The sequence below is a fragment of the Alteriqipengyuania sp. genome, from assembly GCF_964222115.1.
Taxonomy (GTDB): Bacteria; Pseudomonadota; Alphaproteobacteria; order Sphingomonadales; family Sphingomonadaceae; genus Alteriqipengyuania.
Genome location: NZ_CAXQBM010000064.1, coordinates 1 through 44622, shown reverse-complemented (window position 1 = coordinate 44622; position 44622 = coordinate 1). Strand labels below are relative to the sequence as shown.

Below are 44622 nucleotides of genomic sequence, written 5' to 3'. Positions count from 1 at the left end.
CTTTCCCTACACGACGCTCTTCCGATCTCCTCTCCCAACCGGAGGTCCACGATCAGCAGCGACGGGTCTGTCTGGAGGTGCCCCAGAGCCCGACGGGCTTCGGCACAGCTGCGGGCAGAGATGACCTTGCAGCCCCAACCCGTCAGCACGACCGACATGGAGGTGAGCACATCCTCCATATCGTCGACCACCACCACCAGCGGCGTGCCCGCCAGATGCCGGTTGTCTGCCGGACGTACCGGATCCACCGGCATGGCAGGGCCCTGCTTAGGAATCATCAGGATGAACTCGCAGCCCTGCCCCGCATCGGAATTCAGGGTCAGCTCGATATCGAGCAGGTCGCAAAGCCGCCGCACGATGGTGAGGCCCAGCCCCATGTTGCCACCGCCCTCCCCGGCCTCCTCCGCCCCGCGGGAGAACTCACCGAACATCATTTCGCGGTCTTCGCACGGTATTCCGGGGCCGTTGTCGGCCACGACCAGCCGCGCGTTCTTCCCCGCGTCTTCGAGCGTGAAACGAACCAGCCCTTCGGCAGGCGTGTATTGCATCGCATTGCCCAGCAGGTTGCGCACGATCCGTGCCAGCAACGCCGGATCGCTGGTGACCTGCACCGGCGCGAAATCGGTCTCCAACTGTGGCGCGTGCTTGGCGTTCGTCCCGAATTCGAGGGCCAGCTTCGCGCATTCGGCGTCCAGGTCCAGCGAGACAGGCCGGACCAGCATCGCCCCGCTATCGATCTGCGCTACATCGACTAGGCTGCGAACCAGATCGCGCTGCGCCCGCCACGCCTCCTCTACCTGCGAGAATATCCGTTTCTGAAGGGGCGTGGTGAGCAGGTCCGACAGGGCATGGAGGAAGAAACGCTGCGATTGCAGCGGTTGCGACATGTCGTGCACCATGAAGTTGAGGAAGCGGGACTTCTCCTCGTTTACCTCCTGGTAGAGGCGATTTTTCGCGCTGATCATCTCGTTCAGGCGGCGCGCATTCCGGGATGCGATCGTCTCCCGCGTGTCGAGCTCGACCCGAGCGCTCACCGCCATTACGAAGACGAAATATACCAGCAGTCCCATACCCACAAAGCGGATGGCATTGGGCGCCGTAATGGCGAGGTAGAGGCCGAGCGGCGGCAAGGCAGCGCTGGCCAGTGCGACATAGGTGGGCCGGTAGGCTGAGCTGGGGATGATGCCCCCCAGCGTGACACTGCCGACGATCAGCGCCCCAATGAAGATCGTGAATTCGGACGAATAGTCGATCTGATAGATCGCCACCCCGCTCCACACCATCCCGGTGACGGCAGAGACCACACAATGTCCGCGCAGGAACGCGAGATAATTGTCCTGCGTAATCCCTTCGCGCGCCGCGAGTTTGGCATAGGCAAGAGTGACCAGAACCATCGCGCTGCCCGCCGCGAACCACATCAGGGCAATCCCGACCGAGTTGGTCAGCGCCATCACGACCGCCGTGTAGGCGACGATGAATTCCACGATCAGGCAAGAGCTGCGCACACGCTCTTTCAGCATGCGCGCCTGCTCCATCCGCAGGAGGCCCAGATCGGTTGCCTCGGGAGCCTGCTGCTGCGCCATCAGGTTGCAGCGACTTTCGACAGGCTGGTGAGCCCGTGCGTACCCGTGCGGCTCAGCAGGCCAAGCGCGGCAAGCTTGAAGAGGATCGGAATGGCGGCGAAAAATGTCATGAAGATCAGGTTGGCCACCGGATCGCTGCCTGCCCTCTCCTCGAAATCGAACAGGTCGAGCATAGGAAAGGCGACCGCGAGCGGCACGACGAAGGCGACCTTCGAGGTCGAATTCTTGATCGCGACGAACAGGCCCGATTGACGCCGGTTTTCCTGCACTTCCTGTTCGTAGGCTATGTCCGCAAGGATCGAGGTCGGCACGACGGCGTCGGCGCCGAATGTGCCCCCGATCAGGAAAAACAGCACTGCAATCGCAATCGTGTCTCCCGGCCCGCACAGCGCGAGAAGCGCGAAGCCGATGGCACTCGCCACGATGCCGGTTCTCCACGCGGCAAGCTTGCCCATCCGTCCTTCCAGGATAGACCATAGTGGCAGCCATGCAGCCGTGCCGAGGAAGAGCAGGCCGATCATCAGCCCGATCAGCGGCTCAGCCCCAAGCACGAAGGTGACGTACAGAACGGCAAGCCCGCTGAAGAAGGCATTTCCGGTCTGCACCAGTGCGAACGCGCCCAGCAGCGTGCGAAAACGCCTGTGCGCGCCGATGATCCGGAAGGCTGCCATCGCACCAAGGCGCGGCCGCACGACATTGCGGTGCGGCACGGGAATGACCGTGATGAACAGAGCGAAGCCCAAGATCGCAACCACGATGATAGTCAGCGCCATCTGCGGCAGGGCCTGCGCCACAGGCACCGCGAGGATCAGCGGGAAAAATCCGGCCAGTATCGCGCCCGCAACCTGAAACGCGGCCTTCACGCTGGCCAGCCTGGTCCGCTCGCGCGTGTCGGATGAAAGCTCCAGCCCGACAGAGGAATAAGGTACGTCGAGCAGGGTCAGGAACAGGAAATAACTCGCCCCTATCAGTGCGAGGTAGAGAATATCGGCGCCGACAGGGGGACTCAGCGCGAACCAGATCGCGATGCAGAATCCAGCGATGCCTACCGCCATCCACGGCTTGCGCGGGCCGAAACGGGTCCGCGTCTGGTCACTCAAATGGCCAATCAATGGATCGGTGAAAACGTCGAGCAAGCGCCCGATCACTGCCGCAATGCCTACCGAAGTAAGGCCCAGCCCCATGTCGACCGCGTAGAATGTCGGCAGGTAGGTGAGCATCGCCAGACCGGCCATCGCAATTGGCATCGTCAGCAGTCCGTAGGACAGAAGGCCGAACAGGTTCAGCGGCCCTACGCCGGTCGCTTGCGTTGGTGCCTGTGCCGCAATTGGCCCGCCCCCGGTGCCGCCTTTGTCGCTCATATGCCCCCCAGATATGGCGCCAGTGTGCTTCGCTCCGCCCTCCCGGACAACCACCCGTTCGGGTGATAGTAGCGATTCTGCCCCCTTGGTACCCAGCGAGTCGGAACGAGCGTGAGGTCTCGCCAATCTGGGGGAAAGCAAATGAAGACGACCCATATTCTCTTGACGACAGCTGCTTCGACGCTGGCAATCGCCACCATATGCGCGCCCGATGAGGCCCGCGCCGATACCTGCATCCTCGATACGGATGGAGACAATGTTGCCGACGGCGATGGCGGCGCAGACGATATCGATCCGTCGACCACCAACCAGGCGGTCGATGCACTGGCGTGCGGCGCCGGCTCAGAGGCGACGAAAGACGATGCGACTGCCGTAGGTACTGATGCGCAGGCGACCGCGACGGGCGCGGTTGCGGTCGGCAATTCAGCCGGAGCGACGGGTGACGCCTCGATCGCGATCGGGGCCGATGGCGCCGACGGCGATGCCCTTGGCGCGCAGGCCACATCGGCGGGCAATATCGCGATTGGTGCAGATGCTCTGGCGCAGAATACTTACAGCACAGCGATAGGTGCCGGTTCGCAGGCGAACGCGGATTTCTCCGCTGCGTTCGGCGCCGCTGCAATCGCCAGCCAAGCCAATGCACTGGCCATTGGCGTCGCCGCGTCCGCTGGCGGCGTGGCAAGTACCGCAGTGGGCAACAGCTCCAGCGCAACAGGTGTCACGTCCACAGCAATCGGCGTGGATGCCAATGCGAGCGCATCGAACGCCGTGGCGCTGGGTGCAGGGTCGGTCGCCGATGCAGCCGACACCGTATCGGTGGGGCGCGATGCCGATGACAACGGCACGCCGGGCGATACCGGCGACGACATTGCGGCCATCAGCCGCCGTATCGTTCACGTTGCGAACGGCGTCGCCGACAGCGATGCCGCCACAGTTGGCCAAGTCAACGCGGCCGTCGCCGCCGGCGCGTTCGCAAGCGAAGACTTCGTCGTCGTCAATTCCAGCGGCACCGCAGCGGATGCCAGCGGCACGAATGCCATTGCGATTGGTGAAGACAGCGCCGCGAGTGGTATCAATTCGGTAGCGATCGGCAAGGGAGCAACGGCGCCCAACGGGTTCGACGTTGCGATCGGCGGCGCCGCTGATGCCTCGGGCCTGAACGGTGTTGCTGTGGGGTCCGGCGCGAAAGCTACCGGACGCAACAGTGTCGGTATCGCCAATTCGGCAAAAGCGACAGGAGACTACAGCACGGCAGTCGGCATGTATTCGACCGCTGACCAAACCAACTCCACCGCCATCGGCTATTCGGCCTGGGCCAATGGGGAGGGCTCGACGACGCTTGGCGTGGCAGCCACGACGGATTCCGCCAGCAGCGTGGCGGTAGGCCATTACAGCTATACCAATGGCACAGGGGCCATCGCCATTGGTGCAGATGGCTCCGACGCGGGCATCAGGGGCGCCGAGGCTACGGCAGCCAATGGGGTCGCGATTGGCACGGATGCCACCGTGACTGCGGTGGGCGCGGTTGCGCTGGGCGCGGGATCGGTCGCCGATGTCGCCAACACCGTGTCGGTCGGCAGTTCGGGAAGCGAGCGCCGGATCGTCAACGTGGCGGACGCGATCAACGGCACCGACGCGGTCAACCTGAGCCAGCTCAACGCAGCCGTCGCCGGTGCCGGTTTCGCCGGAGCGGATTACGTCACCGTCAACTCTGACGGAGGAGCCGCCAGCGCCACGGGCGAGGATGCCATTGCCTTTGGCGAGGATAGCGTTTCGGGCGGAACCGGTTCGATTGCCCTTGGCGCGGATGCTTCCGCGGCGGATGGCCGCACGATCGCGATCGGCAAGGATGCTACGGGATCGGGCACAGGCTCCATCGCTATCGGAGGCGGCGCGGGCGCAAGCGGAGGCCGCGGTACAGCCGTCGGCTATGCCGCGTCAGCCGCGTCGTTCTCGGCAGCTTTTGGCGTCAACGCAATCGCATCGGGATCGTCGTCGACCGCAATCGGCGAAAGTGCCGATGCGACAGCGGCCAATGCCGTTGCTATCGGCAAGAATGCGCAAGCGACTGCTAGCAACGCGCTGAGCCTTGGTGCGAGCAGCGAGGCCACCAACACAACTGCCACGGCAATCGGTGCGCTTTCGTCCGCCAATGGCTTTGGCAGTGTGGCCATCGGGGCCTTTTCCACGACGCTGGCCAGCCAGTCCAACGTGGTTTCGTTCGGAACTTCGTACGATGATAATGGCACCCCGGGAGATACGGGCGACGATACGGCGCAGACCACCCGCCGCCTGATCAACATCTCCGATGGCGTCGACGATACCGATGCTGCAACGGTCGGCCAGCTCAACGCTGTCGCCGCTGCCGCTGCTGCAGCCAGCTTCGACAGCGCGGACTTCGTGGTCGTCAACACCACGGGCTCTGAAGCGAGCGCGACAGGCACGAATAGCTTGGCCATTGGTGGTGACGCCGCAGCCAGCGGTAGCAATGCGATCGCAATCGGCAACGGAGCCGGGGCAAATCTCGCCGGCAGCACCAGTGTTGGCTCGAATGCCAATTCAGGAGTGAGCTCCAGTGCATTTGGCGCCAGCGCAACGGCAGATGGAGAGAATGCGGTCGCGATCGGCAATTCCGCCAGCGCCAATGCCCTAAATTCAAGTGCCGTGGGCCGTAGTGCCCTCGCTCTCGGATCGGCATCCTCGAGCTTGGGTGCCAATGCCTATGCGGACGCATCCAGCAGCACCGCACTGGGGGCGGGTGCCAGCGCCACCGCAGAAGGCGCCGTTGCACTGGGTGCGGACTCGGTGGCCGACCAGGCCAATACCGTCTCGGTCGGCAGTTCGGGGAACGAGCGCCGGATCGTCAACGTGGCGGACGCGGTCAACAACACCGATGCGGTCAACCTGGGCCAGCTCAATGCTGCGCTGGCAACCGCATCCGATCCCTACTTCGCCAGCAATAGCAGCGGTGCAGACGCCGCCGCGACGGGCGCAGAGGCGGTCGCGATGGGCGGCGCGGCGACGGCTTCGGGTGCCAAAGCGATCGCCATAGGTGGTGCCGCTGTGGCGAGCGGCTCGGGCAACACGGCCATCGGCGGCGACGGCTCTGACGGGGACGACACCGGCGCACAGGCGACCGGCGTAGAAACCCTGGCGATGGGAGCCGATTCCAATGCCGGGGGCCTGCGGAGCACGGCAATCGGTTCCGGGGCAATAGCCAGCGGTATCCAGACGATGGCAGCCGGTGCCGGTGCGAGGGCTTCCGGCGTCGGTACGGTGGGCTTCGGCGCCTATGCTACGGCGAGCGGCAACTTTGCGACGTCGCTCGGCTATGCCAGCTCCGCCCAGGCCAATCAGGCCACCGCAGTCGGCAACGGGTCGCAGGCCAATGGCCAAAGGTCCACGGCGCTGGGCCATACGGCACGCGCCCGCGCAGCGAATGCAACAGCGCTGGGGACGGGTGCCACAGCCGATTTCAACGGATCGACCGCCATCGGTGCAGGCACGACGACCACTGCCGCAAACCAGGTTGCCATCGGTACATCGACGGACACGGTCGAGGTCGCCAGCCTGGCAACTTCCAGCGACAAGCAGACGGGTACGATCTATCTCGTCACGGCCGATGAAAGCGGTACACTGGGCCGGACGGCGTTCAATACCCAGGCACCCGCGATGGGAAGCGGCTACCAGCGGACCTTTGCCCTGCCCATTTCGGCCGTCAGCGATGCGCAGTTCAACGCGCTGACAACGCGGGTCGACACGCTGGAAGGGCGGGTCAATGGGCTGGAGGGCAGCATCGACGTGCTGTTCGACCTCAACGATACGCTCGAGAAGGACATGCGCCAGGGCATTGCGGCCACCACCGCCCTCGCCCAGCCGCACTTCCCGAGCGAAGATGGCGCGACAAGCTACGCCAGCAATGTCGCGTACTTCCGTGGCGAGATCGGCTTTTCCGCAGGGGTTGCCCATCGCGTCAACCGTAGCTTCGCGTTGACCAGCGGCATCAGCTATGGCGGCGGTGACAATGTGGCGGTGAAGGCGGGCGTGGCCGGCGAGTTCTGATACGCCTTCTCACACAAACAAGAACGGGCCCGGTGCGCATAACGCGTTACCGGGCCCGTTCGTTTTCGGGGTGTTTCAGGCAGTATCGGGCTAGAATCCCGCCGAGATCGAAAGCGCAAACGTCTGGCCGACCTCGTAGCTGTTCGTATCGACCCGGCCCGTCTCGTTCTCGACATATTCGAAGTGATCCGTGCCCGTGAGGTTGCGCGCTTCGAACTTGAGTTCGAGCGGGATGCCGAAGGTTTCGATACCCTGCCGCACGACCAGGTCCAGGCTCACACCCGGCTTCTCGATCTCGTCGGGCAGGCCGCCTGCATTGATACCCAGCTTACTGATCACGCGTTCGCTGGCGTAGGAAAACAGCAGCGTGACTTGGCTGAGGCGATCCACATCTTCGAGCCCCAGCTGGATATTCGCCAGGTGGTCCGACTGGCCGGTCAGCGGGTCGCCATCGCGGAACAGGTCGGTCGCAGCCACCGCAAACGGTGCCCCGGTGCCCGATTGCAGGATCACTTGGTCAGCCGGGTCCACCTGCAGTTCGGACTGGGTGTAGGTGTAGTTGGCCACCAACACTACGCGCTTCGTTTCGAAGAAGCCGCCAAGGTCGTACAGGTCATAATTCCAGGCGAGATCGACTTCGGCACCGTAAAGCTGGGCTGCCGGAGCATTGGCGAAGCTGCTCGATTGCGAGTTGTCCGTGAACTGGGAGAAGGTTTCGATCGGATTGTCGATCTTCTTGTAGAACCCGGCGATCGACGCACGGCTGCCCTGACCGAAGTAATATTCGGCCCGCGCCTCTGCGTTGAACAGCTCGCTGTCCTGCAAGGCAGGATTGCCCGAGAATGACCGCAGCGTTTCCGGATCGGTGTACGACTGCACCAGCAGCTCACGGAACTGCGGGCGGGCAATCGTCTTCGACGCACTCGCGCGCAGCTGCAGGCCATTGTCGAACTGGTAGGTGATCGTGGCTGCGGGCAGCCAGTAATCGTTCGCGATATTGGTGAACGTGTTCAGATTGGTCTGATTGGTGAAAATCTGGACCGGGGAGACGGTTTGCGTCGCATCTTCGTAGCGCACGCCTGCATCCACAGTCAGCCCGTTCAGCAGCGACAGATTTCCCTTCAAGTAGGCTGCCAAGACTTCCAGCGTCGCGTCGAATGCAGGGGTCGCTTCGGTACGTTCCTGGAGGTCGATCGGCGCGGATACGCCAACACCGCCGAAGCCGGGCACGTTGGACGCCTCGATAATCGTAGGCGCAATCAGCAGGTCGGGCCGCAACATCGCCACGCCATCGGGGAAGTTGCTGGGTGCATCGAAGGCGAACTCGCGCCGTTCCGAATAGCGCTGCGTGTCGGTGTAGGCCGCGCCGGCCGTGATCGAGAGCGAATCGGTTACCGGCACGGTCAGGTCACCGCCACCGTAGTAGAGCTTCTCGGTCAGGTCGGAGAAGGCGACGTTGGCTTCGCCGCCCGGCAGGTTGTTGTCGAGCGGGTTGATGAAATAGCTGCCAAAGGGCCCCGAACCGTTGGTGCGGACATAGGTGAAGCGGTACTCGTAGGGGCTTTCGCGGTCGGTCTGGGCGTAACCCGCGCGCAGATCGAGCGAAATATCGTCGAACTTGAACTCGCCCACCACCTGCGAGTCGAGCAGCTGGCGTTCGAACCAGGCAGTCTGCTGGGTGGTTTCGTCGAACCCGTCATTGCCCGAGCCCGAGATGATCGTGCCCTGGTTCAACGAAGCCTGCTTCAGGACATCGCGGATGAACACATTGGTCCAGCGAATCTTCTGGTCGCCATACTCGAGCCCGAAGCCCAGCAGACCGTTGGCCAGGATGCGATTGTCGGTCACGAAGCGACGGAAATCGTCCGCCGGGGTTACGTCGGCTTGGCGGATGGGCGTCTGGTTCACCACACTGCGGTTGCGCAGCGAATTGCTGAGATTGGCGGTAAAGATGACACCGAGTTCGGCATCGTCGCCGACCATGAAGCTGGTTCCGCCAGTCAGGCCACCTGAAAAGTTCGGACGCAGCTTGTCCGTCTTCTGCAGCAGGTTGAGGTTGGGCTTGTTCAGCGCCACCGCAACCGTCTGGCGCGGGGTCAGGCCCGTGGTGGGATCGACCGCGGTCGCGAAGTCGGACAGCGGAGTATCGCCATCCAGATAGGCCTGCAGGCCCCCCACGGGATCGCGGCGGCCATCGTCGAAGCCGAACCAGTCGTAGTCGCTGCCATAGTACAGCAGGCCGTTCTCAAACGTCGTCTCGGTATCGCCGCTGACGCCGAAGCTGACTTTCAGGAAGGGCTCGTCCGGGATCGCCTGCGTGGTGAGATTGATGACACCGCCACCGAATTCACCCGGGAAGTTGGCCGAAAAACTCTTTTGGACCAGCGAGGAGGCGACGATGTCGGTCGGGAAAATGTCCAGCGGCACCACACGGCTGAGCGGTTCGGGCGAAGGCAGCGGCAGGCCGTTGAGCAGCGCGAGCGAATAGCGATCGCCCAGCCCGCGTACGAACACGCGGCCATTGCCCACATTGGAGAGGCCGGTGACGCGATTCAGGGCACCGGCGATATCGCCTTCGCCTGTGCGGGCGATGTCTTCGGTGCTCAGGACCGAGACGACCTGCGAGGAGCTGCGGGTGATGTCACGCGGTCCACGACGCCCTGTCACGGTGATAAGGTTGCCGCCGGGAATGGAAACGTCGACTTCGCCCTGACTTTCGTCGACCTGGCCATTGTCTTCCGGATTGATCGGTTCTTCGGCGGGCGTCTGCACATCGGGCTGCGAGGCCGCGTTGCCGGACGGAGCCGATCCTGTGTCTTGAGCGAAAACGACACCCGGGAAGGTGAGCGCGGTGGAGAGCAACAGAAGCCCTGCCAACTGCTTGCCGGTGGACATGGTGATAGACCCCCTCTTGCTTAAGGTCCGAAAAACTGGGCGCATCCGACGGATCGGGCGCGGATGATCTCAAATACGGGAAGGGGGTGCCCGACATTGCTGCCGGGCACCCCGCCTCAAGGTCCCGCTTAGCTGGGCAGCGAGTCGCAGCTGCCGGTGTTTGCCGTACCCAGCGTCACCGTGGCTGAGTTACAGGTCCAGGTTTCCGCCCAGTTGGCCGCTTCGCTGGTCACTGCACCGATGTACGTCCGGGTCGAGAAGAAGCTCGAAACCGCATTTGCATCGAAGATCGGTGCGAAGCCGTTCTCGTTCGCGCCGTTAATGAACGGTGCGCCCGTGGACACGCCGGTCAGGCGGACCAGCGAGTTAGTGAAGCTCGCGTCGTTGCCGGTGCCCGCATTGAAGTTGGCTTCGACATCGCCGACACTGCTGCCGCCGCCGCCGCGGAAGTCCGTGGCGCAGTCGAGAGCGACCGAGTTGAACAGGGCAGGGCCCGATTCATCGTTCGCACCGGCGGCGCGGGTGGCGGAGACACCCTGCACGTTGATGCAGCCGCCTACGGTGCCGGCCTGATCCCAGACCAGCGAGTTGAACAGCGAGAAGTCCGAGCTGCCGCGGATACGGATGCCGCGATCTCCGGTGGCGCTGTTCACCACGAAGGTGGCGTTGTTGATCTGTGTGTGGGTGCGCGGGCTGGCTTCTTCGTTGCCGTCCGAATCCTGTTCGATCACGGTGTCGCCAGCGGTCGGGCGCTGCACCACCAGCAGCTGGTCGAAGAACGCCTTCACGCCGGTGTCGGTGTCGAGCGAGTCATCTTCCGCGCCGACCATGATGAAGCGACGGCCATTGACGTTACCACCGAAGAATTCAGCGCCATCGTCCGAGCTGTTGTAGGTCTGGATGTTCTCCAAAACCGTGCCCGTGCCGACCCCGCCGGTCGTCAGCGATTGCAGTTCGTCACCATTCGAAAGCGCGAAGCCGGAGAACCGGATCTGCACGAAGGTGAGCGTGCCCGAGCTGTCGGCCGTGTCCGTGCCGCCATACAGGATCTGGTTGGTGGCACCCTCCACGCGCCGCTGGCAGGTGTTGGCCGCTTCGGTGCCGATGAAGCAGTCCGTCACGGGTGCGCGGCCCGAAAGGATGATGCCGCCCCACTGGCCCGACGAATCGGCACTGGTGCTGCCTTCCACATTCTGGCGGCTGGTGAAGATGATCGGCTGGCTTTCGGTGCCTGCAGCGTTCAGCTGGTTGCCGCGGTTGACGTTCAGGAAGTCGTTGCCCGAAGCGAACACGATCACGCCGGGTTCGATGTCGAGCGTCACGTTGTTGCCGGTCGAACCGAAGCCCTGGTCGACGCCCACGTCGGTCTGGCCGTTAAGTTCGTAGACGAGACCCGACTGGTTCGGCAGCGTCGACGAAGCGGTGAAGGCGTTCGGCAGGCGGCAGCGGCGATATTCGCCAGTCGGACCGGAAATCGTGCCGAGGTCGAGCAACTGTACCGGGTTCGCAATCGACGGACATGCGGCCGCCGGGGTCACCAGGGTCGACGGCGTCGGCGTTGGCGCAGGGGTCGGAGCCGGGCTGGGAGCCGGGTTGTTGATGGTCACATTGCCGCCCGTACCGGGCGAAACAATTTCGTCTGCGCCACAGCCGGCGAGTGCCAGCGCGCTACAACCGATGACGAGCGTGCGTTGGAGATTTTTCACAGCGTGCGGTCCCCTCAAAAACCGAAGAATCGAAACAAACGGACGCGAATTTTGATCGCGAGAGGGGCGCTAGAGGTGCTGGATGACTCTTTCGGGGCCGGACGGTGACACTTCGGTGGCGGTGCGATGACACTCCTGTGTCAAATACACCTCATCGCGAGTCGTGTGGCAAATCGGTGCCACACCAAGCCAAACCGGGTGCGGCAGCCGGGTACGCGCATTGTCGCCTAACGCAATTTCCCGCCCGTTGCCGACGCTGCACGCGCGCTCTGTGCCGGCCTGCGTGCACGCGATACGGAAAACTGCACACTTTGCTGATCCTCGTGCGGGATATCGAAGCGGGCGACGTAACTGGTGAATTTATCGCGCACTTCGGCTTCGGCCAGCCCGAACTGCTCCAGAGAGTACTTGTGCGGTCGGCGTTTCAGCCCGCGAGCTCGATCGAGGTAAGTCTCCATTGCCGGTAGTGCCGGGGCGATGTCGAGATCGAGGAAGGCATAGATCTGCTCCATCGTCCCGCGCCAGTCGGTGTCCATCTCATCGTAACGTACGTCGATCCGCCGGTCCGCCGGGACCAGTGAACGCGCGGCAAGCATCCGGTCGACCTGCAAAACGCTCTTGCGCATCCATTCGCGCCCGACTTCGTGCGGCGCGACCTCGTCGGAATAGATCGCCGTCTGGTTCCACGCGAGCGAGGCCGCACTGCCGACAATCCTCTGCGGGTCGCGGTGGGTGAAGATGATGCGCGCATCGGGGAACACGTTCAGCAAGGCCGGCAGGTCGAGCATGTGTTGCGGGGTCTTGAGGATCCACGGGCGCAGTTCGCTCACCTGCTGCGACCAGCCGATCAGCCGCAAGAGGTCCGCCAGATGGCGATAGGCAGGCGTCGCGTCGATCCGTTCGCACCACCGGCCATAGGTCGGCACGCGCCACTGCGCCTCGTGCTTCATCCCGTACATGCTGGCGACCAGCAGCCCCAGCTCTTCCTCCGGCTCCATCGGCCCGGTCGGGTGGATCGAGAGCGTGCGCGGGTTGGCGAGGCGCGCAACGCGCATCACGCGCTGGGCCAGCTTCGGGCGGAAATCCTCTTTGCGGCCCGCCAACACCTCTTCGAAATCGGGCCGGGGAACGGGCGAGATCGTCTCGAAGCTGCGCATGTGGCTGAAGCGCCGGTCGCTCGCGAGCAGGCGGTGCAGGCGCGTGGTGCCTGATCGCATGGGGCCCACGATCACCACCGGACGCAGGATGCGCCGTTCGAGAATTTCGGGGTGGCGCTTGAACCAGTCGATCGAAATAAGTCGGTCGCGCAGGACCTTGCCGAACTGCAACCGTGCGGCAAATTCGCCAGCGACATTCAGGCGGGCTTCTTCACGAATGGAATCGAGCAGGACGGAAAACGGGGCTTCGAACCACGGGTCCCCGAAATCGGTCAGCCCGGTCTCAGCCGAGGCAGCCCCCATCAAGGCGTCTTTTTCGAGGATCGAAGGAGCGACAAGGCCGACCCGCTGGCCGAACCCGATCACGGTCTGCAAGGCATCGATAAAGGGTGTGCGCCTCGGCGCAGCCGCGATTCTCATCCAAATCCCCGTTTACCATTTTTGATACTGGCTTGATCGCGACCAACGGGCGGGGTCGCGGTTTGTGCCCGGATGGCCGTTGCGCCAGCCCTCACCCCCAATTGCCTCTGGCCAAGCAAAGGCACGCTCGCCATAGGCGCAGGCATGCACGATATTGCCATGATCCGTAGTGACCGCGATGCCTTCGACGCTGCTCTTTCCCGGCGGGGGCATGAGCCGGTCGCCGAGAAACTGATCGACCTCGATGCGCGCCGCCGTGCGGTGCTGACGCAGCTGCAAGAGGCGCAGAACCGTCGCAACGCGGCATCCAAGGCCATCGGGCAAGCGATGGGCAAAGGCGACACCGCAGAAGCGGATCGGCTGAAGGCGGAGGTGGCCGAAATCAAGGAGGCCATGCCCGCGCTGGAAGAGCAGGCGCGGACCATCGGCGAGGAGCTGGAAGCCGCTCTCGCGATCATCCCCAACCTCCCCGCCGATGACGTGCCCGATGGCGCGGGCGAGGAAGATAATGTCGAGATTTCAGTGTGGGGCGATAGGCGGGAGTTCGCTTTCAAGCCCAAGGAGCACGCCGACCTCGGGCCCGAGTTGGGAATGGATTTCGAGACCGGAGCGGCGCTCTCCGGCGCGCGCTTCACCTTCCTGCGCGGCCGCATGGCGCGGCTGCACCGCGCGATTGCGCAGTTCATGCTCGACCGGCAGGTGGATACAAACGGCTTTACCGAGTGCAACCCGCCGGTGTTGGTCAACGACGCGGCGATGTACGGCACCGACAAGCTGCCGAAGTTCGCGGAGGATAGTTTCTTTGCAGCGGACATGAGCACACGGTCAAAGCTGTTTTGGAACGCCATGCCTGAAGACTTTGAGACTCAAATGTCTGAAACGGCCCAAGGCGAGTTTAGGGCAAAGCTCGAAGGCATGTTGGATAGGGCAGATACCGCCGAACAGTTTTGGCTCATCCCCACATCCGAAGTCAGCCTGACCGCCTCGGTCGCGGGCGAGATCATCCCCGACCTCACCCAGCCTATCCGCCTCACCGCGCACACTCTCTGCTTCCGCTCCGAAGCGGGTGCAGCGGGCAAGGACACGCGCGGCTTTATCCGCCAGCATCAGTTCGAGAAAGTCGAGCTGGTCAGCATCTGCGCGCCCGAACACTCAGAGGCCGAGCACGAGCGGATGACGGGATGTGCAGAAGGCATCCTGCAGGCGCTCGGCCTGCCCTACCGCAAGATGCTGCTGTGCACCGGCGACATGGGCTTCGGTGCACGCAAGACCTACGATCTCGAAGTCTGGCTGCCCGGCCAGGGCGCCTACCGCGAAATTTCCAGCTGTTCGAACACGGGCGATTTCCAGGCGCGACGGATGAACACGCGCTACCGTCCTGAAGGCGAGAAGAAGACCGAGTTCGTCCACACGCTGAACGGATCGGGCCTCGCGGTCGGGCGCACACTGGTGGCGGTGCTGGAAAATTACCAGAACGAGGATGGGAGCGTCACCGTGCCCGAGGCGCTGCTGCCCTATATGGGCGGGGTGACGAAGCTGAAGCCCGCGGCATGAAAATCCTACTCACCAACGACGATGGCGTGCACGCCCCCGGCCTCGAAGTGCTGGAGGAAATCGCGCGGCAATTCTCCGATGATATCTGGATCTGCGCGCCGGACGAGGAACAGTCGGGCATGGGCCACGCGCTCACTCTGACGCGGCCTGTGCGGCTTCGCAGGCATGGCGAGCGGCGCTTCTCGGTCACCGGTACGCCCACCGATGCGGTGACGATGGGGCTGCGCAAGGTCATGGACGGCGCGCCCGATGTCATCCTCTCGGGCGTCAACCGCGGTGCGAACCTGGCCGATGACATCACCTATTCGGGCACGGTCTCTGCGGCAATCGAAGGCGCGCTGGCAGGCATCCGCTCTATCGCGCTGAGCCAGGTGACGAGCAAGGATGGTGCCGCGACCGACGATACGTTCGAGGCTGCGCGCAGCTGGGGCGCGAAGGTGCTCGGCCCGCTGCTCGACACGCCGCTACCCAAACGCACGCTCGTCAATGTCAACTTCCCTGCCCTGCCCGCCGCTGCAATCAAGGGGATCCGCGCAGTCCGCCAGGGCTTCCACGATTATTCGCGCGGAACCGTAGTGGAAGGGCGCGACCCGCGCGGGTTCCAGTATTACTGGTTCGGGTTGCAGGCGATCGAGCATACGCTGGACCACGGCACCGATCTGGAAGCGATCGACGAAGGTTATGTCTCGGTCACGCCTTTGCAGCTCGATCTCACGCACCACGCCTCGCTGGGCGAACTGGGCGAGCGGTTCGGTTAGGGCGCAATGCTTGCGGCGACTGAATCAGCGATCTAATCCTATGAAGCAGATGATCGAGGATCGCCCTTGAACCGCGCCAGACACAAGCGCGAGCGCCAGCAGGTCGAGAAAGTCGGCAGCGGAGCGGGCCGGCACGATGTTCGCGGGCCGCACTTCCAGCCGCTACGCCGCGCATTGAAAGTGCCGGTATGGGGCGACCTGTCGATCCGCCTCGGGCTCGCGCTGTTCCTGATCTTCACCGTGATCATGATCCACTGGTGGGATCGAGACGGGCTGGTCGACAATCTGGATGGCGAGGTCAGCTTCCTCGATGTCGTCTATTTCACCATGATTTCGATCACCACCACCGGGTTCGGCGATATCGCCCCGATCAGCGAACGTGCGCGGCTGGTGGAAGCCGTAATCGTGACCCCGGTCCGCTTCGCGGTCCTCTTCATTTTCGTGGGCACAGCCTACAACTTCCTCATTCAGCGCAGCTGGGAGAAATTCCGCATGAACCGCATTCAGGACCAACTGGCCGATCATATCGTGGTGCTGGGCTACGGCGTCTCGGGCTCTGAGTCGGTCGCCGAACTGATCGAGCGCGGGGTGGAACCGCAGTGCATTGTCGTGATCGACCCGGTCGAAGAGAGACTGGCCGAAGCCGAAGCGCTGGGCTGCAACATCATGGCCGCCGACGCGACGCGCGACGAGACGCTCAAGGCCGTGCGGATCGACCGCGCGCAAACCGTGCTCGTCTCGGCCGGGCGCGACGATACCTCGATCCTGATCGTGCTTACCGTGCGTGCGCTCGCGCCGAACGTACCGATCAGCGTGGTGGTCCGCGCGAGCGACAATGAAAGCCTCGCCCGGCAGGCAGGTGCCAATAATGTCATCAACCCGGTGCACTTCACCGGCCTTCTGCTCGCAGGCAGCGTAAAGGGCGCCCATATCGCGGACTATCTGGCCGATCTGGCATCGATCTCGGGCCGGGTGCAACTGATCGAACGCCCTGTCACGGCCGAGGAATGCGGCTGCGCAATTAGCGAACTCAGGACCGGTGGGCGGGGCCTGAGGGTCTATCGCAATGGCGAAGCGCTCGGCTTCTGGGAAGACGAGTGCCAGAACCTGCAGGCAGGCGATATCGTGGTCGAAATCGTCCCGACCAGCGCCGGTGAAGCAAAGGGTGACGGGCACAACGGGGTGGGAGGGCCCACCCAAAACACGTAGCCCGCCACGGGAAGGTCAATTGAACAGGGTGAACACACCCCCCATGGCCGCCATGCCGACGATGAAATGGCCTGCATCGAGCAGGAAGAGCGCCAGCGGCTTGCGCAGGTAAAGGTAGTTGATGCCGATCGCAGGTGTCATCACCGCAGCGCCAAACCCGATTGCGATCATGATGATCGCCCGGTCGCTCGCGCCGGTCATGGCGAACTGGTGAGCAAGCACCAGCGCAATCAGCATCTCGAACAGGAATGTCAGGCCGAAAATCAGCGCCATGTTGGCACTTTTGAGCTGTTCCTCGCTCAGGCCAGCGGCCTTTTGCCAGATCTTGCTGAACAGCACACCGTACCACAGCGCGCCCACCACGAAGAATGCAAGCGCCGCGCAGAAGATTGCGAGCAGGTTCATATCCGGTCCCCCTTATCGTCCCTGGTAAGCGCCCTATAGCGCGCAAGCCCGCGCGGGTGTAGGGGCGGCGCGCATGAACACCCCCACCACCCTCCCCGATGCCAAGAAGGTCGGCATGGTATCGCTCGGCTGCCCGAAGGCGCTGGTCGATTCCGAACGTATCCTCACCCGCCTGCGCGCCGATGGCTACGCCATGAGCCCGGACTATGCGGGCGCGGACATCGTGCTGGTCAACACCTGCGGTTTCCTCGATTCCGCGAAAGAGGAGAGCCTGCAAGCCATTGGCGAAGCGATTGCCGAGAATGGCCGCGTCATCGTGACCGGGTGCATGGGCGAGGAAGCAGACGCGATCCGCGCGGCGCATCCGCAGGTGCTCGCGGTGACCGGGGCGCACCAGTACGAGCAGGTTGTCGAGGCCGTGCACACCCATGCGCCGCCGAGCCAGGGGCCCTACATCGACCTGATACCCCAGCCCGATCTGGCGGACATCAAGCTGACGCCGAGGCACTATAGCTACCTGAAGATTTCCGAGGGTTGCAATCACTCCTGCGCCTTCTGCATCATCCCGGACCTGCGCGGGAAACTCGCGAGCCGCCGGATCGATGCCGTACTGCGCGAGGCGGAAAAGCTGGTCGCTGCAGGCACCAAGGAACTGCTGGTCATCAGTCAGGACACCTCGGCGTATGGCGTCGACACTCGGCACGAGGCGCGCGAGTGGAAGGGCCGCGAGACCCGCGCGCACATGACCGATCTGGCGCGCGAACTCGGCCAGCTGCGCACGGACCAGGGCACGCCGCCGTGGGTGCGGCTGCACTATGTCTACCCCTACCCGCATGTAGACCAGGTCATCCCGCTGATGGCCGAGGGGTTGCTGACGCCCTATCTCGACATCCCGTTTCAGCATGCTGCGCCCGCCGTGCTCAAGCGCATGACGCGGCCTGCGAACGAGGCCAAGGTCCTCGAACGGCTGAAGAGCTGGCGCGATATCTGCCCCGACATCGCGGTCCGCTCCAGCTTCGTGGTCGGGTTCCCCGGCGAAACGGAGGAGGATTTCGAATACCTGCTTCGCTGGCTCGAAGAAGCCCAGCTGGACCGGGTTGGCGCCTTCCGGTTCGAACCGGTCGAGGGCGCGGCAGCCAATGCCCTGCCCGATCCGGTGCCCGAAGCTGTGAAGGAAGAACGCTACGCCCGGATCATGGAGATGACCGCGCGGATCAGTGCGGCCAAGCTTCAGGCAAAGATCGGGCGCACGCTGCCCGTCATCATCGACGAGGTGGGCGAGCCAGACGAGGACGGCGATATCGGCGCCACGGGCCGCTCGCAGGCCGACGCGCCCGAGATCGACGGGAATGTGTTCCTGCGCAACGTACCCGCCAGCCTTGCGGCGGGCGACATCGTTCAGGTCACGGTCGAGGACGCGGATGACCACGACCTTTTCGGTGCGATTGCTTGAAATTCTCGCGCCTTCGGGCACCGATCGCATGCCCTGCGTTGATCAGTCATGACAATCAGCATCCAGACCAGCTTTGCCTTCGAGTGCGATCGCCCGACCGATTGCATGCTTCAGTTCGAGGCCGCGAATATCCCCGAACAGCAGATCCTCGACTGCCACAGCGATCTGACAGACGCCGCGCATTGCGCACGCATTCCGGCGCAGGAAGAAATCGGGGAACGCATCCTCGTCCGCGCGCAGGGTCGCTTCGAGGTGCAGCACAGCGCGCGCGTGCAGGTAGAGCGCCAACTGGCCAAACTCGGCACGCTTGAGCATTTGCAGCCGCACGAATTGCCAGCCGCGCCGGTCAAATACCTGTTCGATTCCCGGTACTGTCTGGCCGACAAGTTCCAGAGCATCGTCGAAAGCGAATTTGCTGGCACATCCGGGGGAGCGCGGATCGCAGCCATCCATGACTGGATTGCGCACAAGTTCACCTATGCTCCGGGCGCATCCACGCCGGAGACGACAGCGTTGGACAGCTTTGTCGAGCGGCGCGGCATCTGTCGGGACTTTGCGCATATTCTGATCACGATGGCGCGAGCGAGCGCGATCCCGGCGCGATATGTCGCATGTTTCGCGCCGGACGTGACCCCGCAGGATTTCCACGCGGTCGCGGAAGTGTTCCTCAACGATCCGGCAACGCCCGGCGGCGGCACGTGGCAACTGGTCGATGCCACCGGCATGGCCACGCCCGACGAGATCGTGAAGATCGGGGTCGGACGAGACGCCGCCGATGTCAGTTTCCTGACCAGTTTCGGCATGGTGAAATTGTGTGAGAAGACCGTGCAGGTCACCCGCGACTAGCCCGCAGTGGGCGCATTCCGCCTCGCGTTAACCTTTGCCCGCTATGACGTCTCCTGCAGAGACGCAGCCTTTCGACTCGCTGTGATTCTGCGCGCGCGCGAGGCAAACGGCATGACTATGACCAAGGCACTCATCTGGATCGGCGGAGCAACGCTCGCCACCGTGCTGCTGTTCGGCGGCGCGTCGATTGGCGCGCGCATGCTCTATGGCAACAACAGCCCGGCTACCGAGGAAGTGGCGATCGCACCCGATATCGAGGACGCGATCCCGATCGACCCGGCGAAATTCGTCGAGGGCACGCCTGCGCCAGAAGACGCCGACGCCGGCGATGCGGAAGGCGGGGATGGCGCTGCGACGACCGACGAAATCGTCAATGCCGATGCCGAGGAAAGCGCGTCTCAGGGCGAAAGCGCTGCGCAAACCGCCACCACGCGCCGATCCGGCGCAAGCCGCGATGGCGAAACAGTCTACGATGCACGCAACCGCTCGGCCTCGCGCTCTGCACCGGGCCGCGCCGAGCCCATGGTGGTCAAGCGCGTGCTGCCGATCACCGGCCCCATCCGCTATGGCGAATGGCACTGGGACACCGACGGCGTGCCGCCCGGCAAGATCGTGATGACGGTCGACCTGGACGCACGGGTGATCTCGGTCTTCCGCGGCGGGTACGAGATCGGTGCAGCGGCTGTGCTGCTCGGCACGCAAGAGCACCCTACCCCGCTCGGCACCTTCCCGATCCGTTACAAGATGCGCCACAACGTGTCGGAGAAGTACAACAACGCACCGATGCCCTATTCGATGTTCCTCACCGCAGACGGCATCGCGCTGCACGGCTCGCAGGTCGAAAACGGCTATGCCAGCCATGGCTGCATCGGCATGCCGAACGAATTTGCCGCAAAGGTGTTCGCGGTCGCGTCGAAGGGAGACAAGGTCCTCATCACGCGCGGCGAAACACTCCAGATGGGGTCGCCGATCCTCTAGGCTTTTCTCGCGGGCTCTGCTTCGAACCGCATGACATCCCTGCTGAGCCTGTCGGACACTCGGTACATCATCCTGCGCCCCAACACCCCGCCGAGAGAGGCGTTTTCCTTGGCGCGCAAGCGATCAATCATGCGCGCAACTTCGGACTTGCGGATATCGCGAGCGCCAAGCCGTTCGAGGATATGCGTCACCGCACCGATCTCGGTCAGCCGCGCGTGCCCCCATTGGAAGTAACAGCCGCCATCTTCCCAGGTGCAGCAGTCTTGCACGACGTCCCGCACCGCCCGCCCGACGACCTCCTCCGCCTCGGCCAGATAGCGGGCCGACCGGGCCATCGCCGCAGGATCGAGCCATTCGGCATCTGCGATAGCCTTGCGCATCCGCGCGCGTTCGTAAGTGTCGTCGGTGTTCGAAGGATCATGGACCGGCACGATCCCCGCATCGGCAACGATCTGCGCGAGTTCCGCGCGTCGCCAGCCGAGCAACGGCCGGAGCAAAAGCATCTCCGCGGCCGCCCCCTCGGGAAAGAATATCGACCAGGGTCGAACTCCGGCAAGCCCCGCCAGTCCGCTCCCCCGGTTGAGCCGCATCAGCAGCGTTTCGGCTTGGTCGTCGGCGTGATGCGCAGTCGCGAAGGCCAGCACGCACTTATGGACGAAGTACGTGCCAAGCGCCTCGTATCGCGCCGCCCGCGCCTGCGCCTGCGTGTTGCCAGGCTCGACGGTTACCGGAAGGATGGCATGCGGCACGCCGATTTTGCTGCAGACCTCTGCAACGAACTGCGCTTCGCCTGCACTCTCGGGCCGCAAACCGTGATCGACGGTGGCGGCGTGAATCTGGCCCGGCATCGCGGCATGGGCCAGCAACAACAGCGCGAGGCTATCTGGGCCGCCGGAGACGGCTATGCCGAGCGGCGGCCCATAATCAGGATCGAGTGAGCAATCGGCGCGGACGCGCGCAATCAGCGCCTCCTCGATCATGCGATCAGTTGCACTTCACCTTGCGGCGATTGCTCTCGTACTGGTCGCTCAGTCGGCCCGAAGCGATGGCCGGGTAGGTTTCGCTGAACTCTGCCAGCGCGATGCAGGCCCGGTCCGTGTCCTGCAGCTGGATCATCGCTTCGGCCAGGAACAGCAGGCTGTCGGGCGCGCGTGCAGCGTCGTTATCTGCCTGATAGTTCTGCAGGAACCACGGCGCGGCCTCGCGCGCCTGCCCATTATCGAGGAAGGCACGGCCCAGCAGGTTGCGGCCATAGGTTGTGCGCCAGTGATCGGGATACTTTTCTACGAACGCGGCGAGCGCCTGCTGCGCCTCGGGATAGAACTTCGCCTCCCACAGGCGGAAGCCGTAGGAATAATCGTCGTCACCCGCATCGTCGGTCTGCGGTTTGGCGATTGCCCGCACAGCGGCCAGGCGTTCGGCACTCGGGGCCGCGCTCGGGGTGGGTGCGGGCGTGGGTGCCGGGGTTGCCGGGCGCGGTGTCGGAGTCGGAGTCGCCGTGCTGCCCGCATTGGGCAGGATCGAAGTCGTCCCGTTCGACGCAGTGCGAGTTGTGCTGGTTCCTTCCAGCACAGCCAGCCGTTGTTCCATCCCGCGCTGCGTGTTGTTGGCCATTTCGACCTGGCTCGTCAGGGCCTGGATCGAGGATTCCAGCGCGTCCAGCCGGGCGAGGATATCGGTGACAGCCGTGGTCTGCGGCGAGGCACTGGAGCTGCCATTCGCGGGCGCAGAAATATCGGGCTCGAAATAGCGGCCGTCACCGCCCGGAAAGACCCGCCGCTGCAAGGCGCGGATTTCGGCTTCCAGCTTGCGGATGCGTGCATCGGCGTTGTCCTGAGCAAAGGCAGGCGCACCGGACGTCGCCAGCATTGCAGCCAGCGCCGCGATCATGACCGCGCGGGGTTTCGCGGGGGAATTAGGCAAAGTCATCGTCTCCCTCGTATTCAAACTCATGCTGCGACGCTGACATGGTGGCGACGAACCGTGGCTGAACCATAGCCACTGCCACCATCGCGACGCACATCTACTGGGCCGTACCCGGATTATCGCCAGTCGGGACGACCTCGTCCGCCGGGCCACCGCCACGTGCCAGCAACGCATCTGCGCTGACCGAAACGTCGCTGATGACCGTATCATCCTCTGCCAGGCGCGGTACGCTCTGGCCCCCGACCGTAATCGTGAAGGCGTCCGGGCGCCCCGTACGCACCTGCGGATCGCGCGCCGTGGCGGGGATCGTGTAGGATTCGCCCCGCTCCATCAGCGCTTCGAGCAGAACGTTCGATTCGTCTCCGTCGTAGAATCTCACCCACATTCCGTCTTCGGTCGAGGTGAAGACGACCGGGCGGCCCTCTGCGTCTTCCTGGCCTACGATCTGACCTCCGATAGCAGGCTCGTCCTGAGCAAGCAGATCCTGCTCGTCCTGAGCGGCCAGCAGCGTGTCGGAACCAGAGCCAGCGTCGAAAAACACACGCGAGAATGCGAACAGACCGGCCAGCAGGATCAAAACCGCGACAATCGAACCGAACACGAGGCCGCGCGATGGCAAGCGGGTCGGATCTTCCGTCTGCATAGTCCCGTCGCGCAGGCGTTCGGACGGGTCCTCGATGCCCAGCTGCTCGCGCACCTCGTTGACGATTTCCTCGTCATTGAGGCCAACGGCCTTGGCATAGCTGCGCGAGAATCCGATGGCATAGGTACGCCCGGGCAGCACCGCGAAATCGCCATCCTCGATCGTTTCGAGGTGGCGTTTGGGAATGCGCGTAGCCGCGCACACATCGTCGACCGACATCCCTTTTGCCTCGCGCGCGGCACGCAGCCGCTCGCCCGGGGCCGTCGGTTCGGAACTGTCAATTTCAAATCCGGCTTCGTCGTCAGCCATTACCCATCCTTAGCGCCCCCGCTGCAGGTTTTGCCGGTCTAGCGGCCTTCGCCCGCGAAGCCAACGCCCGCAATGGCTCAATTCGCGCCTTTTTTCGCACGTGCAGCAGGTTTAATCGACGTCGATGCCGCGTTCCTGCGCCCACGCCGCGATTGCAGCGCGTGTGTCAGCGGGCGGCTGCGCGACCAGTCGGTTCATCAGCGCGCCGACCTCCGCCAGGTCGATCTGGCGGATCAGTTCCTTGATTGGGCCGACCGAAACCGGCGTGATCGACAGGCGGCGGTATCCAAGCCCCAGCAGGGCGAGCGCTTCCAGCCGCCGCCCGCCCATCTCGCCGCACAGGCCCAGCCGGACCTGGTGCCCGGTGGTCGCGTCCACGATTCGTTTCAGGAACCGGAGGATCGACGGGCTCAGCCAGTCGTAACGCGCCGCAAGCTTGGGATTGGCACGATCTGCGGCCAACAGGAACTGCGTAAGGTCATTGGTGCCGACCGACAGGAAGGTGACCTTGGGCACCAGCAGATCGAGCACCTCGACCAGCGATGGCACCTCGATCATCGCGCCATATTCGATCGCTTCGGGCAGCATGATCCGTTTGTGCGATCGCAGGAATTCCTGCTGCTGCTCGAACACGGCCCGCGCGGCATCGAATTCCCAAGGCTCGGACACCATCGGGAACATCACGCGCAAGGTGCGCCCTCCGGCAGCTTCGATCAGGGCGCGTGCCTGCGCCTTGAACAGGCCTTCGCGCTCCAGCGCCAGTCGCAGGGCGCGCCAGCCCATCGCAGGGTTCTCGTCCTGAAGGCTGGTTTCGTTGGAAAGGTAAGGCACCGCCTTGTCCCCACCAATATCGACCGTGCGGAAAACGACCGGCTTGTCGCCCGCCGCCTCGAGCACGTCGCGATAGAACCGCGTCTGCTTTTCGCGTTGCGGCAGCGTGGCGGAAACGAGGAACTGGAACTCGGTACGGAACAGCCCGATCCCGTCCGCGCCGACTAGCGACAAGGTGGTCAGATCGTCCCGCAGGCCCGCATTCATCATCACCTGGATGCGCGTACCGCAGCGGGTAAACGGCTCGACATCGCGCAGTTCGGCGTAAGCCGCGCGCCGCTCTTTCGATTTCGCGAAGCGTGCTTCGAAAGCGTCGACGACGGAGGGCTGCGCCCGTACATGGGCGAGCCCCGCATCGGCATCGAGCAGCAGGTGATCGCCCTCGCCCACGACACCGCGCAAACCGCGCACGCGCCCGAGCACGGGAATGCCCATCGCGCGCGCCACGATCACGACGTGCGACGTGAGCGAGCCTTCCTCCAGCACGACGCCCTTCAGCCGCCGCCGGTCGTATTCGAGCAGCTCGGCCGGGCCGAGATTGCGCGCAATCAGGATCGCGTCGTCCTTAAGGCCCGTCTGCGCCGCAGTGCCGCTTTGCCCGGAAACGATCCGCAACAGGCGGTTTGCAAGGTCTTCCAGATCGTGCATCCGGTCGGCCAGCAGAGGATCGTCGATCTCCCGCATCCGCATGCGGGTGCGCTGCTGAACGCGCTCGATCGCGGCTTCTGCGGTCAGGCCGGCGTCGATCGCCTCGTTGATCCGACGGCTCCAGCCTTCGTCGTAGGCGAAGGCCTTGTAGGCTTTCAGGACCTCGTCGGTTTCCCCGCCAGCACCGAATTCGGCCTGCTGCGCCATCTGGTCGATCTGTTCGCGCATCCGTTCGAACGCGCGATAGACGCGCTGGCGTTCGAACTCGGTATCTTCGGCCACCACCTTGTCGATGGTGATGCGCGGCTGGTGGTAGACCGCTGTACCGCTGGAGAGCCCGGCAACCAGCGTGAGGCCGGTCAGCTGTGCGGGACCGGACCGTTCGGGCGCAGCCTCGTCGGCAGAACTCTCGTCGATCAGCCCGGCGTTCACGATCAACTCGCTCAGCACCATGGCGGTGGTCTGCAGCGCTTCGATCTCGACATCCTCGTAGCGGCGCGGATCGACATGCTGGACATTGAGCGCACCCACCGGGCGCTCGCGATAGACAATCGGCACCCCGGCAAAGCTGGAGAACTTCTCTTCCCCCGTTTCGGGGCGATACTGGAAGTCCGGGTGCGCCTTGGCCTGCGCGAGATTGAGCGTTTCGCCATTGGCGACCAACGTGCCGGTCAGCCCCTCGCCCACCGCCATGCGGGTGACGTGCACGGCGGACTGGTTGAGCCCGCGCGTGGCGGACAGCTCCAGCATCCCGCCCCGCAGCAGGTAGATCGAGCAGACTTCGCTATCCAGCGCCTCCCCCACGACCTGCACCGTGCGGTCGAGCTTGTCCTGCGCCGAAAGGCGCGTCGCCATCAGCTCATGAAGGCCTGTCAGGATTTGCCGCGCCGCTGCTGTCGCACTCATGCAAGTGCGACTAGCTTATTGCGCGGCGCAGGGGAAATGCCTTTGCGTCCTGGAGGTGTCTGGCAAGGTCAGCCGCTCGCCAGTTCCTCTTTCAGACGAAGCTTCTGCTTCTTGAGGCTACGGACGGTCGCATCATCGGGCGCAGGCTTGCGCATTTCCTCGGCAATCGCCGCGTCTAGCGTGGCATGCTTGGTTTTGAGGGCGGTGATGTGCGAAGCGTTCATATGCCTCTTCTCCTTCTTTTCGAAGCCGCTCGCCCCCTAGAATTAGGGGTGCGAGCCTCGCGGAAAGTCGATCAGGGCTTTAGCCGTGGGGCATCGGCCTGTCGGCCACCGCAAGAGAGATAAAACCACAGAATCGCATTCCTGCGAAGGGGTGTTATGAGGCGATGCGATTAACGCGGCGTATCCTGCGCCGGACCGAGAATCGGATGGCTTTCGTCGTGCACAAGGAACGGGTCAGGTGACCGAAGCGGAATTGCGCAAGCGCCTGGAACAGTTGCGGATCGAGCATCGCGATCTCGACGCCGCGATTGCTGCCCTGTCCGCGATGGACTCACCCGACCAGCTACAGATTGCCCGGCTCAAGAAGCGCAAGCTGCAACTGCGCGACCGGATTGCCGTGATCGAGGACGAGCTGATTCCCGATATCATTGCGTAGCCTTTGGTTCGGCGGCAGCCGTCCGCCCACCTCCCCACCCGGCCACCATATCGTGGGTGTACCCTTGGTGGCCGGGTGGGGAGGTGGGAGGCCGATGGCCCACACTCAAAATACGGGCGCCCGACAGGCGACAGGTGCGACTGCCACCTATGCACATTCCCGATCGCGCCGCCCCTTCCCGGGACACTTCGCGCAAGCGGCTTATCGCAATGAAGCGAATGGCTTAGGCATCACAGTCGCTATGAGGGGCACGACCGACATTACGGCGTTCATCGTCGAGGAATTGTACTGTGAAGCCAATGTTTTGGCCGATGAGGTGCGGGCAGCGTTCGCTCCGGCGGTGAGCGATCTGATGCCGGTCGACCTGCCGCTTCGGCGTGCGCTCGAGTGCGAGGGGTTGAAGACGACCACGCGAATCATGCACGTGCTTGCGTGGCTGCTCAATCACCGCGCTTACCTTGCCGGGCAATTGAGCGAACAGCAGTGGGAAAGGCATACGCATTTGCCGCCCGACCGTGCCCCGGCAGCGGAAATGATGGACCTGCTCGACCTGCCGACCCAGGCGCTGGTCGCAGAGACCCAGCGCCTGCATGCGCGCGTTGCCCGGATCGACCGCGAATACCGCGCGCGACGCGCCGCAGCCTCGCGCACAATCGGCTCGCTCCACCAGCGGCTCGACCGGATTTACGCGCAAGGGTAGTTCAGGCGGCTGCCAGAGCCTTGGCCCAGCGCGCCAGACGTTCGGACCGCACGGCCTCGTCCATCTGCGGCTCGAACCGGTCCACCTCGCCGCGCATGGCCTCGCTCGCCGACTTGAGATCGTCGAACCAGCCGATGCCGGTCGCCGCAGCGACCGCTGCCCCAAGCGCGGTGGTTTCGACGAATTGCGGCCGTTCGACGGGGAGGTTCAGGATGTCGGCAATGTCCTGAGCCAGCCAGTCGTTCGCGCTCATCCCGCCATCGATCCTCAGGCACTCCCACTTCGCGCCATCATTGGCGTAGGCTGTCGCCAGGTCATGCGTCTGGTACGCCATTGATTCGAGGGCAGCGCGCACGATCTGGGCCTTGCCGCTGGCGAAGCTGAGCCCGGTGATGACGCCACGCGCCTCCGCCCGCCAGTGCGGAGCGCCCAGCCCCGCCAGTGCTGGCACGATCACCACCTCGCCAGAGGTCTCAATCGACCGGGCAAGCGCTTCGGTTTCAGCCGCATCAGTGATGAGACCCAGCGAATCGCGCAACCACTGGATCAGGCTGCCTGCGACGAAAACAGACCCTTCAATGGCATAGGTGCGCTTGCCTTCGACCTGGGTGAGGACGGTGGAGAGAAGGCGATGCTCCGAATGCGGGATGTCCGAGCCATGGTTGGCAAGGATGAAGGCGCCGGTCCCGTATGTCGCCTTGGTTTCGCCCTCGCTGAGGCACCCCTGCCCGATGGTCGCCGCCTGTTGGTCACCCACCAGCCCGCAAATCGGGATCGCGCGCCCGAGCAGGTCCGGCGCCGTCTCGGCCAGCATCCCGTGCGTATCGACCACGCGTGGCAGAGCCTCGAACGGAACGCCGAACAGGTCGCACAAATCTGTGCTGAACCCCGCCCCACCCAGCGGGAGCAGCAGCGTGCGGCTGGCATTGCTCGCATCGCTGATATGATCGCCGCCCGAAAGCTTGGCGACCAGCCAGCTCTCGATCGTTCCGAACGCCAGCCGTCCGGTGTACGCCGCATCGCGGACTTCGGGCACATGGTCGAGCAACCACCGCATTTTGGTGGCGGAGAAATAGGGATCGAGCAGCAGGCCCGTCTGCCGGTGGACATCCGCTTCGTGCCCGGCATCGCGCAATTGGGTACAGGCCTGCGCGGTACGTCGATCCTGCCACACTATCGCACGCGCCAACGGCTCCAGCGTCTCACGATCCCACGCGACCACTGTTTCGCGCTGGTTGGTAATCCCGATAGCGGCAACCCGGTCCGCTCCATGATCGCCCAGCACCTTTCGCACGCAATCGAGCGTCGCCTGCCAGATTTCCTGTGCGTCGTGCTCCACCCAGCCGGGATGCGGGAAATGCTGCGTAATCTCCGCCTGCGCGGTAGCCGCGACCGCTCCGTCGCGCCCGAACAGCATGGCACGGGTCGATGTCGTTCCCGCATCGATAACCAGGATTTGGTCGCTCAAAGCCGCCCTCTCTCGTTCTGTCCGACGTGACATGCGCCAGTGGCAGCCCCATATGCAAGGCGATGGTCGATATTCCGCCCCGCCCGTGGCCCACAGGCACGCCCGAACACGCCGAGCCGCTGGTGACGCGCGTGCTCGCACCCAACCCTTCGCCCTACACCTATACCGGCACCCAGACCTATCTGGTCGGGAATGGCGCGGATCGTGCGGTGATCGATCCGGGGCCGGACGAGGCACAGCACCTCGACGCGATCATGGCCGCAGCCGGGGAAGCGCGGATCAGCACCATCCTGTGTACCCACACGCACCGCGACCATTCGCCCGGTGCCGGGCCGCTCGCCGAACGGACCGGCGCCCCGGTGATGGGCTGCGCCAAGCTGGTGATCGCGGACAATGGCCCACGCGCAGACGAAGCTTTCGACACGACTTACGAGCCAGAGCGCGTGCTGGAGGATGGCGAGGCGGTATCGGGCGACGGCTGGACGCTGCGCGCGGTCCATACGCCGGGTCATACCTCCAACCATCTGTGCTTCGCGTTGGAAGAAAGCGGTGCGCTGTTCACAGGCGATCACGTGATGGGCTGGTCGACCAGCGTGATCGTGCCGCCCGATGGCAACATGGCCGATTATCTGGACAGCTTGCAGAAGCTGTATGATCGCGAGGACAGCGTCTATTATCCCGCGCACGGAGCACCGGTCACCAAACCCCGGCAACTGGTCCGGTCGATGATCGGCCACCGCCGCCAGCGCGAGCGGCAGATCCTCAAGATCCTCCGCGAAAGCCCGAAGAGTCTGCCCCAGTTCATCCCCATCATGTACAAGGGGCTGGACCCGCGGCTCGAAAAAGCGGCGCAGTTATCGGTCCACGCGCACCTGATCGATCTGGAACACCGTTCGCTGGTGACGCGTTCAGGGGATAGATGGGCCGCCCTGTAATGGAGACGAACCGAAATGACTGACGACGTCCAGCGCAAGCCGAGACCGCAATTCCTGCCGTGGTTTTTGGTCATCCTGCTGATCGCCGCAATCGCATGGATCGGCTGGCGGACATACGGCCCGAACCGTATGGGCGACCCGATCGGGACCACTCTGGTCTCGTTCGAGAAGCAGAACCGGCTGGTCGTATTCACCGCCGAATTCGCGCCGGTGGTGGCGAGCAAGGACAGCCGCTTTTTCGGCGCGCTGAAAAGCCGCCAGGTCGCGGTCATCCCTGCCCGGGTCGACTATTCGGTCGACCTGTCGAAGATGGATCGCTCACGCCTGTCGTGGAATGCCGAAACGCAAACCATGGGCGTGCGCCTCCCCGCGCTCGAACTGAGCAAGCCCAACCTCGACGAGGCCCGCGCCAGGTACATGCGCGAAGGCATCTGGATCACGCGCGATGCGGAGGACGATCTCAGCCGCAACAACACGCAAATTGCCGAGCGGGAGGCGCTGGAAAGCGCGCGCGGGCCTGCCCTGATGGAGCTTGCCCGCAATTCCGCCCGCTCGGCCGTGCAGCAGAATATTGCCGTACCGCTGGCCGCTGCGGGCTATCGCGGCATCACGGTCGACGTCAGCTTCGACGGCGATTCAGGCGGCGCGCTGGAGGGCAGGCAGCCCGCAACCGCAATCGAGAAATCGAAGACCGGCACCATCTAGGGCGATCCCGGGCAGCTTCAGCGGGTCCGGAGGATCATCGCCATCCGCACGAGGCAGAACAGCGCATAGGCCGCCGAGAAGATCACCTGGCTGATCGAGCCCTGCGTCCAGCCATACAGGCCCCAAAGCACGGTGCTCGCCCCTGCGACCAGCAGCGTTGTCAGGTGGGTCTGCGCGAACCGCGATGCCATGAAAATCAGCGTACCGCCGAGGCCCAAGAGGTCGTCCGGGCCGCTCCATGCCAGTGCGGTGGCTATTGTGGCGCCGGCTCCCACCAGCACGAGGGGTGCCTTCCTCTCCGGCCAGCGCAGCGCCACCGCATCGGCGGCGAGGTAAGACAGGCTCAGCAAGGCGCCCGACAGCGCATCCAGCAGGACATAATGTGCTGCGATCGGCACCATCGCCGCGGCATGCGACCAGAGGTATCGACTTCTATCACGGGCCAGCGGCGACAGCGCAAAAACGAGGTAGCCGAGAAATCCTATGATATTGGCGAGGACTATGGTGTCCGTGGTGACTTGCAATCGGCGTCCTCAAGCAGGTTCTGGATATAGGCGGTCGCCGGCACCCAGCTCGGTATCTCGGACGGGTCCCCGGTTTCGCAAATTCGCGTGCGCAGCTCGTGCAGGAAGTCGTCGTAATATTTGAACGAATTGCAGAACAGTTCGGCGAACAGCTTCTTGTCTATCAGGTGCGTGATGATCATGCGATGGGCGCGTACCCAAAAATACATGAACGATGTCAGCGCCTCGTGTTCGGTAAAATTCTCGGTCGAACTCTCGACGAAGAAATGCTGCTCCATCGCCGATAGACTGCGATGTTTTTCAGGGATCAGCGCGTGCCAGGCTTCGACCGGGTCTTCGACCTTTCCCTGCCACCCCACAAGGATTGCCTCGATATATTCCTCGCGTGCCGGTCCCTCCAGCGCGGCCAGCTTGCGATGGATACAGAATACGGGGTGCACGACCCGCCGGTAATGGTCTGCGTTGTAGAAATCGTCATACAGATCGCTGGTCCGCGTCCGGCGTGTCCGCACGATCTGGATGCGCGCCATGACGATCGTGAAGAAGGCCATCCCGAGGCCAACGATGATTTCGAGATCGAACTGCCTGAGAACCGCGAATAGATTATCCAAAACTCATCCCCCCTTCTCGCGACTATGACGGAGGCGCAGGACGCGTTTCAACCCTTGTGCCGGCAATATGGAACGCCGTGCATCGGATGTTGCACGGAACACACTCGCCCGCCCGGCCATTCGGTCTATAAGCGCGCCAACAAGAACAATCGGGGCACCCGAAATGACCGACCAGACACGCCCGCCGACCGGCGAAGACCTGCTCGCCGAGATCGATCGCCTGCGCAAGGAGCGCAACGCGGTGATCCTGGCGCATTACTACCAGAAGCCGGAAATCCAGGACCTTGCCGATTTCGTAGGCGATTCCCTGCAACTCTCGCAGATGGCGGCGGAAACCGATGCCGACGTGATCGCCTTCTGCGGCGTGAAGTTCATGGCCGACACCGCGAAGATCCTCAGCCCCGAAAAAATCGTGGTGCTGCCCGATATGGACGCGGGCTGTTCGCTGGAAGACAGCTGCCCGCCTGAAAAGTTCAAGGCATTTCGCGAGGCGCACCCCGATCACATCGCACTGACCTACATCAACTGCTCGACCGAGGTGAAAGCGCTATCGGACGTGATCGTGACCAGTTCCAGCGCGGAAACGATCCTGCAGCAAATCCCGAAGGACCAGCCGATAATCTTCGGGCCCGACCGGCATCTGGGCGGCTATCTCAGCCGCAAGTTCGACCGCGAGATGCTGCTTTGGCCGGGCGTGTGCATCGTGCACGAGGCCTTCAGCGAAACCGAGCTGCTCAAGCTGAAAGCCCAGCACCCCGGCGCGCCGATTGCAGCGCACCCCGAATGCCCGCCCGCGATCATCGATCATGCCGACTATGTCGGATCGACCAGCGGCATCCTGCAATTCGCCGAAACCTTCGAAGGCGACAAGCTGATCGTCGCGACAGAGCCGCACATCATCCACCAGATGGAAAAGGCGCTGCCGGACAAGACCTTCATCGGTGCGCCGGGCGCGGACGGCAATTGCAACTGCAATATCTGCCCTTACATGGCGCTCAACACGCTGGAGAAGCTCTACACCGCGCTGCGCGATCTGGAGCCGCGGATCGAGATCGAGGAAGGCCTGCGCATCCAGGCCAAGCAGAGCCTCGACAAAATGCTGGAAATGGCCAGCGGCACGATTGGGCAAGGCGATCTCAGCAAGATCGACTGACCTGATCGCCGACGAAAACGAAAAAAGGCCGGGGCGAACCACCACCCCGGCCTTCTTCATGGAATCGTCAGGGAGACGATCCGATATTTGTTCTCTTATGACCTACGGCGCGCGACGCAAGCCCGGCCCGCCGGTGTTGGGCTTTTCGGGCGCAGGCGCCATAGCATCGGCCGCCGGCATATAGCCTTCGAATGCGCTACGACGAAGCACGAAGCGAGCAAGGATCAGGCCGAACACAAGCTTGGTCATGATGTCTGCCAAGGCGTAGATGCCCTGGCGTGCCACGACGATCTCGGCAGTCGTGCCCAACTGCGGCAGCGCATAGGCGAGCGGATACAGCCCCCAGGTCGCGAGAAAAAACCACCACAGGTTGTTGGGCCACGGCTTCAGGATGTCGGGCGTATTGTTCATCCCGGCGATCAGCGTCTGGCGCACTTCCAGGATCAGCCATAGGAAGAAAATCGACGAGATCACGCCCCACAGGTTGAGGTGCGAGAAATCGCCCACAGCGCCGAACTGGCCGTAAAGACCGGTCCAGATCATCAGCACGCCGGGAACCGCCATCCGCCACGAGCGACGCTGTACGTCGGACTGGCGCAGGCCCATCGCGATGGCCAGCTGGGTCAGCAGGATCGGCACCGTGATCGTCCAGTTGCCGAAGCGATAGGCGTTGCTGAAAATCTCGCTTTCAACCTGTGGGCGGTAAACGCCATCCACGAAGGCGTAGCTGCGTTCCCACAGCGAAAATTCCTGCAGCAGGCTCAGTCCGGCGCTGGCCATCACAACGGCCGAGAGGATCGGCACCAGCCGGTAACGCGGCGCGAGACTCTGGGCGCTCATCAGGAAAAACAGGATGAAGGCAAAGAAGGCACCATAGCTGACCATCAGGATCAACGCGCCGAGCTGGTACTGCTGGCTCGTCAGCGTGACGAGGTTTTCGATACTCGTGATCGCAGTATCGGCCTGCGCAATGGGGGCATCGATAACCGTATTGTCGGTAATGGGGGCAGCCATGAACGTCCTTTCAGAGGCGGAAAACGACCGGTCTCCACCACGCGCATGGCTATTCGCAGGAACCGCAGGCATGTGCAATTGCGGTAAGGATAATGTGCGCATCTGCGTTTCGTCGCGAGACAAAGCGAGGCGCAGAACCTAATGCGGGCACCGAAACACGGGGGCACCGTTCGACGATGATGGCAAAGCTGCGCAAATACTGGAGCGACATCAACGCGAGCTACTGGTTCTTCCCCGCCCTGTTCGCGATTCTCGCGCTTCTGCTTGCCACCACAACCATAGAGATGGACCGCCGCGGACTGACCGACTGGGTTGGCAATCTGAACTGGCTCGAACCGGCACGGCCAGAGGGGGCCAGCAACATGCTGTCCGTCATAGCCGGGTCGATGATCGGCGTCGCATCGACGGTCTTCTCCATCACGATCGCAGCCGTCGCCTACGCAAGCGGCAACTATGGGCCCCGGCTGCTGACAAACTTCATGGAAGATCGCGGCAATCAGGTGAGCCTGGCGACGTTCATCGGCACCTTCGTCTATGCGATCACTGTGCTGCGCTCCGTTCGTATGCCGGAAGAAGCCGGAATGCTGGTGGAGAGCGGAGGCATGCAGGGTTTCGTACCGCAGCTATCGCTGATGATCGCCTATGTGCTGATGGCCATATCGGTTATGGTGCTGGTCTATTTCCTGAACCACGTCCCCTCCTCGATCCGCATCAACGCCGTGCTCGAAGGGATCGGGCGAAGACTGCTCAGGGCGATCAGGCAGAATTTCGAAGCGCCCATGAAGGAACGGGTGGAACGCGACGAACCGGAAGGCCAGCCCGTGCTTGCAGCCGGTTCGGGATACATCCAGGTGATCGACTGGCAGCAATTGCTGAAGGTCACCCGCGCGAGCGGTGCCGAACTGCAAATGGCGGTACGGACCGGCGATTTCGTCCACCCTTCGGTCCCGATCGGATACTGGTCCGGAAAACCGCATGATGGTTGCGACGATGACGTGCGCGATTGCCTCGCGCTGGGTGAAGCGCGCACTCCCACGCAGGACCTGCATTTCATGATCGACGAACTGGTCGAGATCGGACTGCGCGCACTGTCACCGGGCATAAATGATCCATTCACTGCTATTTCGGCGCTGCACTGGATCGGAGCTGCAACCGCCGAACTGGGGCAACGCACGCTGACCTCTCCGGTCGAGACCGAAGACGATGACGACTGCCCGCTTCGTCCGCTCGCAGACGATTTCAAGCATTATGTCACACGCGGCTTCGGATCGATCCGCTCCGCCGTTGCGACCAGCCCGGCAGCGGCGACGGTCATGTTCGAAACGCTGGAAGGGGCGGCGACAACCATCGAAGACCCTGAGCGGCAGAAGGTGATACGCGACCAAGCCGACCAGTTGATGCGACAGGCCGGTATCAATCTGGCCGGGCCCGATCTCGACCAGGTGGAAGCACGTTTCGCCCTCTTCCAGCGCCGGATGCGCACCCACCCCGGATGACGATCATCGCGCCGGCGCCCGCGCCCTCGCAACGGCTAGTGCGGCGCCCACCATTGCCATCCCGGCAAGATCGAGCGGCCCCAGCGCCTCGCCAAAAACCAGCCAGCCATACAGCGCGGCTACGGCAGGCTGGGTTAGAAGCGCGAGGCCGATAATCATCGGCGGGAAAGCCCGTAGCGCGAACACCAGCAGGCCCTGCCCCACGACCTGGCTCAGCAGTGCGAGCACCACCAGAGGCGTCCAGTCGGTCGGCCATACCGGCTCCCCCCTCCCTAGCGCCACCAGCAACAGCGCTGGCGCAGCCACCAGGCACACTCTTGCCAGCAGGCTCCAGCTCCCCAGCGCCCTGCGCGCATCCTGCAGGCACAAGAGGTAGACGGCATAGAGCAGCCCCGCCGCGATGCAGAACAGGTCGCCGATCAGCGTGCTTGCGCTGATGTCCGCGCTCCGACCGAGGAGGATCGCCGATCCGCCCAAGGCGAGGACGATCGCGATCCACTCGCTGCGGGCGGGCATGGTCCGGGCGACGGCCAAACCCCAGAACAGCAGGACGATGCTGCCCGCATTGCCGAACAGCGTCGAATTGCCGAGCCGGGTCAGCTCGATCCCCACATGCCAGCTGGCAAGATCGAATGCGAAAGCCATGGCCCCCAGAGCCACGAGCCAGGCGACACGGCGTGGTACGCCGAACACCGGCTCTCCGGCACGCTTGGCAATCAGCCAGATCAGCGGCAATGCCAGCGCCAACCGCCAGAACCCGGCTGCAACCGGGCCACTATCCGCCAGCCGCACCGACCACGGCCCCAGCGCGAGTGCGATATTGCCTGCGATCAGCGCAGCCCAGTGCCACGTCGTGGGGTGCTGGGCCGCAGGATTGCTTTGCCCCTGTGTAGGCGATCTTTCGTGCGCGTCGGTTGCTGTGGTCATCGCCTGCCCCTACCTGCGCTTTTCAAATTCGGGTCAACCAAAATCGGGAGACGCACCCAAATGCACGAAGCCCTGTTCCAGCCCCTGCGCCTCGGCGCGATCACCGCGCCCAACCGGATCCTGATGGCTCCGCTGACACGCGGGCGGGCAACCCCGCCGAATTTCGTGCCCAATGAGATGATGGAGACCTACTACCGCCAGCGTGCCAGCGCAGGGCTGATCATCAGCGAGGCGACCGGGATCAGCGTGGAAGGGCTCGGCTGGCCCAATGCGCCGGGTATCTGGAGCGAAGAGCAGACCGAAGCGTGGAAGCCGATCACTAATGGTGTGCACGAGGAAGGCGGGCGGATCGTCCTGCAGATGTGGCACATGGGGCGCATCGTGCACCCCGATTTCCTCGGCGGCGAACCGCCCGTCTCGGCCAGCGCCACGACCGCGCCCGGCCATGCGCACACGCCGACCGGCCGGAAGGACTACGAGCAAGCGCGCGCGCTGGGCGTCGATGAGATCAAGCGCGTGGTCGAAGACTATCGCAAGGCTGCCGAGAACGCGAAGGAAGCGGGCTTCGATGGCGTGCAACTGCATGGCGCGAATGGCTACCTCATCGACCAGTTTCTGCGCCGCAGCACCAACCTGCGCGAGGATGAATATGGCGGATCGGCGCAAAACCGCGCTCGCCTGCTGGGCGAAGTCCTCGATGCGCTGATCGACGTCTGGGGTGCGGACCGCGTGGGACTGCGCCTGTCACCCAATGGCGAGACCCAGGGCGCGGACGATCCCGATCCGGCAGAGACCTTTGGTGCGGCGACGCAGGTCGCACAGGATCGCGGCATCGCCTTCCTCGAATTGCGGCAGCCCGGCCCCGAGGGTACCTTTGGTAGCACCGAGGTCCCCCAGCAGGACGCTCATATCCGCAGCATCTACAAAGGGCCGCTAATCCTCAACAGCGACTACGGCCCGCAGGATGCGGCGCAGGATGTCGAGAGCGGGCGTGCCGACGCAATCAGCTTCGGGCGGCCCTTCATCTCCAACCCGGACCTGCCCGCGCGCATCGCCAAGGGGGCCGCACTGGCGGAAAACGTCAATGTTCCCCAGAGCTGGTACCTGCCGGGCCCGGCAGGCTATATCGACTATCCGAAGCTGGAAGAGGAAGCAGCAACCGCATGATGCCGCAGCGGGGCGATGCTATTCGGCGTCGTCCCCGCTTGCATCATCGCTGCCCGATTTGCCGTTCCCGCCGCGACGTGGGGACTGCGATTTGACCTCGGCGGTCGGCAGCATTGCATCGCTGATCGTGCCGCCGCGCACTTCGCCCTGCGGGCCCGCAGCCTCATCGGTGTCGCTTGTTGCCCGTTTCTCGTCTCCGCAGGCGACAAGAACCAGGGCAAGGGCAGGCAGGGCATGAGCAAGGCGGGTCATCGGGCGTCCTGTATCTGAAGCGCATCGAGAAAGGCCGGGGCGCTGGCGCGCAATGCCTCATCCCACGCCTCCGGCGCAAGATCGATCCCCAGGTCGGCGAGGCTAGTGACACCGAATTCATCGATCCCGCACGGAACGATGCCAGTGAAGTGGGAGAGATCGGGCGCGAGATTCACCGCAAAACCGTGCATCGTCACCCAACGGCGCACGCGTACGCCGATCGCACCGATCTTCGCCTCGCGCCCGTCCGGTTCATTGGTCCAGATGCCGACCCGTTCGGGCACGGTCCAGCATTCGACCCCATACCCAGCCAGCGCGTCCACCACCCAGCCCTCCAGCGCATGGACGAACCGCCGCACGTCCTTGCCGCGCTCTCGCAGGTTGATCAGCACGTAGGTCACTCGCTGGCCGGGCCCGTGATAGGTGTAGCGCCCTCCCCGCCCGGCTTCGATCACCTCAAACCGCGGATCGAGCAGTTCGCCAGCAGCCGCACTTGTACCCGCCGTGTAGACCGGCGGGTGCTCCAGCTGCCAGATCAGTTCGCGCGCATCGCCCGCCTGGATCGCAACATTGCGCGCCTCCATCGCCGCCAATGCCTCGCGATAGGGCACCGGCTGTGCGGCGACGCGCCATTCGATCTGTTCAATTCCGGGCATTTTCGTTTGCGTGGCGCAAGGCAGAGCGCTTATCAAGTGGCCAAGTTTGAGGGGATCACAATGAAGCTCGATATGAATCGCGCATGGACCGAAGCGCTCAGCCTGATCCAAGGCAATTTCGGTGTGGTTGCGGCCGTGGCAGGTGTGTTCTTCTTTCTGCCCTATCTTGCCTTCGCGTTGCTGATGCCCGAGGCAAACAACTTCGCGATAGACAGCAATTCAGAAGATCCCAGCGCCGCGTTCGATCAGATCATGGCGTTCTACGGAGAAATCTGGTGGATCATGCTGCTTCTGATGGTGGCACAAACAGTCGGCACGTTGGCCCTGCTGGCGCTGCTGCGTGCGGACAACCGCCCGACTGTTGGACAGGCCATTGCGGTGGGAGCGATCGGCTTCCTCACCTCGATCGCTGCGACACTCCTCTTCTATATCGGCTTCGGCATCATCGGCGGCATCGTGATGGGAATTGCCATCGCGACCGAGATAACCGCGCTGGCGGTGATCCTGAGCATCTTGCTGTTCGTCGTGTTCGTTTACGTAGCTGTGAAGATTTCGCTTATTGCGCCAGTTATCGCGATCGAAAAAGTCTATAATCCGTTCACCGCCCTGCTACGATCCTGGCGGCTGACCAAGGGCAATTCGGTTCGGCTTTTCGCATTCTACCTGCTGCTTTTCATCGCCCTGATCGTGGTCAGCGGAGTGATCAACTTGATCGTGATGTTGGTCTTCGGCCTGATGGGGCAGGAAATCATGATGGTCGGCACCGGTCTCGTCAATTCGGCCGTCAATGCAGTCGTTATCGTCCTGATGCTGGGCATTCTCGCCGCCGTTCACCGGCAACTCGCAGGGCCGGACACCGACGCGGTGAGCGAAACCTTCGAGTAACGCCCGGGACAATACCGGGACCGATTGCCAGTCATCGCCGCGCGGCCTAGCGTCGCGGGGCGATGGCGGATGCTCCCGAACCCGTAACCCGGTCCATTCCCGAAGGCGCCCATTCGGGCATTTCGCGAGAGCGGCTCGCGCTGCTGTTCACCGTCATGCTGGTGACCGCGGCGGGCAACACCGCGATGCAATCGGTGATGCCCTCCATCGGAACCGCAATGGGCGTGGCCGATGTCTGGATCAGCCTGGCCTACAGCTGGTCCGCACTGCTGTGGGTGCTGTTCGCTCCGTTCTGGGCCCGGCGATCCGACCGGCGGGGGCGCAAATCCATGATGGCGCTGGGCCTGTTCGGCTTCGCGCTCTCGATGTGCCTGTGCGGCATTGTCTTGTGGATCGGTCTTGCCGGGCTCATCCCCGCATTGGCCACGCTGCTGCTCTTCGCCCTGTGCCGTTCGCTGTTCGGGCTGCTGGGATCCGCCGCGCCCCCCGCCGTGCAGGCCTATGTCGCAAGCCGCACCCCGCGCGAGAAGCGGACCGAGGCGCTTTCGCTGATCTCGTCGAGCTTCGGGCTCGGCACGGTGATCGGCCCTGCCCTCGCCCCGCTGCTGATCTTCCCGGTCGCCGGGCTGACGGGTCCATTCTTTGCCTTTGCGGCAATCAGTATCGCTGCGCTGATCGCATTGCGGCTGAGACTGCCGAACGATGAGCCGCGCTTCGAGGCGCGTGGTCTCGCCTTCGATGCGCCATATGGCGGCAGCGGTGCCGGGCGCCATGCCAGCGATGAAGAGGACGAGGACGCGGACGATGCTCCCCCACCGAGAATGGGCCAGCAGCTGACCGCCGAAGCATCGCTCGCGCCCGACCTCAAGTGGACCGATCCTCGCATTCGCCCGTGGCTGCTTTCCGGCCTTCTGGGAGGCCATGCACAGGCGATGATGCTAGGTATTGCAGGCTTCCTGGTGCTCGACAGGCTGGGCTTGCGCGATGACCCGACCGCCGGTGCAGGCCCGGTCAGCATCGTGCTGATGATGGGCGCAGTGGCGACCCTGCTGGCACAATGGGGCCTCATCCCGGTGATGCACCTTGGCCCGCGCATATCGACGCTATCCGGGATGGTGTTGGGCGTGGTGGGCGCAGTCGTGTTCGGCACCGCGACCGAATTGCACGGCATCGCACTGGGCTTTGCGATTGCCTCGCTGGGTTTCGGCCTGTTTCGCCCCGGTTTCACTGCCGGAGCGTCCCTGTCGGTCAGTCGACCAGAGCAGGGGCAGGTGTCCGGCAAGGTCGCAAGCATCAACGGCGCGAGCTACGTCTACGCGCCGGCTCTCGGCGTATGGCTATACGGCCATAGCGACTGGCTGGGCTTTGCCGCGATCATCGGCTTTTGCATTGCGGTGATGGTAATCGGGTGGACGCGGCTCGATAGCGATACAGTGCTGATGGCGCGGGCCGAGGATTAAGCGGCAAGCTTGCGGGCTCCCCTTCTCCTCCCCCTAGAGGGGGAGGCTGGGTGGGGGTGTACCGAGGTCGCTGGGGCCGAGCCCCCACCCCCAACCCCTCCCCCAAGGGAGGGGAGCATCTAAAGTATTTCCAGAACCTTGTCCTGCGGGCGGCACAGGCGCACGCCTTTTTCTGTCTCGACCAGCGGGCGCTCGATCAGGATCGGATCCGCCACCATCGCGTCGAGGATCGTGTCGGCATCCGCGTCCGGCAGGCCGCGATCTTCGGCATCGGTGCCGCGCAGGCGCAGGCCCTCGGCGGGCGCGATCCCGGCAGACCCGTATAGCTCCGCCAGCTTCTCGCGGGTCGGAGGGTCTTTGAGATATTCGACCACGGTCAGATCGACACTGCTGAGGTTTTCCAGAATGGCGAGCGTCTTGCGCGACGTTCCGCATTTCGGGTTGTGCCAGATGGTGGCTTTCATCGTCGTTTGGCTCCAGTTTTCTATTCGGTCCGGGCCGCTTCAGGCCGCAGCGCCGGTACATCGCGTGCCGCCTCTTCCGGCGAGACAGAAGGCGGTGGAGCGGCTTCGATGGCTGCTGCTCCGCTTGCCGATTCGGCCGCGCGGGTGATCGCGCGCGTCAGCCGCGGATAGACCCCGCAGCGACAGATATTGGGGATCGCCTCGTTCATATCTTCGCGCGAAGGGGCCGGATTGCTTTCCAGCAAGGCCGCCGCGGCGATGGCTATTCCGGGCGTGCAGAAGCCGCACTGGATCGCCTGTTCCGCCACCAGCGCCTGCTGTACGGGATGCGATCGGTCGCGCGAGAGCCCTTCGATCGTCGTGATGAGCCGTCCTTCGGCTTCGGCAATGGTGACGAGGCAGGAACGCAGCGCGACCCCATCGACCAGCACCATGCACGCGCCGCAATCGCCGGTGCCGCACCCGTATTTCGTGCCCGTCAGGTTGCTCGCATCGCGAAGGGCCCACAGCAGCGGGGTCTCCGGATCGAGCAGGTATTGGACCGGGCGGTTGTTCACCGTCATTCTCGTCACAGGCGCAACACCCTAATCCGCATAGAATTCGACGAAATGGCACCGCTCGCACCGGAAGGCGCGCAGCGGCTTGAGCGCCTTCTTGTTGTACTTCACGTTGCCGGTCCAACCAGTAGTAGGCGCCCCTTCGTGCCAGCGCGCTGGCTTGTACTCCCCATATCCCATGTCGAGCACGAAACCTTCGGCACTACGCCCGCCGCACTTGCCGCAATGGCGCGCCTCGGCAGGGGTTTGTTCGGTCACTGTTGCCAGCTGTCGTCGATCCGCGTGGCCTTGCGCTTCCACGCTTCGAAATCGAACAGGCCAGCCCCGCCCTGGCTGGTCATCTGCGTGAGGTCGCGCTGGTGAACGGCCAGCACATCGTCATCCACCAGCGTCGGCTCGCCCATGCTCAGCGTCGCAACCTGGATTTCGCACGCGCGCTGCAGCGCCCACATCTGCACGAACATTTCGGGGATCGTCCGCCCCATCACGACGGGTCCATGATTGCGCAGCAACAGGATCGATTTGTCGCCGAGATTTTCGACCAGCCGGTCGCCTTCCTCGGCCCGCACCGTCACGCCCTCGAAATCGTGGTAGCCGACCTGGTTGATGAAGTTGCAGGCGTAGAAATTGGTGGGGAGCAGGCCGTCCTTATGGCTGCACACCGCCATCGTCTCGGTCGTGTGGACATGGCAGATCGCGTTTGCCCGGCCACCCAGATGCTTGTGGAAATGGGCGTGCTGCGTGAAGCCCGCCTTGTTCACCATGTAGGGCGAACCGCCGATGTTATTGCCTTCGACATCGATCTTGACGAGGTTGGATGCGGTCACCTCCTCGTAAAGCAGGCCGAAGGGGTTGATCAGGAAAGCGCCCTCTTCCCCCGGCACCGCCAGCGAAATGTGGTTGTAGATCGACTCCGACCAGCCGAGCAGGTCGAAGATGCGGTAGCAGGCAGCAAGGTCGAGCCGCGCCTGCCATTCTTCCTTCGAACATTCGTAATCGAGCTTCGCCTGCGTCGCCATCCCGGCCTCTCCTTGATTTCAATTTGCCACCGAAGATAGAACATCGGGGGGCTGGCACACAAGCATGCCGATTTGGCGCTTTAGCTTGTGCCGGGTTCGGTCTACCGCCCCGCGCAATGAGCCAACACGCCAAGCTGACGCGCGGGAGCATTCCGGGCCATCTCGTAAAGCAGACCCTCCCGATGATCGTCGGCGTGGCCGCGATCATGTCTATCAGCCTGATCGATGCCTTTTTCATCGGCCAGCTGGGGCCGGACCCGCTGGCCGCGATCAGCTTCATCTTCCCGATCACCGTCGCGCTGACCAGCCTGGGCGTGGGCGTGATGGTGGGCATCAACTCGGTCGTCGCGCGGTCATTAGGCGCAGGCGACCATGACCAGGCAGGACGGCGGGCCAACCTGGGTGTCGTGTTCGCAGCTGTCGTCGGAGTGACCCTCGGTGTGGCGCTCTGGCTGCTCCAGGAACCGCTGTTCCGCCTGATGAATGCACCCGAGCACCTCCTGCCGCTGATCCGCGACTACATGGAGCCATTCGCCCTCGCCTTTCCGCTCCTCCTCATCCTCATGGGCTTTAACGGCGTGCTCCGCGGCCAGGGCGAAGCGAACATGAGCAGCTTCATCAACATCGTCTACGCGGCAGTGAACTGGGTGCTCGACCCGATCCTGATCATCGGGGCGTTCGGGTTCGAAGGCATGGGTATCGCGGGCGCGGCATGGGCGACGCTGGCCGGGTGGGCGATTGCCGTGATGCTGGCTGTGGTGCTGGTCGGGCGAACCCACCTGCCGTTCCGCCCGACGCTGATCCGCGAATGCGACAACCCGCGCGAACCGGTGATGGCGATTGTCCGGGTTGCAGGCCCCGCTTCGTTCTCCAACGCGATCAACCCTATCGGGCTCTCCGTCCTGACAGCGTTGATTGCACTGGAGGGGCAGGCCGCAGTTGCCGCCTTCGGTGCCGCCGGCCGGCTCCAGAGCTTTGCGGTGGTGCCGCTGCTCGCGCTGTCCGGCTCGATCGGGGCCATCGTCGGCCAGAACTGGGGCGCCAACCAGCCGGATCGGGCGCGCAAGGCGGCGCAGGGCGCAGGGCTGTTCTGCATCGTCTACGGGCTGGTCGTTGCAGTCGCGCTGGTCGCGGCGGCGCAGTGGTTCGCGGGCTTCTTCACCGACGAGCCACGCATCGTGCGCCAGTTCGCGCGCTATCTGGAGATCGCTGCATGGGGCTATGCCGGATTCGGCCTGCTGATCGTGGGCAACGGCATCCTCAACGCGGTCGACAAGGCGAGCCTTGCTCTCGCACAAAGCTGCGCGCGCGTATTCCTTGTCATGCTGCCCTTCGGCTGGCTGCTGCGACCCTTGTGGAACTCCGATGCGATCTACGCCGCAGAACTCGCCGCGAACGTGATCGGCGGGCTGGTAGCAGTGCTTATCGTGCGCAAGGTGCTGGGCGGGCGACCCAAACATTCCGCAAAGCCGGAAGCATCCGCGGGCGAGACGAGCGTAAGTTGACCTGACCATCGAGCGCACCCGATGCCAGGCTCTCGTGGGCCATGCTCGTGTAGGAAAACCCGCAGGGTAGCGCTATGCTGGCAATAATGAGCCCCGAAATCGCCATTTTCGTCCGCTGGCCCGAACCCGGCAAGGCCAAGACGCGGTTGATCCCGGCGCTGGGGGCCGAAGGTGCAGCCGCCCTCTACCGCAAGTTGCTGGAAATGACGGTGCGTGAGGCGCGGATAAGCGGCCTCCCCTTCCACCTGCGGGTCACCGGAGCGGAGCCCGCCCGGTTTCGCGAATGGCTGGGGGCAGACATCGACGTGCGCGATCAGGGCGGTGGCGACTTGGGTGAGAAACTAGCCCGCGTGCCAACTCCGGGCATTATGATCGGCAGCGACTGCCCCGGCTTGACCGCCCAGCTGCTGCGCGACGCGAGCAACGCGCTTTCCACCCATGCAGCAGTGATCGGCCCGGCGGATGACGGAGGCTACTGGCTGCTCGGCCTGGCCGAGCCTATGCCCGATCTGTTCACCGAGATGGCGTGGAGCACGCCCGCAGTGTTCCCCGAAACCCTACGCCGTTTGAAGGCCTTGGGGGTCGAACCTCATATCCTGCCAGAGCTGACCGATATCGACACGGGCGACGATCTGGCAGCGTGGCCAGAGCTGATCCCGTGAAGGGCGCGGGTGTCGCCATCGTGGTGCCGGTGCTGAACGAAGCTGCGGCCCTGCCCGCACTCGCGGCGAATTTCGCCACGCTCGATCCCCCGCCGGCGGAGATCATCGCGGTCGATGGCGGGAGCGAGGACGAGACGATCGTATTGGCCGAG

40 protein-coding genes are annotated in these 44622 nt (G+C 63.9%); 18 read left to right on the top strand and 22 right to left on the bottom strand.

Annotated elements, in window-relative coordinates; genetic code table 11:
* Both ACEQXE_RS09830 and ACEQXE_RS09825 read right to left on the bottom strand, forming a co-directional pair.
* The coding region (locus ACEQXE_RS09830) for a sensor histidine kinase (RefSeq protein WP_372524236.1) at nt 1–1583 on the bottom strand (1583 nt) is incomplete at its 3' end.
* Nucleotides 1583–2944, bottom strand: a complete 1362-nt coding sequence (locus tag ACEQXE_RS09825; RefSeq protein ID WP_370178890.1) for an MFS transporter — start codon at nt 2942–2944, stop codon at nt 1583–1585. The genes ACEQXE_RS09830 and ACEQXE_RS09825, both read right to left, overlap by 1 nt.
* A 141-nt stretch (nt 2945–3085) precedes the next feature.
* Here ACEQXE_RS09825 and ACEQXE_RS09820 point away from each other — a divergent pair, with 141 nt between their 5' ends.
* Complete coding sequence (locus ACEQXE_RS09820) at nt 3086–7006, top strand: hypothetical protein (RefSeq protein WP_370178888.1); 3921 nt, start codon at nt 3086–3088, stop codon at nt 7004–7006.
* 90 nt (nt 7007–7096) lie between these two features.
* Here ACEQXE_RS09820 and ACEQXE_RS09815 read toward each other — a convergent pair whose 3' ends face one another.
* The 3 genes from ACEQXE_RS09815 to ACEQXE_RS09805 form a co-directional block, all read right to left on the bottom strand.
* Nucleotides 7097–9901 (bottom strand): TonB-dependent receptor domain-containing protein, encoded by a 2805-nt coding sequence (locus ACEQXE_RS09815; protein WP_370178886.1) that lies wholly within the window; start codon nt 9899–9901, stop codon nt 7097–7099.
* Nucleotides 9902–10029: 128 nt separating this feature from the next.
* Nucleotides 10030–11607: a hypothetical protein gene (locus ACEQXE_RS09810; RefSeq protein ID WP_370178884.1), complete on the bottom strand. Its 1578-nt coding sequence runs from the start codon at nt 11605–11607 to the stop codon at nt 10030–10032.
* A gap of 227 nt (nt 11608–11834) precedes the next feature.
* Nucleotides 11835–13184 (bottom strand): sulfotransferase, encoded by a 1350-nt coding sequence (locus tag ACEQXE_RS09805; RefSeq protein WP_370178882.1) that lies wholly within the window; start codon nt 13182–13184, stop codon nt 11835–11837.
* 144 nt (nt 13185–13328) lie between these two features.
* Here ACEQXE_RS09805 and serS point away from each other — a divergent pair, with 144 nt between their 5' ends.
* From serS to ACEQXE_RS09790, 3 genes are all read left to right on the top strand, one after another.
* Nucleotides 13329–14738 (top strand): serine--tRNA ligase, encoded by a 1410-nt coding sequence (serS, locus tag ACEQXE_RS09800; RefSeq protein WP_370178880.1) that lies wholly within the window; start codon nt 13329–13331, stop codon nt 14736–14738.
* Nucleotides 14735–15496 carry a 5'/3'-nucleotidase SurE gene (surE, locus tag ACEQXE_RS09795; RefSeq protein WP_370178878.1) on the top strand — a complete coding sequence of 254 codons (762 nt, stop codon included), beginning with the start codon at nt 14735–14737 and terminating at the stop codon, nt 15494–15496. The genes serS and surE overlap by 4 nt, the downstream gene beginning before the upstream one ends.
* 66 nt (nt 15497–15562) lie before the next feature.
* Nucleotides 15563–16705: a TrkA family potassium uptake protein gene (locus tag ACEQXE_RS09790; protein WP_370178876.1), complete on the top strand. Its 1143-nt coding sequence runs from the start codon at nt 15563–15565 to the stop codon at nt 16703–16705.
* A 15-nt stretch (nt 16706–16720) separates the two neighbouring features.
* Here the strand turns inward: ACEQXE_RS09790 and ACEQXE_RS09785 are convergent, their stop codons facing one another.
* Nucleotides 16721–17110 carry a DUF1761 domain-containing protein gene (locus tag ACEQXE_RS09785; RefSeq protein ID WP_370178874.1) on the bottom strand — a complete coding sequence of 130 codons (390 nt, stop codon included), beginning with the start codon at nt 17108–17110 and terminating at the stop codon, nt 16721–16723.
* A gap of 73 nt (nt 17111–17183) precedes the next feature.
* Here ACEQXE_RS09785 and rimO point away from each other — a divergent pair, with 73 nt between their 5' ends.
* The 3 genes from rimO (at nt 17184) to ACEQXE_RS09770 (ending at nt 20387) form a co-directional block, all read left to right on the top strand.
* Nucleotides 17184–18563, top strand: a complete 1380-nt coding sequence (gene rimO / locus ACEQXE_RS09780) for a 30S ribosomal protein S12 methylthiotransferase RimO (RefSeq protein ID WP_370178872.1) — start codon at nt 17184–17186, stop codon at nt 18561–18563.
* A gap of 48 nt (nt 18564–18611) precedes the next feature.
* Nucleotides 18612–19409 carry a transglutaminase family protein gene (locus tag ACEQXE_RS09775; RefSeq protein WP_370178870.1) on the top strand — a complete coding sequence of 266 codons (798 nt, stop codon included), beginning with the start codon at nt 18612–18614 and terminating at the stop codon, nt 19407–19409.
* A gap of 111 nt (nt 19410–19520) precedes the next feature.
* Nucleotides 19521–20387: a L,D-transpeptidase family protein gene (locus tag ACEQXE_RS09770; RefSeq protein ID WP_370184407.1), complete on the top strand. Its 867-nt coding sequence runs from the start codon at nt 19521–19523 to the stop codon at nt 20385–20387.
* On the opposite strand, the gene tilS is transcribed toward ACEQXE_RS09770, so the two are convergent.
* The 5 genes from tilS to ACEQXE_RS09745 form a co-directional block, all read right to left on the bottom strand.
* Nucleotides 20384–21367: a tRNA lysidine(34) synthetase TilS gene (tilS, locus tag ACEQXE_RS09765; protein WP_370178865.1), complete on the bottom strand. Its 984-nt coding sequence runs from the start codon at nt 21365–21367 to the stop codon at nt 20384–20386. The two genes, ACEQXE_RS09770 and tilS, sit on opposite strands and share 4 nt — an antisense overlap.
* A gap of 4 nt (nt 21368–21371) precedes the next feature.
* Complete coding sequence (locus tag ACEQXE_RS09760) at nt 21372–22316, bottom strand: tetratricopeptide repeat protein (RefSeq protein ID WP_370178863.1); 945 nt, start codon at nt 22314–22316, stop codon at nt 21372–21374.
* Between the two features lie 94 nt (nt 22317–22410).
* Nucleotides 22411–23265 (bottom strand): RodZ domain-containing protein, encoded by an 855-nt coding sequence (locus ACEQXE_RS09755; RefSeq protein WP_370178861.1) that lies wholly within the window; start codon nt 23263–23265, stop codon nt 22411–22413.
* A 111-nt stretch (nt 23266–23376) separates the two neighbouring features.
* Entirely contained in the window at nt 23377–25650 is a 2274-nt protein-coding gene (ptsP, locus tag ACEQXE_RS09750; RefSeq protein ID WP_370178859.1) for a phosphoenolpyruvate--protein phosphotransferase, read from the bottom strand.
* A gap of 68 nt (nt 25651–25718) precedes the next feature.
* Nucleotides 25719–25874 (bottom strand): YdcH family protein, encoded by a 156-nt coding sequence (locus ACEQXE_RS09745; RefSeq protein WP_370178857.1) that lies wholly within the window; start codon nt 25872–25874, stop codon nt 25719–25721.
* A gap of 238 nt (nt 25875–26112) precedes the next feature.
* Here ACEQXE_RS09745 and ACEQXE_RS09740 point away from each other — a divergent pair, with 238 nt between their 5' ends.
* Both ACEQXE_RS09740 and ACEQXE_RS09735 read left to right on the top strand, forming a co-directional pair.
* Entirely contained in the window at nt 26113–26310 is a 198-nt protein-coding gene (locus ACEQXE_RS09740) for a YdcH family protein (protein WP_370178855.1), read from the top strand.
* Between the two features lie 241 nt (nt 26311–26551).
* Entirely contained in the window at nt 26552–27010 is a 459-nt protein-coding gene (locus tag ACEQXE_RS09735; RefSeq protein ID WP_370178852.1) for a DUF1465 family protein, read from the top strand.
* A gap of 1 nt (nt 27011) precedes the next feature.
* Here ACEQXE_RS09735 and glpK read toward each other — a convergent pair whose 3' ends face one another.
* Nucleotides 27012–28478: a glycerol kinase GlpK gene (glpK, locus tag ACEQXE_RS09730; RefSeq protein ID WP_370178850.1), complete on the bottom strand. Its 1467-nt coding sequence runs from the start codon at nt 28476–28478 to the stop codon at nt 27012–27014.
* Nucleotides 28479–28540: 62 nt separating this feature from the next.
* On the opposite strand from glpK, the gene ACEQXE_RS09725 reads away from it, so the two are divergent.
* Both ACEQXE_RS09725 and ACEQXE_RS09720 read left to right on the top strand, forming a co-directional pair.
* Entirely contained in the window at nt 28541–29413 is an 873-nt protein-coding gene (locus ACEQXE_RS09725; RefSeq protein ID WP_370178849.1) for an MBL fold metallo-hydrolase, read from the top strand.
* A gap of 15 nt (nt 29414–29428) precedes the next feature.
* On the top strand, nt 29429–30118 hold the full coding sequence (locus tag ACEQXE_RS09720) for a DUF4230 domain-containing protein (protein ID WP_370178847.1): 690 nt from the start codon (nt 29429–29431) through the stop codon (nt 30116–30118).
* 17 nt (nt 30119–30135) lie between these two features.
* Here ACEQXE_RS09720 and ACEQXE_RS09715 read toward each other — a convergent pair whose 3' ends face one another.
* On the bottom strand, nt 30136–30642 hold the full coding sequence (locus tag ACEQXE_RS09715) for a YgjV family protein (protein ID WP_370178845.1): 507 nt from the start codon (nt 30640–30642) through the stop codon (nt 30136–30138).
* Entirely contained in the window at nt 30618–31253 is a 636-nt protein-coding gene (locus ACEQXE_RS09710; RefSeq protein WP_370178843.1) for a hypothetical protein, read from the bottom strand. Before ACEQXE_RS09710 ends, ACEQXE_RS09715 begins: the two co-directional genes overlap by 25 nt.
* Nucleotides 31254–31416: 163 nt before the next feature.
* Between ACEQXE_RS09710 and nadA the strand changes: the two genes are divergently transcribed.
* A complete protein-coding gene (gene nadA / locus ACEQXE_RS09705; protein WP_370178840.1) occupies nt 31417–32406 on the top strand; it encodes a quinolinate synthase NadA in 990 nt (329 codons plus the stop codon).
* Between the two features lie 102 nt (nt 32407–32508).
* Here the strand turns inward: nadA and ACEQXE_RS09700 are convergent, their stop codons facing one another.
* Nucleotides 32509–33420 (bottom strand): bacteriorhodopsin, encoded by a 912-nt coding sequence (locus tag ACEQXE_RS09700; RefSeq protein WP_370178838.1) that lies wholly within the window; start codon nt 33418–33420, stop codon nt 32509–32511.
* Between the two features lie 176 nt (nt 33421–33596).
* On the opposite strand from ACEQXE_RS09700, the gene ACEQXE_RS09695 reads away from it, so the two are divergent.
* The gene (locus ACEQXE_RS09695) at nt 33597–34916 is read left to right on the top strand and encodes a DUF2254 domain-containing protein (RefSeq protein WP_370178836.1); all 1320 of its coding nucleotides are present in this window, start codon (nt 33597–33599) and stop codon (nt 34914–34916) included.
* A 3-nt stretch (nt 34917–34919) separates the two neighbouring features.
* On the opposite strand, the gene ACEQXE_RS09690 is transcribed toward ACEQXE_RS09695, so the two are convergent.
* A complete protein-coding gene (locus tag ACEQXE_RS09690) occupies nt 34920–35843 on the bottom strand; it encodes a DMT family transporter (protein ID WP_370178834.1) in 924 nt (307 codons plus the stop codon).
* 60 nt (nt 35844–35903) lie between these two features.
* Between ACEQXE_RS09690 and ACEQXE_RS09685 the strand changes: the two genes are divergently transcribed.
* Complete coding sequence (locus ACEQXE_RS09685) at nt 35904–37010, top strand: alkene reductase (RefSeq protein WP_370178833.1); 1107 nt, start codon at nt 35904–35906, stop codon at nt 37008–37010.
* Nucleotides 37011–37028: 18 nt separating this feature from the next.
* On the opposite strand, the gene ACEQXE_RS09680 is transcribed toward ACEQXE_RS09685, so the two are convergent.
* Complete coding sequence (locus ACEQXE_RS09680; RefSeq protein ID WP_370178831.1) at nt 37029–37262, bottom strand: hypothetical protein; 234 nt, start codon at nt 37260–37262, stop codon at nt 37029–37031.
* The gene (gene lipB / locus ACEQXE_RS09675; RefSeq protein WP_370178829.1) at nt 37259–37918 is read right to left on the bottom strand and encodes a lipoyl(octanoyl) transferase LipB; all 660 of its coding nucleotides are present in this window, start codon (nt 37916–37918) and stop codon (nt 37259–37261) included. The genes ACEQXE_RS09680 and lipB overlap by 4 nt, the downstream gene beginning before the upstream one ends.
* A gap of 60 nt (nt 37919–37978) precedes the next feature.
* On the opposite strand from lipB, the gene ACEQXE_RS09670 reads away from it, so the two are divergent.
* On the top strand, nt 37979–38803 hold the full coding sequence (locus ACEQXE_RS09670; protein WP_370178827.1) for a hypothetical protein: 825 nt from the start codon (nt 37979–37981) through the stop codon (nt 38801–38803).
* Nucleotides 38804–38865: 62 nt separating this feature from the next.
* Nucleotides 38866–40263 carry an MFS transporter gene (locus ACEQXE_RS09665; protein ID WP_370178825.1) on the top strand — a complete coding sequence of 466 codons (1398 nt, stop codon included), beginning with the start codon at nt 38866–38868 and terminating at the stop codon, nt 40261–40263.
* Nucleotides 40264–40382: 119 nt separating this feature from the next.
* On the opposite strand, the gene ACEQXE_RS09660 is transcribed toward ACEQXE_RS09665, so the two are convergent.
* From ACEQXE_RS09660 to ACEQXE_RS09645, 4 genes are read right to left on the bottom strand one after another with little or no spacing between them, the layout of a single operon-like run.
* Nucleotides 40383–40727: an arsenate reductase family protein gene (locus ACEQXE_RS09660; RefSeq protein WP_370178823.1), complete on the bottom strand. Its 345-nt coding sequence runs from the start codon at nt 40725–40727 to the stop codon at nt 40383–40385.
* 20 nt (nt 40728–40747) lie between these two features.
* Nucleotides 40748–41299: a (2Fe-2S)-binding protein gene (locus tag ACEQXE_RS09655; RefSeq protein ID WP_370178822.1), complete on the bottom strand. Its 552-nt coding sequence runs from the start codon at nt 41297–41299 to the stop codon at nt 40748–40750.
* Nucleotides 41300–41311: 12 nt separating this feature from the next.
* A complete protein-coding gene (locus ACEQXE_RS09650; RefSeq protein WP_370178821.1) occupies nt 41312–41542 on the bottom strand; it encodes a hypothetical protein in 231 nt (76 codons plus the stop codon).
* Nucleotides 41539–42303: a class II aldolase/adducin family protein gene (locus tag ACEQXE_RS09645; RefSeq protein ID WP_370178820.1), complete on the bottom strand. Its 765-nt coding sequence runs from the start codon at nt 42301–42303 to the stop codon at nt 41539–41541. The genes ACEQXE_RS09650 and ACEQXE_RS09645 overlap by 4 nt, the downstream gene beginning before the upstream one ends.
* 116 nt (nt 42304–42419) lie before the next feature.
* Here ACEQXE_RS09645 and ACEQXE_RS09640 point away from each other — a divergent pair, with 116 nt between their 5' ends.
* Both ACEQXE_RS09640 and ACEQXE_RS09635 read left to right on the top strand, forming a co-directional pair.
* Nucleotides 42420–43808, top strand: coding sequence for an MATE family efflux transporter (locus ACEQXE_RS09640; RefSeq protein ID WP_370178818.1), 1389 nt, complete (start codon nt 42420–42422; stop codon nt 43806–43808).
* Between the two features lie 86 nt (nt 43809–43894).
* Nucleotides 43895–44470: a TIGR04282 family arsenosugar biosynthesis glycosyltransferase gene (locus tag ACEQXE_RS09635; RefSeq protein ID WP_370182722.1), complete on the top strand. Its 576-nt coding sequence runs from the start codon at nt 43895–43897 to the stop codon at nt 44468–44470.
* Nucleotides 44471–44622 lie beyond the last annotated feature (152 nt).

Excerpts from the sequence above, each read along its gene's own strand:
- ACEQXE_RS09825 (WP_370178890.1), bottom strand. The coding sequence starts at position 2,944 with ATGAGCGACAAAGGCGGCACCGGGGGCGGGCCAATTGCGGCACAGGCA.
- ACEQXE_RS09820 (WP_370178888.1), top strand. The coding sequence starts at position 3,086 with ATGAAGACGACCCATATTCTCTTGACGACAGCTGCTTCGACGCTGGCA.
- ACEQXE_RS09815 (WP_370178886.1), bottom strand. The coding sequence starts at position 9,901 with ATGTCCACCGGCAAGCAGTTGGCAGGGCTTCTGTTGCTCTCCACCGCG.
- ACEQXE_RS09805 (WP_370178882.1), bottom strand. The coding sequence starts at position 13,184 with ATGAGAATCGCGGCTGCGCCGAGGCGCACACCCTTTATCGATGCCTTG.
- serS (WP_370178880.1), top strand. The coding sequence starts at position 13,329 with ATGCACGATATTGCCATGATCCGTAGTGACCGCGATGCCTTCGACGCT.
- surE (WP_370178878.1), top strand. The coding sequence starts at position 14,735 with ATGAAAATCCTACTCACCAACGACGATGGCGTGCACGCCCCCGGCCTC.
- ACEQXE_RS09785 (WP_370178874.1), bottom strand. The coding sequence starts at position 17,110 with ATGAACCTGCTCGCAATCTTCTGCGCGGCGCTTGCATTCTTCGTGGTG.
- rimO (WP_370178872.1), top strand. The coding sequence starts at position 17,184 with ATGAACACCCCCACCACCCTCCCCGATGCCAAGAAGGTCGGCATGGTA.
- ACEQXE_RS09775 (WP_370178870.1), top strand. The coding sequence starts at position 18,612 with ATGACAATCAGCATCCAGACCAGCTTTGCCTTCGAGTGCGATCGCCCG.
- ACEQXE_RS09770 (WP_370184407.1), top strand. The coding sequence starts at position 19,521 with ATGACTATGACCAAGGCACTCATCTGGATCGGCGGAGCAACGCTCGCC.
- tilS (WP_370178865.1), bottom strand. The coding sequence starts at position 21,367 with ATGATCGAGGAGGCGCTGATTGCGCGCGTCCGCGCCGATTGCTCACTC.
- ACEQXE_RS09760 (WP_370178863.1), bottom strand. The coding sequence starts at position 22,316 with ATGACTTTGCCTAATTCCCCCGCGAAACCCCGCGCGGTCATGATCGCG.
- ACEQXE_RS09755 (WP_370178861.1), bottom strand. The coding sequence starts at position 23,265 with ATGGCTGACGACGAAGCCGGATTTGAAATTGACAGTTCCGAACCGACG.
- ptsP (WP_370178859.1), bottom strand. The coding sequence starts at position 25,650 with ATGAGTGCGACAGCAGCGGCGCGGCAAATCCTGACAGGCCTTCATGAG.
- ACEQXE_RS09745 (WP_370178857.1), bottom strand. The coding sequence starts at position 25,874 with ATGAACGCTTCGCACATCACCGCCCTCAAAACCAAGCATGCCACGCTA.
- ACEQXE_RS09735 (WP_370178852.1), top strand. The coding sequence starts at position 26,552 with ATGAGGGGCACGACCGACATTACGGCGTTCATCGTCGAGGAATTGTAC.
- ACEQXE_RS09725 (WP_370178849.1), top strand. The coding sequence starts at position 28,541 with ATGGTCGATATTCCGCCCCGCCCGTGGCCCACAGGCACGCCCGAACAC.
- ACEQXE_RS09720 (WP_370178847.1), top strand. The coding sequence starts at position 29,429 with ATGACTGACGACGTCCAGCGCAAGCCGAGACCGCAATTCCTGCCGTGG.
- nadA (WP_370178840.1), top strand. The coding sequence starts at position 31,417 with ATGACCGACCAGACACGCCCGCCGACCGGCGAAGACCTGCTCGCCGAG.
- ACEQXE_RS09700 (WP_370178838.1), bottom strand. The coding sequence starts at position 33,420 with ATGGCTGCCCCCATTACCGACAATACGGTTATCGATGCCCCCATTGCG.
- ACEQXE_RS09695 (WP_370178836.1), top strand. The coding sequence starts at position 33,597 with ATGATGGCAAAGCTGCGCAAATACTGGAGCGACATCAACGCGAGCTAC.
- ACEQXE_RS09690 (WP_370178834.1), bottom strand. The coding sequence starts at position 35,843 with ATGACCACAGCAACCGACGCGCACGAAAGATCGCCTACACAGGGGCAA.
- ACEQXE_RS09685 (WP_370178833.1), top strand. The coding sequence starts at position 35,904 with ATGCACGAAGCCCTGTTCCAGCCCCTGCGCCTCGGCGCGATCACCGCG.
- ACEQXE_RS09680 (WP_370178831.1), bottom strand. The coding sequence starts at position 37,262 with ATGACCCGCCTTGCTCATGCCCTGCCTGCCCTTGCCCTGGTTCTTGTC.
- lipB (WP_370178829.1), bottom strand. The coding sequence starts at position 37,918 with ATGCCCGGAATTGAACAGATCGAATGGCGCGTCGCCGCACAGCCGGTG.
- ACEQXE_RS09670 (WP_370178827.1), top strand. The coding sequence starts at position 37,979 with ATGAAGCTCGATATGAATCGCGCATGGACCGAAGCGCTCAGCCTGATC.
- ACEQXE_RS09665 (WP_370178825.1), top strand. The coding sequence starts at position 38,866 with ATGGCGGATGCTCCCGAACCCGTAACCCGGTCCATTCCCGAAGGCGCC.
- ACEQXE_RS09660 (WP_370178823.1), bottom strand. The coding sequence starts at position 40,727 with ATGAAAGCCACCATCTGGCACAACCCGAAATGCGGAACGTCGCGCAAG.
- ACEQXE_RS09645 (WP_370178820.1), bottom strand. The coding sequence starts at position 42,303 with ATGGCGACGCAGGCGAAGCTCGATTACGAATGTTCGAAGGAAGAATGG.
- ACEQXE_RS09640 (WP_370178818.1), top strand. The coding sequence starts at position 42,420 with ATGAGCCAACACGCCAAGCTGACGCGCGGGAGCATTCCGGGCCATCTC.
- ACEQXE_RS09635 (WP_370182722.1), top strand. The coding sequence starts at position 43,895 with ATGAGCCCCGAAATCGCCATTTTCGTCCGCTGGCCCGAACCCGGCAAG.